General features: G+C 68.5%; 58 protein-coding genes, 2 tRNA genes and 1 other RNA gene (1 of these 61 only partly in view). 18 read left to right on the top strand and 43 right to left on the bottom strand.

The genetic code is table 11. The features are described from left to right. The 3 genes from serA to RWN05_RS10405 form a co-directional block, all read right to left on the bottom strand. Positions 1-35, bottom strand: partial view of a phosphoglycerate dehydrogenase gene (gene serA / locus RWN05_RS10415; protein ID WP_071260923.1) — the 5' end (the start) only. 1558 nt of this gene lie to the left of the window's left edge; 35 of the gene's 1593 nt are visible here — the first part of the coding sequence; the start codon lies at positions 33-35; its stop codon lies beyond the left edge, outside the window. A 115-nt stretch (positions 36-150) separates the two neighbouring features. Beyond that, entirely contained in the window at positions 151-522 is a 372-nt protein-coding gene (locus RWN05_RS10410; RefSeq protein ID WP_314139446.1) for a bacitracin resistance protein, read from the bottom strand. A gap of 5 nt (positions 523-527) precedes the next feature. After that, positions 528-1076 (bottom strand): hypothetical protein, encoded by a 549-nt coding sequence (locus RWN05_RS10405; RefSeq protein ID WP_167620400.1) that lies wholly within the window; start codon positions 1074-1076, stop codon positions 528-530. A 71-nt stretch (positions 1077-1147) separates the two neighbouring features. On the opposite strand from RWN05_RS10405, the gene RWN05_RS10400 reads away from it, so the two are divergent. Continuing rightward, complete coding sequence (locus tag RWN05_RS10400) at positions 1148-1534, top strand: DoxX family protein (RefSeq protein ID WP_240555725.1); 387 nt, start codon at positions 1148-1150, stop codon at positions 1532-1534. Between the two features lie 45 nt (positions 1535-1579). Here RWN05_RS10400 and RWN05_RS10395 read toward each other — a convergent pair whose 3' ends face one another. The 6 genes from RWN05_RS10395 to RWN05_RS10370 all read right to left on the bottom strand — a co-directional run bounded on the left by RWN05_RS10395 (position 1580) and on the right by RWN05_RS10370 (position 7537). Continuing rightward, on the bottom strand, positions 1580-2335 hold the full coding sequence (locus RWN05_RS10395) for a copper homeostasis protein CutC (protein ID WP_079002200.1): 756 nt from the start codon (positions 2333-2335) through the stop codon (positions 1580-1582). A 53-nt stretch (positions 2336-2388) separates the two neighbouring features. After that, positions 2389-3300, bottom strand: coding sequence for a carbohydrate ABC transporter permease (locus tag RWN05_RS10390; RefSeq protein ID WP_079002199.1), 912 nt, complete (start codon positions 3298-3300; stop codon positions 2389-2391). After that, complete coding sequence (locus RWN05_RS10385) at positions 3297-4301, bottom strand: carbohydrate ABC transporter permease (RefSeq protein ID WP_079002198.1); 1005 nt, start codon at positions 4299-4301, stop codon at positions 3297-3299. The genes RWN05_RS10390 and RWN05_RS10385 overlap by 4 nt, the downstream gene beginning before the upstream one ends. Then, entirely contained in the window at positions 4298-5704 is a 1407-nt protein-coding gene (gene ngcE / locus RWN05_RS10380) for an N-acetylglucosamine/diacetylchitobiose ABC transporter substrate-binding protein (RefSeq protein WP_064296252.1), read from the bottom strand. Before ngcE ends, RWN05_RS10385 begins: the two co-directional genes overlap by 4 nt. A gap of 95 nt (positions 5705-5799) precedes the next feature. Then, positions 5800-6579, bottom strand: a complete 780-nt coding sequence (locus RWN05_RS10375) for an SIS domain-containing protein (protein WP_314139445.1) — start codon at positions 6577-6579, stop codon at positions 5800-5802. Positions 6580-6589: 10 nt separating this feature from the next. Next, positions 6590-7537 carry a MurR/RpiR family transcriptional regulator gene (locus tag RWN05_RS10370; RefSeq protein WP_079002196.1) on the bottom strand — a complete coding sequence of 316 codons (948 nt, stop codon included), beginning with the start codon at positions 7535-7537 and terminating at the stop codon, positions 6590-6592. 93 nt (positions 7538-7630) lie between these two features. Here RWN05_RS10370 and RWN05_RS10365 point away from each other — a divergent pair, with 93 nt between their 5' ends. The 3 genes from RWN05_RS10365 to RWN05_RS10355 all read left to right on the top strand — a co-directional run bounded on the left by RWN05_RS10365 (position 7631) and on the right by RWN05_RS10355 (position 11101). After that, positions 7631-8656, top strand: a complete 1026-nt coding sequence (locus tag RWN05_RS10365; protein ID WP_167620452.1) for an N-acetylglucosamine kinase — start codon at positions 7631-7633, stop codon at positions 8654-8656. Continuing rightward, complete coding sequence (locus RWN05_RS10360) at positions 8653-9669, top strand: Gfo/Idh/MocA family oxidoreductase (protein ID WP_314139444.1); 1017 nt, start codon at positions 8653-8655, stop codon at positions 9667-9669. Before RWN05_RS10365 ends, RWN05_RS10360 begins: the two co-directional genes overlap by 4 nt. A gap of 109 nt (positions 9670-9778) precedes the next feature. Continuing rightward, a complete protein-coding gene (locus RWN05_RS10355) occupies positions 9779-11101 on the top strand; it encodes an alpha-L-fucosidase (protein WP_314139443.1) in 1323 nt (440 codons plus the stop codon). Between the two features lie 88 nt (positions 11102-11189). On the opposite strand, the gene ilvC is transcribed toward RWN05_RS10355, so the two are convergent. Genes ilvC through otsA form a run of 6 tightly spaced genes read right to left on the bottom strand, consistent with a single transcriptional unit; the run spans position 11190 to position 18724 of the window. Then, positions 11190-12218 (bottom strand): ketol-acid reductoisomerase, encoded by a 1029-nt coding sequence (gene ilvC / locus RWN05_RS10350; RefSeq protein WP_064296249.1) that lies wholly within the window; start codon positions 12216-12218, stop codon positions 11190-11192. Between the two features lie 48 nt (positions 12219-12266). Next, positions 12267-12776, bottom strand: coding sequence for an acetolactate synthase small subunit (gene ilvN, locus RWN05_RS10345; RefSeq protein WP_064296248.1), 510 nt, complete (start codon positions 12774-12776; stop codon positions 12267-12269). Between the two features lie 2 nt (positions 12777-12778). Continuing rightward, the gene (locus tag RWN05_RS10340; RefSeq protein ID WP_064296247.1) at positions 12779-14584 is read right to left on the bottom strand and encodes an acetolactate synthase large subunit; all 1806 of its coding nucleotides are present in this window, start codon (positions 14582-14584) and stop codon (positions 12779-12781) included. Positions 14585-14626: 42 nt separating this feature from the next. Next, complete coding sequence (gene ilvD, locus RWN05_RS10335; RefSeq protein WP_064296246.1) at positions 14627-16321, bottom strand: dihydroxy-acid dehydratase; 1695 nt, start codon at positions 16319-16321, stop codon at positions 14627-14629. Position 16322: 1 nt separating this feature from the next. Beyond that, entirely contained in the window at positions 16323-17144 is an 822-nt protein-coding gene (otsB, locus tag RWN05_RS10330) for a trehalose-phosphatase (protein ID WP_064296245.1), read from the bottom strand. After that, the gene (gene otsA / locus RWN05_RS10325; RefSeq protein ID WP_079002193.1) at positions 17141-18724 is read right to left on the bottom strand and encodes an alpha,alpha-trehalose-phosphate synthase (UDP-forming); all 1584 of its coding nucleotides are present in this window, start codon (positions 18722-18724) and stop codon (positions 17141-17143) included. Before otsA ends, otsB begins: the two co-directional genes overlap by 4 nt. Positions 18725-18781: 57 nt before the next feature. Between otsA and RWN05_RS10320 the strand changes: the two genes are divergently transcribed. The 3 genes from RWN05_RS10320 (at position 18782) to RWN05_RS10310 (ending at position 20526) form a co-directional block, all read left to right on the top strand. Continuing rightward, positions 18782-19615 (top strand): sugar phosphate isomerase/epimerase family protein, encoded by an 834-nt coding sequence (locus RWN05_RS10320; protein WP_314139442.1) that lies wholly within the window; start codon positions 18782-18784, stop codon positions 19613-19615. Positions 19616-19619: 4 nt separating this feature from the next. After that, entirely contained in the window at positions 19620-19808 is a 189-nt protein-coding gene (locus RWN05_RS10315; RefSeq protein ID WP_071260933.1) for a hypothetical protein, read from the top strand. 148 nt (positions 19809-19956) lie between these two features. Then, the gene (locus tag RWN05_RS10310) at positions 19957-20526 is read left to right on the top strand and encodes a hypothetical protein (RefSeq protein ID WP_079002191.1); all 570 of its coding nucleotides are present in this window, start codon (positions 19957-19959) and stop codon (positions 20524-20526) included. Positions 20527-20909: 383 nt separating this feature from the next. On the opposite strand, the gene RWN05_RS10305 is transcribed toward RWN05_RS10310, so the two are convergent. Further along, a tRNA-Lys gene (locus tag RWN05_RS10305) sits at positions 20910-20985 on the bottom strand. A 147-nt stretch (positions 20986-21132) separates the two neighbouring features. On the opposite strand from RWN05_RS10305, the gene RWN05_RS10300 reads away from it, so the two are divergent. Together RWN05_RS10300 and RWN05_RS10295 are read left to right on the top strand one after the other, a co-directional pair. Further along, entirely contained in the window at positions 21133-21936 is an 804-nt protein-coding gene (locus RWN05_RS10300; RefSeq protein WP_314139441.1) for an inositol monophosphatase family protein, read from the top strand. A gap of 63 nt (positions 21937-21999) precedes the next feature. Then, complete coding sequence (locus tag RWN05_RS10295) at positions 22000-22983, top strand: DNA topoisomerase IB (RefSeq protein WP_121290131.1); 984 nt, start codon at positions 22000-22002, stop codon at positions 22981-22983. On the opposite strand, the gene RWN05_RS10290 is transcribed toward RWN05_RS10295, so the two are convergent. The 12 genes from RWN05_RS10290 to prfB all read right to left on the bottom strand — a co-directional run bounded on the left by RWN05_RS10290 (position 22980) and on the right by prfB (position 34203). Then, positions 22980-23348, bottom strand: a complete 369-nt coding sequence (locus RWN05_RS10290; protein ID WP_079002189.1) for a hypothetical protein — start codon at positions 23346-23348, stop codon at positions 22980-22982. The genes RWN05_RS10295 and RWN05_RS10290 overlap by 4 nt on opposite strands. Positions 23349-23363: 15 nt before the next feature. Beyond that, entirely contained in the window at positions 23364-23741 is a 378-nt protein-coding gene (gene mnhG, locus RWN05_RS10285) for a monovalent cation/H(+) antiporter subunit G (protein ID WP_064296238.1), read from the bottom strand. After that, on the bottom strand, positions 23738-24001 hold the full coding sequence (locus tag RWN05_RS10280) for a monovalent cation/H+ antiporter complex subunit F (RefSeq protein WP_064296237.1): 264 nt from the start codon (positions 23999-24001) through the stop codon (positions 23738-23740). Before RWN05_RS10280 ends, mnhG begins: the two co-directional genes overlap by 4 nt. Beyond that, positions 24001-24570 (bottom strand): Na+/H+ antiporter subunit E, encoded by a 570-nt coding sequence (locus RWN05_RS10275; RefSeq protein WP_314139440.1) that lies wholly within the window; start codon positions 24568-24570, stop codon positions 24001-24003. Before RWN05_RS10275 ends, RWN05_RS10280 begins: the two co-directional genes overlap by 1 nt. Next, the gene (locus tag RWN05_RS10270; protein ID WP_079002188.1) at positions 24570-26138 is read right to left on the bottom strand and encodes a Na+/H+ antiporter subunit D; all 1569 of its coding nucleotides are present in this window, start codon (positions 26136-26138) and stop codon (positions 24570-24572) included. The genes RWN05_RS10275 and RWN05_RS10270 overlap by 1 nt, the downstream gene beginning before the upstream one ends. Next, positions 26135-26614: a sodium:proton antiporter gene (locus RWN05_RS10265; protein ID WP_064296234.1), complete on the bottom strand. Its 480-nt coding sequence runs from the start codon at positions 26612-26614 to the stop codon at positions 26135-26137. The genes RWN05_RS10270 and RWN05_RS10265 overlap by 4 nt, the downstream gene beginning before the upstream one ends. Then, positions 26611-29541 carry a Na+/H+ antiporter subunit A gene (locus RWN05_RS10260; protein WP_314139439.1) on the bottom strand — a complete coding sequence of 977 codons (2931 nt, stop codon included), beginning with the start codon at positions 29539-29541 and terminating at the stop codon, positions 26611-26613. Before RWN05_RS10260 ends, RWN05_RS10265 begins: the two co-directional genes overlap by 4 nt. A 137-nt stretch (positions 29542-29678) precedes the next feature. Continuing rightward, positions 29679-30047: a transfer-messenger RNA gene (gene ssrA, locus RWN05_RS10255) on the bottom strand. Between the two features lie 137 nt (positions 30048-30184). Then, positions 30185-30661 (bottom strand): SsrA-binding protein SmpB, encoded by a 477-nt coding sequence (gene smpB, locus RWN05_RS10250; RefSeq protein ID WP_056007115.1) that lies wholly within the window; start codon positions 30659-30661, stop codon positions 30185-30187. 111 nt (positions 30662-30772) lie between these two features. Next, positions 30773-31687, bottom strand: a complete 915-nt coding sequence (gene ftsX / locus RWN05_RS10245) for a permease-like cell division protein FtsX (RefSeq protein ID WP_064296231.1) — start codon at positions 31685-31687, stop codon at positions 30773-30775. Next, the gene (ftsE, locus tag RWN05_RS10240) at positions 31684-32994 is read right to left on the bottom strand and encodes a cell division ATP-binding protein FtsE (RefSeq protein ID WP_314139437.1); all 1311 of its coding nucleotides are present in this window, start codon (positions 32992-32994) and stop codon (positions 31684-31686) included. Before ftsE ends, ftsX begins: the two co-directional genes overlap by 4 nt. Positions 32995-33093: 99 nt before the next feature. Next, on the bottom strand, positions 33094-34203 hold the full coding sequence (gene prfB / locus RWN05_RS10235) for a peptide chain release factor 2 (RefSeq protein ID WP_079002185.1): 1110 nt from the start codon (positions 34201-34203) through the stop codon (positions 33094-33096). A 46-nt stretch (positions 34204-34249) separates the two neighbouring features. Between prfB and RWN05_RS10230 the strand changes: the two genes are divergently transcribed. Next, the gene (locus RWN05_RS10230; protein WP_314139436.1) at positions 34250-35518 is read left to right on the top strand and encodes an MFS transporter; all 1269 of its coding nucleotides are present in this window, start codon (positions 34250-34252) and stop codon (positions 35516-35518) included. Between the two features lie 22 nt (positions 35519-35540). Here the strand turns inward: RWN05_RS10230 and RWN05_RS10225 are convergent, their stop codons facing one another. From RWN05_RS10225 to RWN05_RS10195, 7 genes are read right to left on the bottom strand one after another with little or no spacing between them, the layout of a single operon-like run. Further along, positions 35541-35945, bottom strand: a complete 405-nt coding sequence (locus tag RWN05_RS10225) for a hypothetical protein (RefSeq protein WP_071260948.1) — start codon at positions 35943-35945, stop codon at positions 35541-35543. 53 nt (positions 35946-35998) lie between these two features. After that, on the bottom strand, positions 35999-36487 hold the full coding sequence (locus tag RWN05_RS10220; RefSeq protein ID WP_314139434.1) for a TadE family protein: 489 nt from the start codon (positions 36485-36487) through the stop codon (positions 35999-36001). Then, positions 36462-36887, bottom strand: coding sequence for a TadE family protein (locus tag RWN05_RS10215; protein WP_254773605.1), 426 nt, complete (start codon positions 36885-36887; stop codon positions 36462-36464). Before RWN05_RS10215 ends, RWN05_RS10220 begins: the two co-directional genes overlap by 26 nt. Then, entirely contained in the window at positions 36871-37065 is a 195-nt protein-coding gene (locus RWN05_RS10210; protein ID WP_071260955.1) for a hypothetical protein, read from the bottom strand. The genes RWN05_RS10215 and RWN05_RS10210 overlap by 17 nt, the downstream gene beginning before the upstream one ends. Positions 37066-37078: 13 nt before the next feature. Beyond that, a complete protein-coding gene (locus RWN05_RS10205) occupies positions 37079-38017 on the bottom strand; it encodes a type II secretion system F family protein (protein ID WP_314139433.1) in 939 nt (312 codons plus the stop codon). Then, positions 38014-38883, bottom strand: coding sequence for a type II secretion system F family protein (locus RWN05_RS10200; RefSeq protein ID WP_314139431.1), 870 nt, complete (start codon positions 38881-38883; stop codon positions 38014-38016). Before RWN05_RS10200 ends, RWN05_RS10205 begins: the two co-directional genes overlap by 4 nt. Continuing rightward, the gene (locus tag RWN05_RS10195; protein WP_192018175.1) at positions 38880-40109 is read right to left on the bottom strand and encodes a CpaF family protein; all 1230 of its coding nucleotides are present in this window, start codon (positions 40107-40109) and stop codon (positions 38880-38882) included. Before RWN05_RS10195 ends, RWN05_RS10200 begins: the two co-directional genes overlap by 4 nt. 96 nt (positions 40110-40205) lie before the next feature. On the opposite strand from RWN05_RS10195, the gene RWN05_RS10190 reads away from it, so the two are divergent. Then, positions 40206-40598 carry a ribonuclease inhibitor gene (locus RWN05_RS10190; RefSeq protein ID WP_314139430.1) on the top strand — a complete coding sequence of 131 codons (393 nt, stop codon included), beginning with the start codon at positions 40206-40208 and terminating at the stop codon, positions 40596-40598. An 85-nt stretch (positions 40599-40683) separates the two neighbouring features. Next, positions 40684-41427 (top strand): NAD(P)H-hydrate epimerase, encoded by a 744-nt coding sequence (locus RWN05_RS10185; protein WP_314139429.1) that lies wholly within the window; start codon positions 40684-40686, stop codon positions 41425-41427. Between the two features lie 68 nt (positions 41428-41495). Here RWN05_RS10185 and RWN05_RS10180 read toward each other — a convergent pair whose 3' ends face one another. Further along, the gene (locus RWN05_RS10180; protein ID WP_314139428.1) at positions 41496-43409 is read right to left on the bottom strand and encodes an anthranilate synthase family protein; all 1914 of its coding nucleotides are present in this window, start codon (positions 43407-43409) and stop codon (positions 41496-41498) included. 242 nt (positions 43410-43651) lie between these two features. Between RWN05_RS10180 and RWN05_RS10175 the strand changes: the two genes are divergently transcribed. Both RWN05_RS10175 and RWN05_RS10170 read left to right on the top strand, forming a co-directional pair. After that, positions 43652-43733 (top strand) — tRNA-Leu (locus RWN05_RS10175). Positions 43734-43785: 52 nt separating this feature from the next. Then, a complete protein-coding gene (locus RWN05_RS10170) occupies positions 43786-44532 on the top strand; it encodes a VTT domain-containing protein (protein ID WP_314139426.1) in 747 nt (248 codons plus the stop codon). Positions 44533-44586: 54 nt separating this feature from the next. Here RWN05_RS10170 and RWN05_RS10165 read toward each other — a convergent pair whose 3' ends face one another. The 4 genes from RWN05_RS10165 to murI all read right to left on the bottom strand — a co-directional run bounded on the left by RWN05_RS10165 (position 44587) and on the right by murI (position 47783). Next, positions 44587-45498 carry a cation diffusion facilitator family transporter gene (locus RWN05_RS10165; RefSeq protein WP_064296206.1) on the bottom strand — a complete coding sequence of 304 codons (912 nt, stop codon included), beginning with the start codon at positions 45496-45498 and terminating at the stop codon, positions 44587-44589. A 77-nt stretch (positions 45499-45575) separates the two neighbouring features. Next, a complete protein-coding gene (gene rdgB / locus RWN05_RS10160; RefSeq protein ID WP_079002171.1) occupies positions 45576-46211 on the bottom strand; it encodes an RdgB/HAM1 family non-canonical purine NTP pyrophosphatase in 636 nt (211 codons plus the stop codon). Continuing rightward, positions 46211-46945 (bottom strand): ribonuclease PH, encoded by a 735-nt coding sequence (gene rph, locus RWN05_RS10155; RefSeq protein ID WP_064296204.1) that lies wholly within the window; start codon positions 46943-46945, stop codon positions 46211-46213. Before rph ends, rdgB begins: the two co-directional genes overlap by 1 nt. Further along, the gene (murI, locus tag RWN05_RS10150; protein ID WP_071260977.1) at positions 46938-47783 is read right to left on the bottom strand and encodes a glutamate racemase; all 846 of its coding nucleotides are present in this window, start codon (positions 47781-47783) and stop codon (positions 46938-46940) included. Before murI ends, rph begins: the two co-directional genes overlap by 8 nt. A gap of 87 nt (positions 47784-47870) precedes the next feature. Between murI and RWN05_RS10145 the strand changes: the two genes are divergently transcribed. Further along, complete coding sequence (locus RWN05_RS10145) at positions 47871-49199, top strand: nicotinate phosphoribosyltransferase (protein ID WP_314139423.1); 1329 nt, start codon at positions 47871-47873, stop codon at positions 49197-49199. Between the two features lie 43 nt (positions 49200-49242). Here RWN05_RS10145 and RWN05_RS10140 read toward each other — a convergent pair whose 3' ends face one another. The 3 genes from RWN05_RS10140 to RWN05_RS10130 all read right to left on the bottom strand — a co-directional run bounded on the left by RWN05_RS10140 (position 49243) and on the right by RWN05_RS10130 (position 52933). Further along, positions 49243-49518 carry a DUF3039 domain-containing protein gene (locus RWN05_RS10140; protein ID WP_064296346.1) on the bottom strand — a complete coding sequence of 92 codons (276 nt, stop codon included), beginning with the start codon at positions 49516-49518 and terminating at the stop codon, positions 49243-49245. A 95-nt stretch (positions 49519-49613) separates the two neighbouring features. Then, complete coding sequence (locus RWN05_RS10135; protein ID WP_064296202.1) at positions 49614-51185, bottom strand: hypothetical protein; 1572 nt, start codon at positions 51183-51185, stop codon at positions 49614-49616. Further along, positions 51161-52933 (bottom strand): ATP-binding cassette domain-containing protein, encoded by a 1773-nt coding sequence (locus RWN05_RS10130; protein WP_314139422.1) that lies wholly within the window; start codon positions 52931-52933, stop codon positions 51161-51163. Before RWN05_RS10130 ends, RWN05_RS10135 begins: the two co-directional genes overlap by 25 nt. A 271-nt stretch (positions 52934-53204) precedes the next feature. Here RWN05_RS10130 and RWN05_RS10125 point away from each other — a divergent pair, with 271 nt between their 5' ends. The 3 genes from RWN05_RS10125 to RWN05_RS10115 all read left to right on the top strand — a co-directional run bounded on the left by RWN05_RS10125 (position 53205) and on the right by RWN05_RS10115 (position 55540). Further along, positions 53205-53897, top strand: a complete 693-nt coding sequence (locus tag RWN05_RS10125; protein WP_314139421.1) for a phosphocholine cytidylyltransferase family protein — start codon at positions 53205-53207, stop codon at positions 53895-53897. 117 nt (positions 53898-54014) lie between these two features. Beyond that, positions 54015-54782: an ABC transporter permease gene (locus RWN05_RS10120; RefSeq protein ID WP_064296199.1), complete on the top strand. Its 768-nt coding sequence runs from the start codon at positions 54015-54017 to the stop codon at positions 54780-54782. After that, positions 54782-55540, top strand: a complete 759-nt coding sequence (locus RWN05_RS10115; protein WP_064296198.1) for an ABC transporter ATP-binding protein — start codon at positions 54782-54784, stop codon at positions 55538-55540. Before RWN05_RS10120 ends, RWN05_RS10115 begins: the two co-directional genes overlap by 1 nt. The last annotated feature ends 43 nt before the right edge of the window (positions 55541-55583 follow it).

Here is a 55583-nt window from a genome sequence, read left to right as displayed (position 1 = left end):
AGTTCTTCGGCGATCAGTACGACCGGTTTCGACACGGAACGGTTCCTTCGCAGTAGCAGTGGGGTGGGCAGCGCGTCGGTGTCCGGCGGCCATCGCAAGCCTATCGGAGGCGCACCGGGCGCTTCGTCGTGTGACGAGGCGGCGGCCGGGTCAGACGGAGAGGTCGATCAACTGCTGGGCGCCGAACATCGCGAGGACCGACAGCGAGATCGGCGCGACGACGCACAGTGCGACGAGGTAGCGCACGGCCTGCTCGCCGAGCGACCGGTCGCGACCGGTCCAGCAGGCGATCGCGAAGGCCACGATCGGCAGGAGCAGGCCGCCGATGAGGACGACCCAGCCGAGCGGCAGGACCGGCACGGCGAGGCCGTTCGCCGTTCCGACGATGCCGACGAGGTTGCCGACGGCCTCGAAGACGTCATAGGCGAAGAACAGGCCGAACAGGACGGCGATGGACCAGCTGAGCCAGCCGGGCCGCTCGGCGGCGGGTTTCGACACGGGGTCCGCGGTGGTGGAGGGCATCAGGGTCACACTCCTCGGAGGAACGGCCAGGGCAGGATGAGCACGACACCGAGCAGGAGCATCGCGATCCTGACGACCGGCCTGCCGCCGCGGGTCAACCAGAGGGTCGCCGCCATCCAGACGGGTCCCGCGGCGACCGCGAGTCCCTGTCCGAGATCGAACATGAATCGGCCGACCGCGTCGCTCGGGACGGCCGCGTCAGGACGGAACGCCGAGATCAGCCAACCGACGCTGTACAGCAGGAAGACCCCACCGAAGATGCCCAGCGTGACGAGCATGACCGAACTCATCTGCTCGCGGTCTCCGGCGGCAGCCTCATCCGCGACCCCATCGGTCGGCTTCGCGACGTCGACCTCGACATCGGCGGCCACCGGTTCCGCGGTCGGACGTGCGGGCTCCGAGGCCGACGGGACCGCCGCGGTCGCCCGACCACGCGTGATCGGCTCCTGTGATGCGGGCTCGAGCGTGGTCCGGTCGCCGGAAGCCGAGGTGTCGAGCGTCGGATCGTCGTCGCCCGCCCAGCTCAGCGCGTCTTCGTCCCGCGGCTCAGTCATACCGCCAGCCTATCGCCGCCGGGCCGACCGTCGAGCGCGGCGATCTGCACTCGACGGAGCAGAATTGCCTGGTGAACCCGTTCCCGCTCCTGCAGTCCGTCCTGACCATCGTCCTCGCGATCATGTTCATCGGCATGGGAGTCCTCCACTTCCTCCCGGGACCGGCGAAGACCATGGCCGCGATGATCCCGGGACCCTTCCGGAACAGCACCATCACACCGCGGATGCTCGTCGTCTTCACCGGTGTGTGCGAGATCGCGGGCGGCGTCGGCCTGCTCGTCCCACCCACCAGGCTCGCCGCAGTGGTCTGCCTGATCGTGTTCCTCGTCGCGGTGTTCCCGGCGAACGCCGCGGCCGCACGCCAGCCCGAGCGGTTCGGTCGCCTCGCCGTACCGTTCGTCCCACGACTGATCGGTCAGCTCGTGCTGATCCTCGCCCTCGTCATCGTGGCGCTCTGATCGCTCGATAGGACCGATCGACGATCCTCTCGGTGGCGACGGATCTCAGACGGCGACGGCAGCGCGCCTGGCCGCGGCCACCGCGCGAGCGACGGTCGTCGCGTCCGTGATGTCGTAGCTCGGCGACCCTCCGCCGGGGCCGGTCTCGGTGACCCGGCCGGCACGACGACGGGCGGACAGGTGCACCGCGTCGACACCCGCCCGGGCGAGGGCGGGGATCGCATCTATCGTGACGCCGCCACCGGCCATGATCTGCATCGAGCTGTCACCCTTCGAGGCCATCTGCGCGAGCTTCTCCGCGCCGTCGATACTCGCGCGCGCGCCGCCGGAGGTCAACAGACGGTCCACACCGGCGTCGCGCAGCTGGTCGGCGGACCGCACGGGGTCGGTCGTGGCGTCGACGGCCCGGTGGAACGTCACGGCGAGCGAGCCCGCAGCCTGACGCAGCTGAGCCAGCGCCTCCAGGTCGATCGTCCGGTCGGACCGGAGGGCGCCGACGACGATGCCCGCAGCACCCGCGGCCTCGAGCGCGAGGATGTCGCCGGACATGACGTCGATCTCCGCGGGCGAGTAGACGAAACCACCCTCTCGCGGACGCACGAGCACGTGCACGAAGTCGCTGAGCCCGGCTTCGTCCGCAGCACGGACCGCCGCCATGACCAGTCCGATGGAGGGGGTGAGCCCACCGGTGCCGAGGGCCTGGCACAACTCGACCCGCTGGGCTCCCTCGCGGATGGCGATGCGGACCCCCTCCACGTCCTGGACGGCGATCTCGACGGCGACTGGCGACTGGAGGCTCATTGGACCCATTGTTCCAGTGATCCGCTCGAGCCGAGGACGCGCACGCCGCTGCGCTACTTGTCCGTGCCCTGCGACACCGAACCCTGCAGCTGTCGCTGGAAGATCAGGTACACGATGAGCACGGGGACCACGGTGATCACGGACGCCGCGAAGAGCGCACCGAAGTCCACCGAGTACCCGGCCTGGGCGGCGAACGACGCCATCCCCTGCGTCAGGACGTAGTTCTGCGGGTTCGAGTTGAGCGCCACGGGCAGGAGGAACTGGTTCCACAGCCCCACGAAGTTGAGGATCGCAACGGTCGCGAGCCCCGGCCTCGCCATGGGCAGCATCACCTGGAAGAAGGTCCGCCACTCCCCTGCTCCGTCGATCGCGGCCGCCTCCGCGATGGAGACCGGCAGCGACTTGAAGAACGAGAACAGGAAGAACACCGTGAACGGGAAGGCGAACGCCGCGTACGTGAGGATGAGTCCCGGGAGCGAGTTGAGCAACCCGAGGCTCTGCAGCACGAAGAACAACGGCACGATCGCGAGGAACACGGGGAACGTGAGGCCGGCGAGCATCAGGTAGTAGATGGCCCGGCTCCCGAAGAAGCGGAACCGCGCCAGCACGTACGCACACATCGAGCCGAACAACATGGTCACGATGAGGGCGCCGAACACCACCACGATCGAGTTCAGGAAGAAGCTCCCGATACCGGCCGTCGTCCACGCGTTCACGTAGTTGTCGAAGTTCCATGTCGACGGCAGCGAGAACGGCGAGGCGAAGATCTCGGAGCTCGTCTTGAACGACGACATGACCGTCCAGAGCAGCGGGACGACGACCACGATCGACCAGATGATGAGCACCGTGTGCGATGCCGTCCCGACGACGCGGTCGCCCGTGGTCGGCTTGCGGCTAGCCGGTATGCGCGTGCCGGTTCCGACGACCGCCGGGTTCGCGGTCGTCGCCGTGGTCTGGACGGTCATTCCGCCACCCCTTCATCGTTGCCGCCGGTGAGTCGGCTGACCAGGAAGACGACGCCCGCGAACATCAGGGTGACGAGCGCGAGCACGACTCCCATCGCACAGGCGTAGCCGAACTGGCCCTTGGTGAACGCCGTCGTGAAGAGCTGCTGCGACATCACGAGCGTCGTGTTGGACGGGCCGCCGCCGGGATTCAACGCGGCCATGTACACAAATGCGTCGAGGGCGAGGATGCCCATGTAGATGTACGCCGTCTGGATGTTGTCCCGGATCAACGGGATCGTGATCGTGAGCGCGGTCCGCAGGCGACCCGCCCCGTCGATCCGTGCCGCCTCGTAGACCTCGGCCGGCACGCCCTTGATCGCGGCGATGAAGAGCACCGTGTAGAACCCGATGAGTCCCCAGACGATGACGAACATGGTCGCGATCATCGCCGTGTCCGGCGAACCGAGCCAGGCGAAGGACGTGAACTGGTCGAGCCCGATGCCGGTCAGGAAGCCGTTCAGCAGGCCGGACGACGGGTCGTAGATCTGCTTCCAGATGAGGCCGATGACGATGGCCGGCACGACGTACGGGAAGAAGGTGATCACGCGGTACACGCTCGAGTTGCGGAGGCCGCGGATCGGACCGTTGCTCGGTCCACCGATCGTGATGAGGGAGGCGAAGAGGAACGCAATCCCGAGGGTCACGAGCGGCAGGACGATCGCGAGCGCGACGCTGTTGCCCATGGACTGGAGGAAGGTCTGGTCCTGGAAGAGCTTCGTGTAGTTCGAGAACCCGACGAAGTCCATCCCCGGGGAGAACCCGGACCAGTTCGTCAACGAGTAGTACGCCGCTTGCGCGAACGGCGACACCACGAAGACGACGTACCCCACCACCGGCACGATCAGGAAGACCAGGAAGAACGTGACCCGGTCGAACGTGAAGTCCCGGCGGCGCAGCCGCCGGGCGGCGGGAGGGGTAGCCCCTCCCACCTTCCCGAGCGGTGTGCCGACAGCCGTCATTTGACGGTGACCTTGTCCACGGAGTCGTCGTTGCGGACCTTGTCGGAGATGTCCTGCATGCCCTTGGTGAGCGTGGCGACGTCGGAACCGCCCTGCAGGAACGTGTTCCACAGAACGAGGAGGTCCGTGTTGAGCCCGTAGAGGTCGATGAAGTTCCACGAGAACACATCGGAGCCGGCGTCGTTCAGCATCTTCACCTGGGACACGAGCGCCGTCGAGCCGAAGCCGTCCTCGGGGATCGTGTCCTTGACGATCGTCGACGAGAAGGTCGTCTTGGCGAAGTTCACCGCGGCGTCGTTCGACAGCATGGCCCGCAGGAACTCCTTGCCGCCGCCGACGTTCTTGCCCTGCGACGGGACGATGAAGCCTTCACCCGCGGTGCTGTGGAGCGCCGTGTACGGCAGGGCCGAGTTCGCGGTGACGGTCGGCTCCGGGGCCCCCGTCATCTTGAACCCGTCCTTCGTCTGGGTCTTCATCTCGTTCTCGATCCAGCCACCCGAGGGGTAGAGGATGAAGTCCTCCGAGTTGCTCCACTGGGCCTGGGCCGCGGTGAACTGCGTCCCCGCACCGCCGGGCTTGATGTAACCGGCGTCGACGATCTGCTTCATCGCGGTGAGCACGTCCTGCACGGCCGGCTTCGACCAGCAATCGGCTTCGAGGTTCTCGAGCGCGAGACGGACCTCGTCGCCACCCTCCTTGATCGCCGAGGCAATCGCCATCGTGAGGTAGTAGGTGGCCGCCTCGGTGCCCCAACCGAACAGGTATTTGCCCTGCGCTTTGGCCTTCGCACCGAGGTCGAGCGCCTCGGCCCAGGTCTTCGGGGGCGTCCAGCCGTTGGCCTCGAAGAGTGCCGCCGAGTACCAGATCGCGTAGACCGTCAGCACGTAGTTCAACTGCACGAACTTGCCGTCGAAGGTGCCCGGCTCGACGACACCCGGGTACAGGGTGTCCTTGATGACCTTGCCCTCGTAGTTCTTCGCCTCGATGACGTCCGTCAGGTCGGCGAGCTGCTCGCGGATGGTGTTGATGCCGATGAGGCCGGCACCGCTGTTGTCGATGACGTCCGGCGGGTTGCCGGCGACGAACCGCGGCTGGAGGGTCTGCGCGATGTTCGTGGCGGCCGTGACCTTGACGGTCGAGCCCGCCTGCTGCTTCTCGACGAGCTTCCCGGCGAACTCGGTGTACTCGATGCCGTACCCGCCCTTGAAGATGACGGCGTCGACGGTCGAGTTGGCGGCCATCCCGAACGGGTTGTCGGCCGAGACCGGTCCGCCGGTGGTCGTCGCCCCGCCTCCGCCGCCGACACAGGACGCGAGCGTCCCGCCCAGCGGGAGGAGGATCGCGGTCGCGAGTGCTCCTCGCAGGAAATCGCGGCGTTGGAGCGTTGCTGGCTGCTTGTCCATCGGTCTACCTTCCAGTGATTCGAGTGTTGCCCGGGTGTGGTGCTGTCGGGGTGGTGTTGTCGGGTGTGTGGTGCGGGTACAGCGACGCCTCGGGTTCAGGCGTCACGTCTGATCCGGCCTCGGTAGCGGTCCTCGAGCACACTGTTGTGCTCGTCGCCGCCCGGGATGTTGGCCGAGATGTAGAGCGGTGGGGTCTCGCCGGTGTCCGCGATCCTCGCCGCGACGCCGATGGTGAGGAGCTGCGCGAGGTAGGCCGCCGTGATCGAGGACACCGCGCCGACCGGGACGCCGTCCTGGACCTCGATGGTCGCGTCACCGAACGGAGCACGGTTGTCGAGCACCACGTCGGCCACCTCGGAGAGCCGCAGCCCGCTCGGGTGCTTCGGCTCGACGCGCGAGGTGTGCTCGAGCGAGGTCACGGCGATGACGGGGTGGCCGTGTTCCTTGGCGATCAGGGCGAGTCCCACGATCGACCCGTTGACGCCGGAGTTCGACGCGATGATGAACACGTCACCCTCCCCCACCGGAGAGATCGCGAAGAGCTCCGCTGCGACATCGCCGCTGCGCTCCAGCGCGGCACCACCGAGGTCGTCGACGGACCGTGCGCCGCGGAGGACGACGTCCCGCAGCGCGATCTTGTTCGTCGGGATCAGTCCCCCGGCGCGTCCGGCGATCTCCATCGCGAACGCCTCCGAGTGGCCGGTGCCGAACGCCTGGATGACCGCTCCGCGCTCGAGGGCCGCGACCAGCAGGTCGATCGCGGGGTCGAGTTCGCCGGACCGCGCCGCCCGGGTGATGTCCGCGAGGCGCGAGGTCACCTCGTCGGTGTAGCGATCGACGTGATCGGTCCAGTTCGTGGTGGATGTGGTGCTCATTCGGTTCCTCTCAGACGCCCACGGGCGAAGCAGTCTCGGACAGGGCGCCGGCCTTGGTCGGTCGGCGGTGCGGGGCGACCGCGAGGGCGGAGGCCGCGAGGCGCTTGGTCGTGCGCTCGAAGTTCTGCTGCGCGACGAACAGGTACAACAGATCCAGGACGAACAGCTGACCGTGCTTGGCGGAGAGGTCGTCGGGCTGCAGGAACCGTTCGTGGGCCGAGGTGATGATGGCCAGGGTCGACGCGGCGACGAGCGGGGAGTCCGGGTTGTTGCTGATCGCCACGGTGAGCGCGCCCGCGCGACCCGCCTGGCGGAGCATCTGGATGGTCTCCTCGGTGCGCCCGGTGTTGCTGATCCCCAGGGCGACCGAGTCGGGGCCCTGGATCGCAGCGCTCGTGAGGCCCGCGTGGACCTCCGACCAGGCGTGCGTGCTGATGCCGATCCGGTACAGCCTGGCCTGCATCTCGTCGGCGAGCATCGCGCTGCCGCCCACACCGTAGATGTCGACGTTCCGGCTGCGCGCGATGGCTGCGGCGATCTCGAGCATGACCTCGAGGTCGATCACGTCGGCGGTCTCCCGCAGCGTCCGCGTGTGCGCGTTGAGCAGCGTGCTCAGGACGTCCGGCGCCGAGTCGTCGGGACCGAACGCCCGGCCGATGTCGGTCTGCCAGGAGTCGCGAGCGGTGCTGCGACCGAAGTCCTTGGCGAGGTCGACCCGGAACGGCGCGTAGCCGGTGTATCCGATGATCCGGCAGAAGCGGGTGATGGTCGCCGCTGAGACGCCCGAATCGGCGGCGAGTTCACCGATCGTGAGGGTCAGGGGGGCGTCGGGGTTCTCCAACAGATAGTCCGCGATACGCAGCATGACCCCGGACATCTCCGGCATCCGCGACCGAATCCGGTTGGTCACGCCGGTGGCGTGCTCGACCGGTGGGTCGGTGCGGATGGAAACAGTCATGGAAATTCCTTTTCTCCTTCGTTGGAGTGACGCGAAACTGATTCTTACAGTACGTTGTGGCCCACGGCAACATGTTTCGAGATGATGACGACCATGAAAACAACTCTGGCGGTCGACGCCGGCGGCACCTCGTCCCGGGCGGTGCTCGTCGACGCCTCCGGACGTCGCCTCGGTTCCGGTCGGGCGGGCGGCGGGAATCCGACCTCGTCCGGCGTGGACAGCGCCGCCACGCAGATCGCGCTCGCAGCTCGTGCCGCGCTCGACCTGGCCAGGACGACGACGTCCATGTCGCCTCTCCCGTCCGGGTCGCTCGTGGTGATCACGCAGGCGGGGCAGGTGTCCGACGCCTACCGCCGCGCCCTGGACGCGCACCTCGTACCGCTCGGACTCGGACCGGTCGTCATCGAGCCGGATCTGCTCGGCATGTACGGCTCCGGCTCGGCGTCGCCGGACGGCGTCGTACTCGTCGCGGGGACCGGGAGCGTCGCGGGACGGATCAGGGACCGTCTGGTCGTCCGAGAGGTGGGCGGCGCCGGCTGGCTCCTCGGTGATGGCGGCTCCGGATTCTGGATCGCCCGACGCGTGATCCGCGCGGTCGCCGCCGATCTCGACGGCATCGGACCCCGCACGGGCCTCACCCGGCTGCTCTCCCAGGCGATCGGGTCCACTCCGGACCCGTCCTCATCCGGTGGCGCCGACCACCGCCGGTCCCCGGTACTCGACACACTCATCCGCTCGGTGAACGACGGTCCCCCCATCGCCATCGCCCGCCTGGCGCCGCTCGCCTTCCAAGCCGCGGACGACGAGGTCGCGCGGTCCATCCTCGACGCTGCCGTGGACCGTTTGGCCGTCCTCGTCGAACGGGTGCTGGCTCCGGGTCCCGACCACCGAGAGCGCACGCTCGTCGTCGGCGGCAGCGTGCTCGTCGACGGACTCCTCCCGTCCGTCCCCTCCGCCGCGGAGCGCCTGTCATCGGCTGCCGCCGGGGCCCGACTCGTCCCGGTCGCCGACGGCCTCGTCGGAGCCGCCGCCCTGGGCATCAGAATGCTGGGCGGGGACGTCGACGACGCGACCCTCAGCCGCCTGCGCGAGGACCTAGCCGCAGGGGCGACGCGGTGACGGCGGACCGGATCGCCGTCATCGGCACCGGTGCCATGGGACTGGCGCACGTCCGCGCGCTCGCCGGACTCGGTGCAGCGGACCGGATCGCCTACCTGTGCTCGGCCCGGTCGCCGAGAGCCATGCCGGAGGCACCGGCAGCACGACTCACCACCTCGGTCGACGAGGTGTTCCTCGATGCCTCCGTGGGCATCGTCCTCATCTGCACGCCGACCGACACCCATCGTGACCTCGCCGTCAGCGCGCTCCGTGCCGGCAAACACGTCCTGCTGGAGAAACCGATCGCCCTGACGCTCGCCGACGCCCACGCGATCCTGCGCACCGCCGACGCGTCCGACCGGATATTCATGGTCGCGCACGTCGTCCGGTTCTTCGGCGGGTACGAGGCGATCGACGACGCGGTGCGCGCCGGCGCCGTCGGCACACCCCTCGCCGTCACGGCCGAACGGCTGAGCTCCCCTACCGCCCCGTCACCGTGGTGGCAGGACGAGCGACGCTCCGGCGGCCCCCTCGTCGACTTCGCGATCCACGACTTCGACCAATTGAACCAGGTCCTCGGCCAGCCGCGATCCGTGTCAGCACGCCGCACCGGCACCGGTCGCCCCATCGAGACGACCGTCGACTACGCCGACGGCGGCATCGGGCGTGTCCTCACCTCCATGGAGCTCCCGCCGGCCTTCGGCTTCAGCTCGGCCATCGAGGTGCTCGGCAGCACCGGGCTCATCGCCCACCGATTCGTCGGCGCGTCCCCGACCCACACACCGCCGCTCGCGATCGACGCGCTCGGGTCGGCCGCCGCGCACGGCTTCGTCGGCCTCGACGAGACCGATCCCTACCGACGGCAGATGGCCTCCTTCCTCGACTGCGTCGATCGAGACGTCCAACCGTTCCGGGTGACCGGCCGGAGCGCCCTCGCGGCCCTGACCGTCGCGTTGGCGGCGAAGGCGTCATTGGACACCGGCATACCCGTGCAGTTCTCCGAATCCAACGACGTTCCAACCACCGACACATAGCAAGTCCGCTGGCCCGACCACACCGGTCCACGAGACAGCAGACATCCGACCTTTCGTGTTAGCCTGCCCCCGCACCGCCGTGAACCCACTCGACGATCGAAGGGCCGCCGTGACCGAGACCACCATCCCCAGACCCGACACCGCCTGGTTCGACGAGGCGAGATTCGGACTGTTCCTGCACTGGGGCCTCTACGCCCTCCCCGCACGCCACGAGTGGGTGCAGACGCGGGAGCGCCTCTCGGCCGAACACTACGAGCGCTACCGCGAACACTTCGACCCCGACCGGTTCGACCCCCGCTCCTGGGCCAAGCAGGCCAGGGCGGCCGGCTTCCGGTACGCGGTCCTCACGACGAAGCACCACGACGGCTTCTGCCTGTGGGACTCGGCGCTCACCGACTTCACGTCCACGCACACGCCCGCCGGCCGTGACCTCGTGGCGGAGTTCGTGGAGGCGTTCCGCGCCGAGGGACTCCGGATCGGCTTCTACCACTCGCTCATCGACTGGCATCACCCCGATTTCACGGTCGACGGCATCCACCCGCGACGCGAGGACGCCGAGGCGCTCGCCGCGAACGCCGACCGGGACTGGTCCCGCTATCGCGACTATCTGCACGGCCAGGTGCGCGAGCTGCTCACCGGTTACGGCCCGATCGACTACCTCTTCTTCGACTTCAGCTACTCGCAGGGCATCGAAGGCCTGCCGGGCAAGGGCGCCGCCGACTGGGGCTCCGAGGAACTCGTCGAGATGATCCGCGGGCTGCAGCCGGAGATCCTCATCAACGACCGCCTCGAACTCCCGGGCGACGTCACCACCCCGGAGCAGTATCAGCCCGTGGTGACGCCGGTCGGTCCCGACGGCGACCCCCTCCGGTGGGAGGCCTGCCAGACCCTGAACGGCAGCTGGGGGTACGACCGCGACAACCTCGACTACAAGTCGCCGGAGTTGCTCCTGCGGATGCTCATCGATTCGGTCTCGAAGAACGGCAACATGCTGCTGAACATCGGACCGACCGCGCGCGGGACGATCGATCCGCGCGCGATCGAACGACTCGACGTTCTCGCCGACTGGTTCGCGCTCCACGAGCGGGCGATCCGAGGATGCGGCCCGTCGGCGTTCAGCAGTCCGACCGACGTCCGGTACACGCAACGGGGCGACCGGCTGTACGTGCACGTCTTCGCCTGGCCGTTCGTGCACCTGCACCTGCCCGGTCTCGGCGGCCGGGTGCGCTACGCCCAGCTGTTGTCGGACGGCTCCGAGGTGCCCTTCCAGGTGCATCGCCCGGAGCACGACCTGCCGAACCAGCACACCCAACCGAAGGGACTCGGTCCCGACACGGTGACCCTGCACCTGCCGATCGGTGAACCCGACACCCCGATCCCGGTCATCGAGATCTTCCTCGAGCCCGGCACGATCGGAGCGACGACAGCCTGAGGTCTTCCGCAGACGACGGAACGCCCGCCCCGACGGATCGGGGCGGGCGTTCCGACTCGGCGCCGCTGAGCGGCTGGACGAGCGGAGACTAGCGGGCGACGCTGCCGTCGACGTAGTCGTCGTCGTTCGAGGCGTTCCACGCGAAGAGCTTGCGCAGCTCGCGACCGGTGGCCTCGATCGGGTGGTCCTCACCCTTCTTGCGCAGCTCGAGGAACTCGGGCGCGCCGGCGTCCTGGTCGTCGATGAAGCGCTTGGCGAAGGTGCCGTCCTGGATGTCCTTGAGGACCGCCTGCATGTTGGTCTTGACGCTCGGGTCGATGACACGCGGGCCGGAGACGTAGTCGCCGTACTCAGCCGTGTCGGAGACGCTCCAACGCTGCTTGGCGATGCCACCCTCCCAGATGAGGTCGACGATGAGCTTCAGCTCGTGGAGCACCTCGAAGTAGGCGATCTGCGGCTGGTACCCGGCCTCGGTGAGGGTTTCGAAGCCGTACTGGATCAGCTGCGAGACACCACCGCACAGGACGGCCTGCTCGCCGAAGAGGTCGGTCTCGGTCTCCTCGGTGAAGGTGGTCTTGATGCCGCCGGCACGGAGGCCGCCGATCGCCTTGGCGTAGGACCAGGCGAGCGCCCAGGCGCCACCGGTCTCGTCCTTCTCGACGGCGACGATGACGGGGACGCCACGGCCGGCCTCGTACTCGCGACGGACGGTGTGGCCCGGTCCCTTCGGGGCGACCATGAAGATGTCGACGCCCTCGGGAGCCTCGATGTAGCCGAAGCGGATGTTGAAGCCGTGGCCGAAGACGAGCGCCTTGCCCGGAGCGAGCTGGTCCTTGATGGACTCGGCGAAGATCGTGCGCTGGTGCTGGTCCGGAGCGAGGATGACGATGACGTCGGCCCATGCGGAGGCGTCGGCGACGTTCTTGACGGTGAAGCCCTGCTCCTCGGCCTTGGCGATCGACTTCGAGCCGTCCTTCAGGCCGACGACGACCTCGACACCGGAGTCGCGGAGGTTGAGCGCGTGTGCGTGGCCCTGCGAGCCGTAGCCGATAACGGCAACCTTCTTGCCCTGGATGAGCGACAGGTCTGCGTCCTGGTCGTAGAAAATCTCAGTCACTGGTGGTTCTCTCCTTGGTTGTGGTTTCGCAATACGTCGCAGATGCGACTAGTTCTTGAAGACGCGTTCGGTGATGGACTTCGAGCCGCGCCCGATGGCGAGGAGACCCGATTGGGCGATCTCCTTGATGCCGTAGGGCTCGAGCACCTTGAGGAGCGCGGTCGTCTTCCCGGAGTCGCCCGTGACCTCGATCACGAGGGCGTCGGTCGCCACGTCGACGACGCGGGCCCGGAACAGGTTGACGGCTTCCAGCACCTGGGAACGGGTGGAGTTGTCGACGCGGACCTTGATGAGCAGGTGCTCGCGCTGGACGGACTGCGCCGGATCCAGCTCGACGATCTTGATGACGTTGATGAGCTTGTTCAGCTGCTTCGTCACCTGCTCGAGCGGAAGCTCCTCGACGTCGACGACGACCGTGATCCGGGACAGGCCCTCGATCTCGCTGTGGCCGACCGCGAGGCTCTCGATGTTGAAGCCCCGGCGGGCGAACAACCCGGCGACGCGGGTCAACAGACCGGGCTTGTCCTCGACGAGGAGGCTCAGGACGTGGCTGCTCATGCTCAGGCCTCCTCATCGAACGACGGACTGTGGTCCTTGGCGTACTGGACGTAGCTGTTGCTGACACCCTGCGGCACCATCGGCCACACCATCGCGTCCGCACTCACCACGAAGTCGATGACGACCGGACGGTCGTTCGTCTCCAGGGCGAGCTTGATGGCGGCGTCGACCTCCTCCTCCTTCGTCACGCGGATCGCGAGGCAACCGTAGGCCTCGGCCAGCTTGACGAAGTCGGGGACGCGGATGGTGTCGTGCCCGGTGTTCAGGTCGGTGTTCGAGTACCGACCGTCGTAGAAGAGCGTCTGCCACTGTCGGACCATGCCCAGTGAGGAGTTGTTGATGATCGCGACCTTGATCGGGATGTTGTTGATCGTGCAGGTCGCGAGCTCCTGGTTGGTCATCTGGAAACAGCCGTCGCCGTCGATCGCCCACACGTGGCGATCGGGCTGGGCCACCTTGGCGCCCATGGCCGCTGGGACGGAGTAGCCCATGGTCCCGGCACCACCAGAGTTCAACCAGGAGTTCGGACGCTCGTACTTGATGAACTGCGCCGCCCACATCTGGTGCTGGCCGACGCCCGACGCGAAGACGCCCTCCGGCCCGGTGATCTCGCCGATGCGGGAGATCACGTGCTGTGGCGAGAGCAGACCGTCGGTCGGCTCGGCGTAGCCCAGCGGGAACTCCTCGCGGAGGCCGTCGAGGTAGGACCACCACTCGGCGATGTCGGGGGTGACCTCGCGGGCGGCCGACTCGAACGCCGACTGGAGATCGACGATGACGTCCTTCGCGTCGCCCACGATGGGGACGTCCGCGATGCGGATCTTCGAGATCTCCGCCGGGTCGACATCAACGTGGACGACCTTGGCGTTCGGCGCGAAGAGCGAGGCCTTGCCGGTCACGCGGTCGTCGAACCGGGCACCGAGCGACACGAGCAGGTCGGCCTCCTGCAGCGCGAGCACTGCCGGGACGGTGCCGTGCATGCCGGGCATGCCGAGGTGCTGCGTGTGCGAGTCGGGGAACGCCCCGCGAGCCATGAGCGTCGTCACCACCGGAGCCCCGGTCGCCTCCGCCAGCGCGAGCAGTTCCTCGGAGGCCTTGGAGCGGATCACGCCGCCACCGACGTACAGCACCGGCTTCTTAGCGTTGACGAGCAGCTGCGCAGCGGCCTGGATCTGCTTGCCGTGCGCCTTCGTCACCGGACGGTAGCCGGGCAGGTCGACCTTCGGCGGCCAGATGAACGGCGCCTCGGCCTGCTGGGCGTCCTTCGTGATGTCGACCAGCACCGGTCCGGGACGGCCGGTACCCGCGATCTCGTAGGCCGCGGCGATGGCCGCCGGGACCTCCTCCGGTGTCTTGACGAGGAAGGAGTGCTTCGTGATCGGCATGGTGATGCCGACGATGTCCGCTTCCTGGAACGCGTCAGTGCCCATGAGGGTCGAGAACACCTGACCGGTGATCGCGACCATCGGCACCGAGTCCATGTAGGCGTCGGCGATGGCGGTGACGAGGTTCGTCGCGCCGGGGCCCGACGTCGCGATGCACACGCCGATCCCGCCACCGGCGGCGGCGTATCCTTCCGCCGCGTGGCCGGCGCCCTGCTCGTGTCGGACCAGGATGTGACGGAGCTTCGTCGAGTCCATCAGCGGGTCGTAGGTCGGCAGGATCGCGCCGCCGGGCAGACCGAAGATGTCGGTGACCCCGAGGAGCTCGAGCGATCGGACGATCGCCTGGGCTCCCGTCAGGATCTCCGGTGCGGCCGGGGCCGCAGGTGTTCTGGGATGAGGCACGGGTTGGGATTCCGTGGGCATGATAATTCCTTCAGCGATGAGATGCACGAACGAGATGCTCGGTTATCCCGTGATCGCGCCCTCCGCTGCGGAGTGCACGAGACGAGAGTACTTTGCGAGAACGCCACGGGTATAGCGCGGGGGAAGAGGCGCCCAGCCGTCGCGGCGGGCTTCCAGCTCTGCTTCGTCGACGAGTAGGTCGAGCGAGCGGCCAGCGATATCGACCCGTATCAGATCACCATCGCGCACGAAGGCGATCGGACCTGCGTCGACCGCTTCGGGTGCTATGTGGCCGATGCACAGTCCGGTTGTGCCGCCTGAGAATCGACCGTCCGTCAACAGTAGTACATCCTTGCCGAGTCCGGCGCCCTTGATGGCGGCCGTGATCGCGAGCATCTCGCGCATCCCCGGTCCGCCCTTCGGGCCCTCGTAGCGGATGATGACGACGTCGCCCTTGTTGATCTTGCCCTCGGTGAGTGCGTCCATGGCACCGCGCTCACGTTCGAAGACCCGCGCGGGTCCTTCGAAGACCTCGGCGTCGAATCCGGCCGTCTTCACGACGGCGCCCTCGGGCGCGAACGACCCCTTGAGGATCGTGATGCCGCCGGTCGCGTGGATCGGGTTGTCGAGCGTGCGGATGACCGTGCCGTCGATCGGGTCGGGGTTGATGTCGGCGAGGTTCTCGGCGACGGTCTTGCCGGTGACGGTGAGGCAGTCGCCGTGCAGCAGACCGGCGTCGAGCAGCGCCTTCATGACGACGGGGACGCCGCCGTGACGGTCGACGTCGTTCATGACGTACTGGCCGAACGGCTTCAGGTCGCCGATGTGCGGCACCTTGTCGCCGATGCGGTTGAAGTCGTCGAGCGTGAGGTCGACCTCGGCCTCGCGGGCGATCGCGAGCAGATGCAGGACCACGTTCGTCGATCCGCCGAAGGCCATCGCGACGGCGATGGCGTTCTCGAACGCCTCCTTCGTCAGGATGTCTCGCGCGGTGATGCCGAGTCGGAGCATGTTGACCACGGCTTCGCCCGAACGGTGCGCGAAGTAGTCGCGACGGCGATCGGCCGAGGGCGGCGAAGCCGAACCCGGGAGGCTCATCCCGAGCGCCTCGGCGACCGACGCCATCGTGTTGGCCGTGTACATCCCGCCGCACGCACCCTCGCCAGGGGCGATGGCGCACTCGATGCGCTTGAGGTCCTCTTCGCTCATGTTGCCGGCCTTGCAGGCCCCGACCGCTTCGAAGGAGTCGATGATCGTGACCTCCTTCTCGGTGCCGTCGGAGAGCTTGACCCAACCCGGCGCGATCGATCCGGCGTAGAGGAAGACCGAGGAGAGGTCGAGTCGTGCGGCCGCCATGAGCATGCCCGGCAGCGACTTGTCGCAGCCGGCGAGCAGAACCGTGCCGTCGAGGCGCTCGGCCATGACCACGGTCTCGACGCTGTCGGCGATGACCTCGCGTGAGACGAGCGAGAAGTGCATGCCCTCGTGGCCCATCGAGATGCCGTCGGAGACGGAGATGGTGCCGAACTGCAGCGGGTATCCCCCGCCCGAGTGCACGCCCTCCTTGGCCCCCTGTGCAAGGCGGTCGAGCGAGAGGTTGCAGGGGGTGATCTCGTTCCACGAGCTCGCGATGCCGATCTGGGGCTTGTCCCAGTCCTCGTCGCCCATGCCGACGGCGCGGAGCATGCCGCGCGAAGTGGTCGCCTCGATCCCGTCGGTGACGGCACGACTGCGTGGTTTGATGTCGATCTCTGGCATTTTAAGAGTCTACGGCTTCCTTGTTGCTTCGATATTCCGCGAGCATGCCGAGGACGCGCGCGATCTCCGAGGGTCCTTCGACCCTGAAGTCGGCGGCGGTCACGCCGGCACCGCTCTTCACCCCGAGGTCGCCGGGGCCGAGTGCGCCGAACGCGTCCTCGTCCGTGACGTCGTCGCCCGCGTAGAACACGGCATCTGCTTTGGTGTACCGCCGGAGGTGTTCGACGGCTTCGCCCTTGGTCGCGCTCCTGAGCGAGAACTCGAGGACGTTCTTGCCCTCTCGAACCGTCAGGGCGCCGAACTCGTCCTTGGTGTGGGCGAGTGCTTCGAGGTGGGCGATCCTGGAGTCTTCTTCACTGGCGAGCCTCGTGTGCAGGGCGAACCCTGCCGGCTTCCGCTCGATCCAGACATTATCGTAACCCTCCGCGACGTCCTGGAGGATCCGTTGGAGGGTCTCCCGCTGTTCGCGTTCCTCGTCGTCGAGGGCGAGGGCGTCGTCGGGGTTGTCGAGCCGGATCTCGACGCCGTGCGAGCCGGCGAACAGGGCGTGGTCGGGCAGCTCGGCCACCGCCACGAGACTGTCGATCGCGCGCCCGGACACGAGTGCGACACGCGTCCCGGGCAGGTCCATCAGCGCCAACACGGCCTTGCGGGCCGCGGGCAGCGCGCGCGCCTGATCCGGGTCGTCGACCTCCGGGGCCAGCGTGCCGTCGAAGTCCAGGGCCACCAGGAGCTTCGGGACGTCGGCCAGGCGGCGGAGTTCCGCACGCAGTCCGAGGGGAAGCCCCCCGAGGGTGTCGGTGGGCTCGTCGGTGGTGCTCATGACTGGGTGGTGCTCCCCTGCTCGATGGTCGGTGACTGGTCGCGTACGCGCTGCAACTCGTCGAGGAAGGACGCCGACCACCGCGCGACGTCGTACTCCATGACGCGCTTGCGCAGCGCCCGCATGCGACGACCACGCTCGGCCTTCGTCATGTGCACGGCCTGGAGGATCGCCGACTTCATCCCCTCGATGTCGTGCGGGTTGATCTTGAGGGCCTGCTTCAGTTCGTCGGACGCGCCGGCGAACTCGCTCAGGACGAGCACGCCGTCGTTGTCGTAGCGAGCGGCGACGTACTCCTTCGCGACCAGGTTCATGCCGTCGCGCAGGGCCGTGACGAGCATGACGTCGGCGGCGAGGTAGAGCGCGGCCATCTCCTCACGGGGGTACCCGTGGTGCAGATACTGGATCGCGGTGTGGCCGATGGTGCCGAAGTCGCCGTTGATCCGGCCGACCGTCTGTTCGATGTCGTCGCGGAGCTGGCGGTACGTCTCGACGCGCTCGCGGCTGGGGCTCGCGACCTGGACGAGCGTGACGTCCTCGACCGCGAGCTTGCCCTGTGCGAGGAGTTCGCCGAAGGCCTTGAGTCGGTGCCCGATGCCCTTCGTGTAGTCGAGACGGTCGACGCCGAGCATGATCGTCTCCGGGTTGCCGAGCTCCTCGCGGATCTGCTTGGCACGGGCGATGATGTCGGGGCGCTGCGCGAGGGCCTGGTACCCCTTGCTGTCGATCGAGATCGGGAAGTGCCGGGCGATCACCGTGCGGTACGGGGCGCCGCGCTTCGAGGCGGCCGGTGCGGCGTCCGTCGTGACCGACACGAGGGCCGCGTCGAGTGGGACCTGGATCGCGGCCCCCTTCGTCTCGTACCCGAACAGGCGGCGGACCGCCCGGGAGAAGTTGCCCGCGTCCGCGACGCGCTGGAAGCCGATGACGTCGGCGCCGAGCAGTCCCTCGATGATCTGGCGTCGCCACGGGAGCTGCGAGTAGATGCCGTAGGCGGGGAACGGGATGTGGTTGAAGAACCCGATCGTGAGGTCGGGTCGCAGTTCACGCAGGATCTTGGGCACGAGCTGCAGCTGGTAGTCCTGCACCCACACCGTGGCACCGTCGGACGCGGCCGCCGCGGCCGCCTCAGCGAACCGTCGGTTCACGGCGACGTAGGAGTCCCACCACTCGCGGTGGTAACTCGGCGGAGCGATGACGTCGTGGTAGAGCGGCCAGATGGTGTCGTTCGAGAAGCCCTCGTAATAGCGGGCGATCTCGTCTTCAGACAGCGGGACCGGGATGATCCACATCTCGTCGTTGTCGAACGGCTCGATCTCGAGGTCGGCCGAGCCGGCCCATCCGATCCATGCGCCGTCGGCACCGCGCATGACGGGTTCGAGGGCGGTCACGAGTCCACCGGGTGAAGTCCGCCAGCTCTCGGCACCGTCTGCGTCGACGACGCGGTCGACCGGCAGCCGGTTGGATACCACGATGAAGTCGAAGGTCGACGCTGATCCGCCGTCAGGCGCGGAATATCTGGTGATGATGGCCCTCCCGGGGTACTCGGGTTCGCTGTTCAGGCTAGCAGCGTTCCGCATGGCGAAACCGCGTGTTCAGACGGCGAGCATATGCTTGCGCTGATGATCCGCCATGGCATGAGCACGTCCTGCGTCTACCCGCTGGGAACCCGGCGCGCGTTCGAGTTGGCCGCCGAAGCCGGCTACGACGGTGTCGAGGTCATGGTCACCCAGGACCGCGTGACGCAGGACGCCAACGCGCTCCGCGCCCTCGCCGCCGAGACCGGGCTGGACATCCTCTCCATCCACGCGCCGGTCCTGACCCGGACCGCGTTCGTCTGGGGCCGTGACCATCGGGAGAAGCTCCGGCGCTCGGCGGAGCTCGCCGCCGCCGTCGGGGCGTCGACCGTGGTCGTGCACCCGCCGTTCCGCTGGCAGCGGCGCTACGCGCACGCCTTCGTCGACCTCGTCGCGGAGTTGACCGAGACGCACGGCCTCGAGCTGGCCGTCGAGAACATGGCGTGCTTCCAGAGCCGCGGGCTCCGCGTGCAGCCGTTCGCCTTCGGGTACGACCCGGCCCCACTCGCCTGCGCCGCCCTGACGCTCGACTTCTCCCACGCGGCCCTCGCGGGTGAGGACTCGCTCGAGATCGCGACCCGCTACGGCGACCGCCTCCGACACGTGCACCTGTGCGACGGGACCGCGCCGTCGCCGCGGGGTGCCTTCCTCGACGAGCACCTCCTCCCGGGCGCCGGTGAGCAGCCGGTCGCCGAGGTCCTCGAGCTGCTGCGCGCGGCGGACTGGTCGGGAAGCATCGTGGCGGAGGTGCACCTGCCCGCGACCGGCGGCGACACGCTCCGCCTCGCCCAGCTGCGGGCCTCACTGGCCTTCGCGAAGCGTGCGTTCGCTAGCACAGGCGAGAACCCGAAGGAAAGCCCGGATGCGGGGGGCCTCCCCTACCGGCTAGCGTGAAGACATGCGAAAATTCCTCTTCAACGGCAGCATGATCTCCACGGTCTTCGGCGGCATCTCCGCCCTCCAGGCGACCCGCCAGGGACCGCGGGACTGGAAGCTCGCCCTCCTCTGGGTGAGCTGGGGCATCTCGCTCGCCCTCGCGATCAGCTCGGTGCTCGAGGACAGCAAGCAGGCTGAGATCGGCCGCTGAGGTCGCGCCGGACGCGTTACCACGACCGCGCGGGAAACCCGAGAATTGGGGCGGTCATCCGCGTGTCTCCGCGTCGTTCCGCGCCTCGTGATCGACAATGAAGCCAGTCCAGCCTCACGGATGATCCGCTTTCGATGAAGGGCCCGCCATGTTCGGTCGCCGACGCCACGCAGCACCAGTCTCCGCATCGAAGCTGTCCGAGAAGCAGCTGTTCGACCTCGTCCACGCACGACTGGCGAGCGAACTCGGTGCCAACGGCGCCTGGGTGCTGTCGCGCCGCACCCCGAGCTCCGGCGACGAGATCTTCCACGAGGTCTACGCCCAGCAGCTCGCCCACGAGATCGCGACGGACATCGACCTCGAGCAGGCAGCGGTGACGGTCCGTGCCGAGGCCGCTCCGGCGCGTGGATGGCGCCTTTGGTCACGCGGTCAGGAGGAGTCCGCGGTCGACGCCGCCGACGAGGTCGGGTCCCTCGAGGTCACCGAGCCGCCCGTCGCCGAGGAACCCGCCGCCATCACCGAGACGGTCGACGCCCCGTCCGAGGCGCAGGCTGGTGACGACCACCCCGAGGCTGCGGCTGACGACACCGAGCCGACGCTCGTCGAGCGGACCCTCCTCGAGCCGCAGCACTACCCCATCACCGTCTGGGCCGAGCCCGAGTTCATCGACGCGAGCCTCGTCAACCCGGTGCCGGCGCGCCGCAGCTCGGTCGCCTGAGCAACGAAGCACGTCGACAACGGCCGTCCACTCCGGTGGGCGGCCGTTTCGTCGTACCGGACCCCTGAGCGGGCATGACGCCTCATCGAACCCGAATCGATGAGGCGTCACGGCGCTGGTGGGCACGAATGCCCGACCGTCGCTCTGCTCCGCACGGTGGGGTGACCACGCGGAGGCTTCCGTCGGCAGCGGCAGGACCCGATCCCGCCATGCTGCCGACCCTTCCAGGGTCTCATGCCTGAGCCCCACACCGGCCCGATGACGCGAATCGGACGGGAGCTGTCGCGAAACGCTACCGGAGCGCTTCGTCGAGCCGAATGCTCGAACACGAGCCCAACCGCAATGCAGAACGGCCCCGTCCGAAGACGAGGCCGTTGCCGGTGTGGTGCACCCCCCCGGACTTGAACCGGGAACCCACTGATTAAGAGTCAGTTGCTCTGCCAATTGAGCTAGAGGTGCGTGGTTTCGGAGTGTTCCGAACCGAGATATGACACTAGCACCCAACTGGCCCGGGTGCGAAATCGAGCCCGTCGGCGTGTCGCGGAGGCACGTCTCCTGCCTTTCGGGCGTCGTCCGATCAGGCCCGCGCGACCCTATCCTGGAGGGGTGACCGAACCCGTGACCGTCTCCCCCGCCGACCTCGATCTCGCGCTCCGGCTCGCCGACGCGGCCGACCGCATCGCCATGGGCCGCTTCGAGGCACGCGACCTCGACGTCTCCACCAAGCCGGACCGCTCGCACGTCACCGACGCCGACCTCGCCGTCGAACGCGCCATCCGCGGCATCCTCGAGACCGAGCGCCCGGACGACGGCGTGTTCGGCGAGGAGTACGGCGCGCAGGGCCCGACGGATCGACAGTGGATCATCGACCCGATCGACGGGACGGCGAACTTCCTCCGCGGCGTCTCGAACTGGGCGACACTCATCTCCCTCGCCGTCGACGGCGTCCCGGTCGTCGGCGTCGTCAGCGCACCCGCCATGCACGCTCGCTGGTGGGGCGCCATCGGACACGGCGCGTGGGGCGTCCGGTTCGGCGAGACCACCCCTCGCCGACTGTCCGTCTCGGGGGTCTCCGACCTCGCCGACGCGTCCTTCAGTTTCCAGAGCATCGCGCAGTGGGCCTCGGTCGGGCGGATCCCGCAGCTGCTGGCCCTGTGCGGCTCCCTGTGGCGCGATCGGGCCATCGGTGACATGTGGCCCTACATGCTGCTCGCCGAAGGCTCGATCGACGCCGTGGCCGAATTCGGCGTGCAGGAGTACGACCTGGGCGCCCACGTGCCGATCGTCCTCGAGGCCGGCGGTCGCTTCACGGACATCGACGGCATCGAGACCATCTCCACACGGAGCTCCCTCGCGACGAACGGGCGCCTGCACGACGCCTTCCTCGCCGAGCTGCCGCCAGTCGGCTGACATGAGCGCACGGCGCGGCGCAAGCCCGCCGACCGGGATCCGAGGGCGTCGTACGCTGGGCGGATGGTACGACTGAGGCGCAGCGACGTGAACGGCCAGGGCATCCGACGGGTTCGGTCCGGGCGCGGCTTCAGCTACCGGTTGCCGGACGGTTCGCTCCTCGACGATCAGGAGATCCGAGCCCGGATCGACGGTCTGGTGGTCCCTCCAGCCTGGAACGACGTCTGGATCACTCCTTATGCCAACGGGCACATCCAGGCGACCGGTATCGACGCGGCCGGTCGCCGGCAGTACCTGTACCACCCGTCGTGGCGCGAGCGTCAGGACCGGAGCAAGTTCGACCGCGCCCTGGCCCTCGCCGAGGCCCTCCCGGCCGCGCGAGGTCGGGTCACCCGGGACCTTCGGCTCGAGGGGTACCCGCTCGCACGGGTGTCGGCCGGCGCCTTCCGCATGCTCGACACGGGCTCCCTCCGCGTGGGCGGAGAGCAGTACGCGGAGGCGAACGGGAGTCACGGCCTGTCGACCCTCGAGGGCGCGCACGCTCGCGTGAGCGGCGACACCGTCGCACTGAAGTTCCCGGCGAAGAGCGGACAGCCCTGGGAGTCCGACATCGTCGACGCCGACCTGGCCTCACTCATCCGCTCCTTGAAGCGCCGCGGACCGCACGCCCGCCTCCTGGCCTGGAAGGACGGGAACCGGTGGCGGCACCTCCAGGCGAGCCAGATCAACGACTACGTCCGGGCACAGACGAACGGTGAATTCACCGCGAAGGACTTCCGGACCTTGCACGGCACCGTCGCGGCTGCGGAGAGCCTGGCGAAGACCGGACCCGTGCAGACCAAGACGGCACGCTCGAAGGCGCTCGCACAGGCCATGCGTGACGCCGCAGCGGTCCTCGGCAACACCCCGGCGATCGCGAAGTCCAGCTACGTCGACCCGCGGGTCGTCGATCGCTACACGCACGGCGAGACGATCCCACCGGACGGTCGCGGCTCACCGGAGACGGCGCTGCGCGTCCTGCTCGTGGGGACGGACGACCCGTCCTAGCCGTGATCCTGGTCGTGGGACTCGGCGCCCGCGTCGCGCGGCGCTCCGTTCCCCGCGAGGTACCCCTCGACCTCGGACTCCGGGATGAGCTGCAGCCCTCGGGGGGTGTGCGATGAATCCGAGAGGACCTCGAGCCACGCACGGTTGAGTTCCGGCGGGCGGCTCCCGAAGAAGCGGAACTGCAGCGGGATGCTCGGGGACAACCACAGCGAGCGTCGTCCGGAACCGTGCTCGGGATCGTTCGCCCAGCTGAGGAAGAAGCTCTCCTGTCGGCGCAGCTTCGCACCGATGACGGCCTTCAGGTGCGCGAGCGCGCGGTCTTCGATCTCGTACTCGTCGCCGGACCCGTAGATGAGCATTCCCATGGGGATATTGTGCCGCTATTCGGGCGTGTGGCCGGGATGTCGTTCCTCGCCGAGTTCTTCGCGTCCCGCGAGCTCGTCGCGGACGAGGACGGCCTCGTCGAAGTTGCCGCTGCGGTAGGCCGCCCGGGCGACCATGTGTGCGGAGATCGGCGCGGTGAGGCTCTGGAACACGATGATCGCGATCGCGATCGTGATGGTCCCGACCGTCGGGCTCGAGACGGCGACGTCCGCCATGATCGCGATGAGCCCGAGGATCTGCGGTTTGGTCGCCGCGTGCAGACGGGACAACACGTCGGGGAAGCGCAGCAGGCCGACACCGGCGGCGAAGCACATGATCGCCCCGACGAGCACGAGTGCCCCGGTGACGATGTCGCGGATCAGCTCGCCGGTCATGCGTCGTCCTGCTTCGACATGAACCGTGCGACGCTGACCGAGCCGACGATCGCGAACATCGCGAGCGCCAGGAGGACCGGCAGGCCGTCCGTGTGACGGTTGATCGCCATCTCGGCCCCGATCGCGCACATGACGGTGGCGACGAGCACGTCGGAGGCGATCACGCGGTCGAGCAGGCTCGGCCCGCGGATGATCCGGTAGACCGCCGCGAGGGCCGCGGCACCGAACAGCACGGAGACGATGATGATCACGACGAGCATCACTGCCCCCTTCCGATCGAGACGTGGTCATGGTCGTGGCGGAGGGCGTCCGCCTCGGCGCGGGAACCGATCGCGAGGATGAGCCGTCGCTCCGTCCCGAGGACCTCGGCGACGACCGCGTCGATGTCGGCGTCGTCGTGCACGTTGAGCGCGTGCAGGTAGAGCGTCGAGGCCGTGCGGTCGAGGTCGACCACGATCGAGCCCGGGACGATCGAGACCGCCTCGGCCGTCCAGCTCATGATGAGGTCGGAGGTCGTCCGCAGGCGGACCGCGATCACCGCGTTGCTGGACCAGAACCTCGGCTTGAGGACGAGCCACGCGATCTCCGCACTCGCCCGCACGATGTCGACGAGGAGCTTGCCCAGGAAGATCGCGGTCCGCCAGAGGTTGATGCGGCCGCTCAGCTCGACGGCCGGCAGGTAGAACAGGAACGACACCAGCAACGCGACCCCGAGGCCGGTCACGAGGGTGAGCAGGTCGAACATCCCCCAGAGGAGACACCAGAGCAGGATGAGTCCGGCCAGGAGGAGGGCCTGGCTGAACAGTGCGCGACGACGTGACGGTTGCATTACTTCAGGTGCTCCGTTCCGTCGGGGAAGACCGCGGTGATGTAGTTGTCCGGGTCCTCGATGTTCTCCGCCGCGCGCGTGGCCAGTCCGAAGAGCGGCCCCGCGAAGACCGTGAGGGCGAGGGTCAACGCGACCATGCCGGTCGTGGCACCGATCATCGGGCGCGAGATGGTCTTGGTGTCGACCGAGCCCGAGTCCTCGGGGCTCTCCGCGAGCTGGTCGAGCAACGGCGACGAGTATCCGGCGACCTCGTCCTTCCCGCGCCAGAAGCCCATGTTCCACACGCGTGCCAGGGCGTAGAGGGTCAGGAGCGAGGTGGCGGCTCCGGCGGCGATGAGGATGTACGACAGCGGGTCGCCCAGGGCGACACCCGCCTGGAACAGCCCGATCTTGCCGAGGAAGCCCGAGAACGGCGGGATGCCGCCGAGGTTCATCGCTCCGATGAAGAACAGCACACCGACGATCGGCGAGGCCTTCAGGATGCCGCCGAGTCGGGAGATGGAGGTCGTCCCACCGATCCGCTCGACGAGACCGGTGGTGAGGAACAGCGTGGTCTGGACGACGATGTGGTGGACGATGTAGTAGATCGTCGCGGCGGTTCCGGCGACCCCGCCGACGGCGATGCCGAAGATCATGTAGCCGATGTGGCTCACGAGCGTGAACGACAACAATCGTTTGATGTCGGCCTGGGCGACCGCGCCGAAGATGCCGATGAGCAGGGTCAGGAAGGCGATGACCATCAGCGGTGTCGCGAGCGGCACGTCCTTGAAGATGAGCGTGTCGGTCCGGATGATCGCGTACACACCCACCTTCGTCAGCAAGCCCGCGAACACCGCCGTGACCGGCGCCGGCGCGGTCGGGTAGGAGTCGGGAAGCCAGAACGAGAGCGGGAACACCGCAGCCTTCACCGCGAACCCGAGCAGGAGTGCGGCGCAGAGGATCGCCTGCACCTCCATCGGCAGGTCGCGCACGCGGTCCGCCACGAGGGCGATCGTCACCGTGCCCGTCGCGCCGTAGATGAGGGCGATCGCGGCGACGAAGAGCAGCGACGACATGAGGCTGATGACGATGTACGTGACGCCGGCGCGGATCCGCGCTCCGGTTCCGCCCAGGGTGAGGAGGACGTAGCTGGATGCGAGGAGCATCTCGAAGCCGACGTACATGTTGAAGAGGTCGCCCGCGACGAAGGCGTCGAACAGCCCGGCCGCTAGGACCAGGTAGGTCGGGTGGAAGATCGACACCGGCGTCTCGCGGTCGCCGTCGACGATGCCCTGACCGATGGCGAAGATGAGGACGCCCAGCAGCATCAGGGCCGCGACGAGCAGCATGATCGCCGACAGCCGGTCGACGACGAGCACGATGCCCCACGGCGGGGACCAGCCGCCGAGCTCGACGACGATCGTACCGCTCTGGTCGACGGCCGCGAGCAGGATCGCGCTGATCACGGTCACCGCGGTGAGCGCGATGACGCTGATCGCCACCTGCGTCTTGCGGCGGTTGCGGAACATGAGCGCGATCGCCGAGCCGATCAACGGGATCATGACCACGAGCGGGACGAGTGCGTTCATTCGCCTGCCCCCTTCCTGGTCGTCTTGCGATCGTCGCCGTGCTCGTTGCTCTCGTCGAGGACCCGTTGGATGGCCTCGTCGTCCAGGTCGACCTGGTTGAAGACCGCCTCCGTCGCCGCCTCGGTGTCGTCGGCGTGCTCGTCGCTGAGGGTGTCACCCTCGTCGCCGAGCTGCGCCAACCACCAGGTCCGGTAGATGAGCGCCAGGATGAAGGCGGTCACGCCGAAGTTGATGACGATGGCCGTGAGCATGAGCACCTGCGGCACCGGGTCGACCATGCGTTCGTCGGAGGCGGTGCCCGTGACGAGCGGTGCGGTGCCGCTCGGGCCGCTCATGATCAGGATGAGCAGGTTCGTCGCGTTACCGACGAGCACGAACCCGATGAGGAACCTGGTGAGGCTCCGCTCGAGCATGACGTACACCCCGGTGCCGTACATGACGGCCATCAGGACGACGAGGGTCAGTGAGGCGCTCATTGCTCGACCTCACTCGCCGAGAACTCGTCCGTACTCTGCTCGTCGATGTCGGCTTCCTCCTGTTGACGGTCGACTTCGGCCCCGAGACTGCGCAGGATGTCGAGTGCCAGTCCGACGACGACGAGGTAGACGCCGATGTCGAAGATGCTGGACGTGCCGAACGAGAGATGCCCGAGGATCGGGACGTCGGCGGAGAAGTACGCGGACTGGAGCGCCTCGCCGCCGAAGAACAGGGAACCGACGGCCGTCCCCACCGCGAGCAGCAGCCCGACGCCGAGCACCTTGCCCGCGTCGATCGGCACGGCTTCGCCGAGCTCGTAGCGTCCGCCGGCGAGATACCGCATCACGAGCGCGAGGCCGGCGAGCAGACCACCGGCGAAGCCGCCGCCCGGCTCGTTGTGGCCGACGAAGAGGAGGAAGACGGAGACGACGATCGCCGGGTGGAAGAGGAGCCGCACGAGGACCTCGAGGAGGATCGAACGGTTCGCCTCGGCGATCGCCCGGCCACCGATGAGCCATGAGTGCCGCCCCACCGCGTCGCGAGGCGCCTCCATCTCGCTGTCCGCGAGGTGGGGGTCCGACACGACCTGGGATCGGAGGCCAGGGATCCGTCGACGACGCGCACCGCTGAGGCGCGGGACCTCGGCACCCCGCTGTGAGACGAAGAGCAGGCTCGCGATACCGGTGGCCACCACGACGAGCACGGAGATCTCGCCCATGGTGTCCCAGGCCCGGATGTCCACGAGCATGACGTTCACGATGTTCTTGCCGTGGCCCTCCTCGACAGCGAGCCGTGGCAGCTCGGTCGCGATGCTCTCGGCCTGCCGCGCGCCCAGGGCGATGACCCCGATGAGCCCCATGACCAGGCCGGTCAGCGTCCCGATGACGACCCGACGGACGCGGTGGACCGGGGCGTTGCGCTGCGCGATCTTGGCCGGCAGTCGGCGGAGCACGAGGACGAACACCACGATCGTGATCGTCTCGACGAGGGCCTGGGTGAGCGCGAGATCGGGAGCACCGTGCAGGGCGAACAGTGCGACGAGCCCGAAGCCGGTGACGCCGACGAGCAGCACGGCGGCCATGCGCTGCTTCGCCCGGGCGGCCGCGATCGCCGCGGTCGCCATGATGAATGCGATGGCCACCTGGGCGGGATAGTCCCACAGTCGGATCTCGCTCGGCCAGGCGCGCCCGAGGAGGGCGATCGTGCCGAGGGTGAGGACGAAGACCACGAGGATGGTGGACAGGTACTGGACGAGCCCGCCGCGCTGGGCGAACAGGGTGACCTTCGCGGAGAGCCGGTCGATGCCCTGGGTCGCCGCCCAGTACCCCTTCGAGGAGTCGACGAGGGGTGGCAGGCGGTCCTGCAGACGAGCGACCGGGAGCCTCCAGCGGAAGATCAGCAGACCGAGCAGCACCACGACGGCCGAGATGCCGAGCGCCGGCTCGAGGCCGTGCCAGAGCGCGAGGTGGTAGTCGCCCTCCCCCACGGAGTCCGCGTAGGGCGCGAGCACCGTGTCGATGGGCTTCGTCGCGAAGCCGAGAGCGATGGTCGCGACGGCGAGGATGCCCGGCGCGATCATGATCGTTCCGGATTCGGCATGCAGTTCGGTCGGCGCGGCGCCGCGCCGGTCTCCGAAGGCGCCCCAGAGGAACCGGGCGCTGTACGCGACGGTCAGCACGGAACCGACGGCCGTCCCGATGATCGCGACCCAACCCCACACGTCGCCCTCGAGCGCGCCCTCCAGCAGTGAGGTGAAGACGGCCTCCTTCGCGACGAACCCGAAGAGCGGTGGGATGCCGGCCATCGACGCGACCGCGATCGCCGCGATGACGGCGAGCACCGGCGTCTGACGCCCGAGACCGGACAGGTGCCTCCAGTCACGCGTCCCAGCGCGGTGGTCGATGATGCCGACGACGAGGAAGAGCGCCGCCTTGTAGATGGCGTGGGCGAGCAGGAGCGCGACGGCGGCCAGGGCCGAATCACGGGTGCCGTACCCCGAGATGACCATGAGGAATCCGAGTTGGCTCACCGTTCCGTAAGCCAGGACCAGCTTGAGATCGTACTGACGCAGCGACCGCCAGGCACCGGCGACCATGGTGAGGACGCCCAGGCCGACGAGCATCGCGTCCCAACCCGGGGTGTCGGCGTAGCCGGGAGCGAGTCTCGCGACGAGGTAGATCCCGGCCTTCACCATGGCCGCAGCGTGCAGGTATGCGCTCACGGGCGTCGGTGCGGCCATCGCGGCGGGCAGCCAGAAGTGGAACGGCACGAGCGCGGATTTCGAGATCGCCCCGACGAGGATGAGGAGGATGGCGACGGTGGTCGCGGGGCCGGTCAGACCCTGCTCGACGATCGAGGCGAGCGAGGTGCTCTGCGCCTGCACGGAGATCATGATGACGCCCACGAGCATGACGAGCCCGCCGAAGGTCGTCACCAGGAGCGCCTGGAGCGCGGCACCGCGACTCTCCTTGCGATCGGTGTAGTGCCCGATGAGCAGGTAGGAGAGCACACTCGTGATCTCCCAGAACATGAACATGACGATGATGTCGTCGGCGGTCACGAGGCCGAACATCGTGCCGGCGAAGGCGAACAGGAGCGCGGCGAAGCGGCCGAGGCCGGGCTCGGTCGACGAGAAGTAGCGGCCGCAGTAGAGCAATACGAGGGCACCGACGCCGGTGACGACGAGGGACAGCAGCCAGGCGAGCGTGTCCATCCGGAACGAGAGCGCGATGCTCAGTTGCGGGATCCACTCGATCGTCTCGACGACCGTGCCGCCGGCCGTGACCGTTCCGGTCTGGAAGAGCGTCCAGACGAATGCCGCCGCGGGCATACACGCGATGACGTAGAAGACCTTCGTCGACAGCACTCGAGTGAGTGCGGGCGTGGCGACGGCGATCGCAGCAAAAACAAGCAGGATTGTCGCCATGCAGGTCTCCCGGGTGGTGGCGGCCTCTGGACTCCCAGGTTAGCAGCCCGTCGGTGCCCCTCCGACCCCAGGAACGACGACAGGCCCCCGCCGAAGCGGGGGCCTGTCGTCGACTCGGCAGCGTGTGACAACGTCCGGAGTGGAGATGGGGGGAATTGAACCCCCGTCCACTGCTGTGATTCTGCGCCTTCTACGGGCGTATCCCTTAATGCGTTCTACTCGGCCCCGACCATTGACAAGGGCATCTTGGTCGACGGGCCCAGCCGAAGAAAAGTCCCGGATGACGTCGCGGCTCCGTCATCCAGCAAGTCCCCTAGATGACGCCAGGATCCGAGACGGGGACACGCTCGGTCTGACGGACTATCGGGCTCGCTTAAGCAGCGAGGGCGAAGTCAGTGCGCTTAGAGTTGGCACTTGTTGTTTTGCAGAGATCGTTAACGAGATAACCCTGCATCCTCGACCCGCTTCTCGCAGTTTCGCAGGCAATGTCGAAACCGATCATCCCCATGGACTCAGCGCCTCGGAGAACGAGGCGAAGAGGGTCGTTGTCACACGCTGTCGAGTTGTCAATCCACCGCGAGCGGTGGACGAGCACCTTGCGGTGCAGCTTTCAAGTGTACCGCGCCGGGGTGGCGCCTGTCACCTATTCGCCGAGCCGGTTCCTGGTGGCCATCGCACGCGCGGCCTCACGGGTGTCCTGCTTCTCGCGCAGGGCATGCCGCTTGTCGTATTCCTTCTTACCCTTCGCCACGGCGATCTCCACCTTGGCCTTGCCGTCCTTGAAGTAGATCTTCAACGGCACGAGGGTGAACCCACCGGGGGCGATCTTGTGGGCGATCTTGTCGATCTGCTCGCGGTGCAGCAGCAGTTTGCGCTTGCGCCGCGGCGGGTGGTTCGTCCACGTGCCCTGGCCGTACTCGGGGATGTGCACCGCGTCGAGCCACGCCTCCCGGCGGTCGATGAAGGCGTACCCGTCGACGAGCGACGCCCGCCCGGCTCGCAGCGACTTCACCTCGGTACCCGTCAAGACCATGCCGGCCTCGTAGGTGTCCTCGATCGTGTAGTCGTGGCGGGCCTTGCGGTTCGTGGCCACGACGTTCTCGCCCCGTTCCCTCGGCACGGTGTACTCCTGACGTTCTGGTTCGGATCCATCGGAACGGACCGGCCGCGATCGCGGCAGCCTGTCAGTCTAACGCAGAGCGAGCGGTGCGGTGGCCGCACTGCCTCTCCGCTAGACCTTGAGGTACCGCGAGATCGCGAAGTTGGCCGAGATCGCCGCCAACAGCACGCCGACGAGCAGCAGGATCGGGAGGACCACGAAGGCGTCACCGAGATCGACGAAGTTGACGTACCGCATGCGGTCCGCCAGGTATCCCTGGACGAACACCTGGACGATGGTGATCACCGCCCCGGCCGCGAGGATGGAGCCGATGAGCGCGGCGAACACACCCTCGAGGATGAACGGTGTCTGGATGAACCGGTTCGATGCACCGACCAGTCGCATGATGCCGAGTTCCCGGCGTCTCGAGTACGCCGACAAGCGGATGGTCGTCGCGATCAGCAGGGCCGCAGCGACCAGCATGAGTGCCGCGATCCCGATCGCCGTGTAACTGGCGATGTTCAGGACCGAGAAGATCTGGTCGAGGTACTGGCGTTGATCCGTCACCTGCTCCACGCCCGCGACCCCGGAGAACGCCTCGACGAGCACGTCGGACTGCGAGGCGTCCTTCATGTTCACCCAGAAGGTCTCGGGCAGCTGGTCCGCCGTGACGAACTGTGCGATGTCGTTGCCCTTGAACTGCTCTTGGAAGTTCGTGAACGCCTGCGCCTGGTCCTCGAAGTAGAACTTGTCCACGAAGGGGGCGAGGGTCGACGACTCGAGGGCGCTCTGGACGGCGGCGCGCTGCTCTTCGGTCGCGGCACCGGCGGCGCAGGTGTCGCCCGCGCTGTCGGCGGTGCAGAGGTAGATCGCGACCTGCGCGCGGTCGTACCAGTAGTTCTTCATCTGGCCGATCTGCATCTGCAGCAGGACGGCCGTACCGACGAAGGTGAGCGAGATGAACGTCACGAGCACGACGGAGACGACCATCGAGACGTTGCGACGCAGGCCGTTCCAGACCTCGGACCAGATCAGTGCGAGTCTCACTTGGTCGGCCCCACGTTCTGCTCTCCGTCTTCAGTGCCGCGCGCCGCGGCACGCAGGCCGAGTCGCTCGGCGAGCGACAGGTGTTCGACCTCGATCGGGTCGATCTCGTTGCGCGCCGGGAGCCCGATGGGGCCCGTGGCGTTGCTCAGGCGTTGCGGAGGCGCGACCTCCGGGACCGCAGCCGCCGGTGGTACGGCGGGCTCCGCTTCCGGCGTCGTCGGCTCGGCCTCGGGCGCTTCCAGTGTCGATTCCTCGGCTCGCGCCGCCGAAGTCTCAGGCTCGGCCACGGGAGCCGCGGCCGATTCCTGGATCGGCGTCGAGCCGGACACCCGGGTGACGACCTCGTCGGTGTCAGCCTGCGGTGTGGTCTCGCGCGAGACCGCGGCGGGCGCGGTCGGTGCGGCTGGAGCGGTCGGCGTGGCCGCGGTGGCGGCGACCGCGGCTGCGGCCACCGCACTCGTCGTGGGCTCGGAGTTGGCAGCGACGGATGAGGTCGTGGTCGTCACCGGAACCGAGGAGGTCTCGACGACGGGTGAGACCGGAGTCGAGGCCGTTGCGGGAGCTGACTGTGCCGCCGGAGCGGCGGCCTTGGAGGATCCTCTGACGAGACCCGGGATGGCCGCGGTCGTGCCGTATCCACCGTGGCGTTCGTCACGGACGATCTGACCGTCCTGCAGCTCGATCACCCGGCGCTGCATCTGGTCGACGAAGCCGGCCTCGTGCGTGGCCATGACGACCGTCGTCCCACCCGCGTTGATGCGCTCCAGCAACTGCATGATGCCGGCGCTGGTGGCGGGGTCGAGGTTACCGGTCGGTTCGTCGGCCAGCAGGATCTGCGGCTTGTTGACGATGGCGCGGGCGATGGCGACGCGCTGCTGCTCACCACCGGACAGCTCGTGCGGCAGGCGCTGCGCCTTGCCGTCGAGTCCGACCATTTTGAGGACGTCGGGGACGGCCTCCTGGACGAAGCCGCGCGACTTGCCGATCACCTGGAGGGTGAAGGCGACGTTCTGGTAGACCGTCTTGCTCGGCAGTAGACGGAAGTCCTGGAACACGACCCCGAGGCTGCGCCGGAAGTACGGCACCTTGCGGTTCGAGATGGAACCGAGGTCGTGGCCGAGCACATGGATCTTGCCCTTGCTCGGCTTGTCCTCCTTGAGCATCAGGCGGAGGCAGCTCGACTTCCCCGACCCCGAGGCGCCGACGAGGAAGATGAACTCTCCCCGGAGGATCTCGAAATCGACGTCGTTGAGCGCGGGACGCGAGGTTCCCGGATACTTCTTGGAGATGTGATCAAACCGAATCATGGCTCCTTGAGCTTAAGGAGCGACCTGCCGATTACGGGCAGGACACGCCCGCGATCCGTACCCTGTACGAGGGCTGGGCGAACACTATGCCGCCCCGCGCTACTCCGCCTTCGACATCGACCGCCAGCGGATGCCCGCGGCGATGAACCCGTCGAGATCGCCGTCGAACACCGCTGCGGGGTTCCCCTGCTCGTGCTCCGTCCGCAGGTCCTTGACCATCTGGTACGGCGCGAGCACGTAGGAGCGCATCTGGTCGCCCCAGCTCGCCGTGATGGTGCCGGCCAGCTCCTTCTTCGTCGCGGCCTCCTGCTCCTTCTGGATGAGGAGGAGTCGCGACTGGAGCACGCGCATGGCTGCGGCGCGGTTCTGGATCTGGCTCTTCTCGTTCTGCATCGAGACGACCGTGCCGGTCGGCAGGTGGGTGATGCGCACGGCGGAGTCGGTGGTGTTGACCGACTGGCCGCCAGGGCCGCTGGACCGGAAGACGTCGACACGGATGTCCGACTCGGGGATCTCGACGATCTCCGTCTCCTCCATGAGCGGGATGACCTCGACGGCGGCGAAGCTCGTCTGCCGCTTGCCGGCGGCACCGAAGGGGCTCATGCGCACCAGGCGGTGCGTGCCCGCCTCGACGCTCAAGGTGCCGAAGGCGTACGGTGCGTCGACCTCGAAGGTCGCCGACTTGATGCCGGCCTCCTCCGCGTAGCTCGTGTCCATGACGGTGACCGGGTACTTGTGCTGCTCGGCCCACCGCAGGTACATGCGGAACAGCATGTCGGCGAAGTCGGCGGCGTCCACACCGCCGGCACCGGCGCGGATGGTGACGACGGCGGGGCGCGGGTCGTACTCGCCGCTCAGCAGCGTCTGCACCTCGAGTTCGCCGAGCACCTTCTGCAGGCTGATGAGCTCCTGGCGGGCCTCTTCGGCCGACTCCTCGTCCTGGGCGTCGGTCGCGAGTTCGATGAGCACCTCGAGGTCGTCGAGCCGGTTCGCGATGCTGGTGATGCGGGCCAGCTCGGACTGACGGTGGCTCAGGGCGCTCGTCACCTTCTGCGCGTTCGTCGTGTCGTCCCAGAGATCCTGGGCACCCGCCTGCTCGCTCAGCGTCGCGATCTCGGCTTCGAGACGGTCGACGTCGACGACGGTGCGGATGTCGTCGAAGGTCGAACGGAGGGTACTGATCTGTGTGGAGAGGTCCAAGTCAAACATTTGGCTTCAGCCTACCGCGCAGGGCCGCGGGCGTACGATCGAGGGGATGACTTCCGACGAACGCCCGTTCCAGCTGCGCTCCGTGGCCGTCTCGGTCTTCCTCCCCACACTGTTGTTCTCGATCGGTGAAGGCGCCATCATCCCGATCATCCCGGCCGTCGCCGGGAACCTGGGGGCGACGCTCGCCGTCGCCGGCGTCATCTCGTCGCTCATCATGCTCGGCGAACTCGTCGGCGACGTCCCGTCAGGGTGGATCGTCAGTCGGATCGGCGAACGCTTCGCGATGATGTGGGCGGCGCTGCTCGCGGTCGTCGGGGTCGCGACGGCGGCCATCTCCCCCAATCCGTTCGTCCTCGCCGTGGGCATCTTCTGCATCGGGCTCGCGACCGCCGTGTTCGGTCTGGCACGGCACGCGTTCATGACGACGTACGTGCCGATGCGGTTCCGGGCGAGGGCGCTCTCCTCCCTCGGCGGCGTCTTCCGCGCCGGCACGTTCATCGGCCCGTTCCTGGCTGCGGGCGTCATCCACCTCACCGGGACGTCTCAGGCGGCGTTCTGGGTGATGGTCGTCTGCTGCGCCGGCTCCGCGATCACCCTGCTCGTCCTCCCCGACCCTGCGGAGATGTTCGGGCGACCGCCGTCGACACGCACCGCCGACGGCGAGGAGCGCACCGAGGGTGAGGAGCTCGCGTCCGAGGAGTCGAGCGGTCTCATCGCGTCGATCCGAGCCCATGGCGCGGTGCTCACGAGGATGGGGACGACCGCTGCACTTGTCGGCGCCCTGCGGTCGTGCCGCGCGGTCCTGCTCCCCCTGTGGGCCGTGAGCATCGGCGTTTCGGAGACGGACACGGCGCTCATCATCGGCGTCGTCGGCGCGGTGGAGTTCGCCCTCTTCTATGCCAGCGGTCAGGTCATGGACCGCTGGGGGCGGATCTGGACCGCCGTCCCGTCGATGATCGGGCTGGGCTCCGGGTTCATCGTCCTGGCCTTCACGCACGACCTCGATGAGGCGCGGGTCTGGTTCATCGCCGTCGCCCTCGTGCTGGCACTGTCCAACGGGCTCGGCAGCGGTATCCTCATGACCCTCGGCTCCGACCTCGCGCCACCGGACCGTCCCGCGCCGTTCCTCGGCGCCTATCGCTTCCTGGGCGACGCGGGCACCGCCGCCGCTCCACTGGCGATGTCCGGGATCACCGCGGCTGCGTCGATCTCCCTCGCCGCCGGCACCATCGGCGGTGTCGGGCTCATCGGCGCGTTCCTCCTCTTCCGGTTCATCCCCCGCTACATCGATCGCGGAACGCGCCCCTTCCCCTGATCGTCGGCAGGCTCGTGCTCCCTCACCAGAACACACTGCGAGCACTCGCGGTCGCCTCGATCCGGAGGCCCTGCGGGACGAACAGCGTCAGCATCGGTGGCCGCCAATCCGACGCCAGCGAGACCTCCGCGCTCCGGCCGTCCGGCGTCCGCGCCGCGACGATCTCGACGCCGGTGAGCGCACCCGCACCACCGGTGACGAGATCGTCGCGTGCACTCGAACGGACCGAGTCGTCATCGAGGACGGGTCGGAAGGTCCCCTCGGACTGGATCGTGACGTCGTCGATGGAGAAGGACTCCGCAGCGGTCGCGGCCAGGCGGTCGGCGAGGTCGAGGAGCCGCTTGTGCTCCACGTACAGGGACGTGGCGGCGCTCCCGACAAGGACCACGGCGAGCGCCACCACGGCGAATCCGATGGTCAGGAGCATGGTGGACCCGTCCTCTTCGCCGACGTCCAGATGTCGTCGTCTGCCCGGCACTCTTATTCCGCCTCGCTGAACCGGTCGTCGAACCGGGAGATCGGTGCCGTGGCGGCGCCGGTCACGGGGACCGCGGCCTGGACGCCGACGATCTCGGGCATCAGCGGCAGGACCACGAGGATGTCGACAGTGACCGTGACGGCACCGCCGCGCTGCCCGCACGGGAGACCGGCTGGTGCACAGTCGAGGGTGACGGACGACTGGGACCGATCGAGCCCGAAGTCGTCCAGTGCGAGTGCGAGCGCGTCCTCGACGCGGTCGCGACCTGTGGCGTCGTCGTCGGCCCGCGCGTAGAGTTTCGCCGCCTGCGCCGCGGCCCCGCCGGCCGCGAGCACCGCCGCCTGCACTTCGGCGAGCGCGACGATGAGATAGACGATCGGCACGAGGAGGACCAGACCGACGGTGATGAACTCGAGGGAGGCCGATCCGTCGTCGTCCAGTGGGGTCGGTCGGTGACGCAGCTCATCATTCGAGTGTCTCGAGGACCGCATGACCCTCCACCTCCAGGACGCCGGGCAGTCCGATCAAGCCCACGACCGGAAGCGGTGCGCGGACGGTCACGGTGACGATGCCGACTCCGCGCTGTTCGGCCAGTGTGGTGCTGACGTCACCGGTGTAGCCCTCCCCCACGGCGACGGCGATGAGCTGTCGTGCTCGTTCGGCGCCATCGAGCAGCTCGGTGTCGGCCAGTGCGCCGAACCGAGCACCCTCCGCCGCCGCGTCGATGAGCGTGTTCCGGACGTGGAGGGCGAGCGCGAGCTGGACCACGGACATCATCAGGACGGTGAGGATCGCTCCGACGAACACGAACTCGGCGACGGCTGATCCGTCCTCGCCGTGCACGAGCCGCGTCCGCCATCCGCCGATCTCGGGCTCAGATGCCGGAGACACGGTCGATGGCCTGTTCGAACACCTGCGTGAGCGCCGGGCCCGCGACACCCCAGATGAGGAGGACGAGCCCGGCCGTCATGAGCGTGATGAGGACCCAGCCGGGGACGTCGCCGCGCTCCTCGGCGAGGACGGAGCGACTCCGGTGGAGCGTGCGGTCGAGGATTGAGGAGGAGGACATGTGGAACCTTTCGTCAGAAGCCGGTCCGGAGCACGAACACTCCGGGGAAGACGGCGATGATGATGGACAGGGGCAGGATGAGGAAGACAAGGGGCACGAGCATCGCGACCTCCTTCTTCCCGGCGGATTCGAGGAGACGGCGTTTGGCGATGTCGCGTCCGTCGTGTGCGTGATCGAGGAGCACGGCTGCGACCGGTGTCCCTCGTTCGAGCGCACCGAGGATCTGGTCGACGCATCGCGACAGCATCGGCATCGCGAGTCGTGCCTCGAACTGCCGGAGTGCGGTGGCGAACGGGATACCGGTGGAGACGTCCGCCATCACCCGGCGGAACTCCCTGCCGAGCTCCCCGCTGGACCCGATGCGCGCCACGCGGTCCATGGCGTCCGTGATCGCTTCGCCGGCCGCGAGACTCAGACTGAGGAACTCGAGCACCGTCGGCAGCTCCTCCTCGATCCGCGCGAGGCGGCGACTGGCGGCGAGTGCCAGCAGCTGGTCGCGGACGACGATTCCGGCCACCGCCCCGACCGCGGGGAGCGGTGCGGCGAACGGGAGCGCCAGTCGTCCGTTGCTGAAGGAGAACACGGCGAGCGCCGCGGCGACCGCGAAGCCGCCGAGCCCCCACAGGAGTTGCAGCAGTCGGTACCGCTCGAGCGTCGGTCCCCCGGCTTGACCCAATCGACGGATGACGAGTTCCTGATCGGCGCCGACCAGGCCGAGCGACCATCGAAGGGCGCGGAGGACCGGCACCAGCAGGGTCCCGAGGACCGGTAGCGGGTCGGTTGAGCGGCGCGCGGCTTGTGACCGGGCGTCGCTGGAGAGGTCGGCGACGTAGGGGGCGATGCGGTCCGCGAGCCGCGGTCGTCCGAGTGCCGGCAGGAGCATCGCGAGCGCCCAGAGGCCGACCCCGAGCACGGCTCCGAGGCTGAGCGCCCACGCTCCGTCGGCACTCACCGGAACCACCGGCGTTCGGGCTGGAGGCGTCCGACGCGGAGCATCGCCTGGTAGGCGAGGGCGGAGACCACGACGCCGGCGATGATCAGGACCGCTCCTTCCCGGGAGTTGTAGGCGGCGGACGCCTCCGGCCGGGACGACAGGAGCAGGAGGATCGCCCAGGGTGCTGCGACGCCCAGCCTCGCGGCGTTCACCACCCAGGACTGTCGCGCCTCGGCCTCGGCTCGGATGGCCGACTCCTCGCGCAGCCCCGCGGACAGCGCTCGGAGCACCGCCGGCAGTTCCGTGCCTCCGACGTCGCGGGCCATGCGCACCGTCTCGAGGATGCGGTCCGCGACAGGGTCGGCGAGCGCGGTCTTCAGGTCGTCGATGCCGTCGGCGAAGCGGCCGGCAGCCCGGTAGTCGGCGCTGAACGCGGCGAACGCCGGGCGGAGCGGTGCGAGTCCGACGGTGTCGAGCGCGGCCACCGCATCCGGGAGCGAGAGCCCTGACCGGATCGCGGACAACAGGTGGTCCACGACATCCGGCCACAGTCCCCGCTGCAGGCGACGTCGCGAGATGGCGCGGGCTCGGAGCACGATGACCGGTGCGACGAGTCCGGCGACGGCGACGACGGCGGTCAGCGGCAGGACACGGCAGAGCGCCTGGACCACCGCGCCGGAGACGAGTCCGGCGAGGACGGAGACCACGATGGCGGCCGCCCAGTACCGACCGGGCAGACCGGCCAGGATCAGGAGTTCGCGGAGCGCAGCGACCGGCTTCCACCGCTCCAGGGTGTCGCGCAGTGGCTCCGGGTCCGGCCACCACCAGGGTGCGACGGTGAGGAGGAGGCCTGCGGCGAGCACCGCTCCGACGACGAGACTCATCGCTCGCCGACGGCGAGGATCGAGGCGAGCGAGATCCCGGCCGCACGGTACTTGGCGTCGTTCAGGGGGAAGCGACCGGTGGCGCGGAGCTCTCCGTCGCGCTGCTCGAAGAGCGTGGAGGCCTCGATCGTGTGGGACTCCCCGCTCCCGCCGACCGCGATGATCTCCGCCACCCGTCGGCGTCCGGACCGGTCGAGCTCGCAGTGCACGACGAGGTCGACGCAGGATGCGACGGCCGGGCGCACGAACCCCGAGTCGATGTTCCGGCCCGCCAGCAGTGGCAGCGTGCAGAGCTTGCCGATCGCGTCGCGCGCGGAGTTCGCGTGGATACTGCAGAGCCCGGGCAATCCGCTGTTGAGGGCGATCAGGAGGTCGAGGCTCTCCGCCTCCCGGACCTCGCCGACGACGATGCGGTCCGGCCGCATCCGGAGCGCTTCCTTGATGAGCCTGCGGAGGGTGATCTCTCCCGTGCCCTCGAGGCTGGCCTGCCGGCACTGCATCGCGACGACGTCGCGGTTACCCGGCGCGAGCTCGAAGGTCTCCTCGACGGTGACGATGCGGAGGGCTGGGTCCAGCGCCGCGATGAGGGCGCCGAGCATCGTGGTCTTGCCGGCCTGGGTCGCGCCCGACACGAGCAGGTTCGCCCCCGCGGTCATGCTCGCGCGCAGGAACTCGGCGGCCTGATAGCTGATCGATCCCGCGGCCACCAGCTGACCGAGATCACGGATCCGTGCGGAGAACTTGCGGATGTTGATGGACATGTGCCGACGCGTGACGTCGGGGATGACGACGTGCAGCCTCGAGCCGTCCGGAAGCGAGGCGTCGACGAACGGGTTCGCGAGGTCGACCCGTCGACCGGTGGCGCGAAGCATCCGCTCCACGAGGTCGCGGACGTCACCTTCCCCGAGGACCACGTCCGTGAGCTCTGACACCCCGCCGCGGGCGACGAACACCTTGGTCGGCTCGTTGATCCAGATCTCCTCGACACCCGGATCGTCGAGCAACGGCTGGATCGCGCCGAACCCCGTCACCGCGGCGAGCACCTCGCTCGTCATCCCGTGCTCATCGTCGATGAGCGGCGTCGTGTCGTTCAACGCCCGCTCGTTGTAGCGACGCACCTCCTCGCGAGCGATCCGCCCCGCTCCCCCACGCCGACCCGGCTCCCCGAACTCCTCACGCACCCGGTCGCGCACGCGCGCCGTGATGATCTCCGCCGCTGTCCCCATGCCGCCATCCTGACGAACACCGACCACACCCCGCAGAAGTTATCCACAGCACCCGCTGCTCGACGCCCCGTGAACCGGTCACTAGGCTCGGGAACCGTGCCGACCACCTTCCGCATCGACAGCTCCCGCATCCATGACATCTCCTCGTTCTACGCGGTGATGAACGAACTGCTCATGCAGGACGAGGACTGGGATCTCGGCCCGAGCCTCGACGCCCTCGACGACGTCCTCTATGGCGGAATCGGTGCGCTCCGCGATCTCGAGGACGTGCACTTCGTCTGGACTGACCACGACGCGAGCCGCACCGCCCTCGGCGTCACGGCCACCCGCGCGTGGCTGCAGGAGAAGCTCGAGCGCGGCGCACCGTTCGACACGGCGCGGATCACCACGCAGCTCGACGACCTGGACGCCGGCCGCGGCAAAACCTACTTCGACCTGCTCCTCGAAGTCTTCGCCGGCCACCCGGACATCCGACTCGAACTCGCCTGAACCGGTCGATCCGCCGGCTGTTCCGGTGCCGGTCCCCGATCGCAACCGCTTGCGGCGGTCGACACGAGCCGGAAGAGTGGGCTCCATGATCAACGGCTACACCGCAGACCAGGTCCGAGCCGCAGAGGCACCGCTGTTGGACGCCGGGGAACCGCTCATGGCACGAGCCGCACACGGCCTCGCCGAGGAGCTGCGGGCGGTGCTCGCCGACCGCGCGGATGGCCTCGAGGACGAGGCACCCGACATCTGGAAGATCCTGCTGCTCGTCGGATCAGGCGACAACGGCGGTGACGCCCTCTTCGCAGCGGCGGAACTCGCCGGCACGACCGGTCCGGACGACGTCCCACTCGACCTCGTCGTGGCCAGGACCGGTGACCACGCCCATGAGGCGGGTTACGCCGCCGCCGTCGAGGCCGGCGTCCGCTTCCTCATGAACTCCCCCGCCGAGCCGGACGACACCGCTGACGAGGCCAAGGGCGCCGCGCTCGTCGTCGACGCCGTCTTTGGGATCGGGGCCAGCCGGAACCCCACGCTCCGCGGTGCGCCGAAGGCGATCGTCGAGGCGGTCCTCCCGGTCGTGCAGAGCGCGGGCGGGCCGACCGTCGTCGCCGTGGACGTCCCGAGCGGTATCGACCCCGACGAGGGAAGCGTCCCCGAGGGCGCCGTCCTGCCGGCGGAGGTCACGGTCACGTTCGGCGCGGTGAAGGCCGGGCTGCTCATCCCACCCGGCTCGGCCTACGCCGGCGACGTCCGCCTCATCGACATCGGCCTCGGACCGCAGCTGGCCGACGTCACGCCGTTCACGACGCTGGACCAGGCGGACGCCTGACCGGCTGCCCAGCCCGGCACCTCGCCTGGGCGGTCGGCATCACCGACCGTCCAGGCGGCGCATGACGCTCAGGAGCCGACGGCGGCAGCAGATCGCCCGGACGCGACACCCGCGAGCGCATGGCCCGCGAGCGAGCCGAGCGTGCGGAGCCCGTCGCGCGACAGCACCGACTCGAGGTGCCCCTGGACCGACGCGAACCCACGACCGCGCATCGCGAACACGTCGCCCGACGCCGCATCGGCGGCGATCTCGACCCCACCGACCGGAGCCTCACCCGCCAGCCGTGCGGTGAAGGTGTTGTAGAACCCGATCAGCGACTGCTCACCGAAGAGGTCGAGGTCGAGCTGCAGTCCCTGTCGGGGCGCGTCGAGGCGTTCGATCGGCAGCCCGAGCTGGATCGCCAGCACCTGATGGCTCAGGCAGACGGCGAGCAGTGGCGCTCCGGCGGCGAGGCGCGCCGACACGATCTCGTGCATCCGGCGGACACGCGGATCGGCGAGGTCGAGCGGATCGCCCGGACCCGGGCCGGCGACGAGGAGGTCGACGTCCACGAGGGCGTCGGTCACCGCCGACCAGTGCTCCACGCTGACGGTCATCCCGAAGTGGCGCAGCTGGTGGGCCAGCATCGCGGTGAACTCGTCCTCGGCGTCGACGATGACCGCGGTACGGCCTGACAGTGAACCGACCGGTGCCGGGTGCTGCGGCTGCAACCAGAAGGACGCCAACCGCTCGTTCCGCGCTCGGAGCGCGTCCTGTACGCCCGGCTCCGCCGCGAGGTCGACGGTCGGGCCGAGCCCGGCGGGTGCCATGACGCCCAGAGCGGTCAACACGCCAGCGGCCTTCGCCGCCGTCTCGGCCACCTCCGACTCGGGATCCGAATGACGGACGAGCGTCGCACCGGCGGGCACGCGGACGAGGCCGGCGTCGTCGACGTAGGCGGTGCGGATGAGGATCGGTGCGTCGAGTTCGTAGTCGCCGTCGCCCACCGGGGTGAACAGCGCGAGCACGCCGGAGTAGTAGCCGCGCGCGTTCCGCTCATGGCGGGCGATGACCGAGCACGCGTTCTGCATGGGCGAGCCCGTGACCGTCGGTGCGAACATCGTCAACCGCAGGACCTCGCGGACGTCGAGCTCGCTCGTCCCGGCGAGCAGGTACTCGGTGTGGGTGAGGCGCGACATCTGCTTGACGTAGGGGCCGAGGATGCGTCCACCGGAGGCGCACACCCGGCTCATCATCTTCATCTCCTCGTCGACGACCATGAAGAGCTCTTCCGTCTCCTTGACGTCGCCGAGGAACGCGCGGAAGTCGTCGCCGGTCGCGCCGGAGCGCGGGTGGCGGAAGGTGCCGCTGATGGGGTTCATGGTGACGGTGCGTTCACCGGTCGAAGCGTCGCGGGCGACCGCGACGTGGCGCTCGGGCGTCGCACCGGCCATCGAGACGCCCGGGGTGTGCACGGCGAACGTCCAGTAGGCGCCGGTCTCCCCCGACAGGAGCGCCCGCAACCAGGCGAGGACCGCGCGCTCGGCCGGCACCTCGGTCGTCGCGGTGAACTCGCGTCGGATGACGAAGTTGGCGCCCTCGCCGCGTCCGATCTCGTCCTCGATGACGCGGCGCACGATCGACGCGTAGTCCTCGTCGGAGACGTCGAACCCGCCGTCGACCAGCGGGACAGCGTCGGCGGGGAGTCGCTCGAGCATGTCGTCGAGCGTCACCGTCTCACGCTCGCTCACCACGAGGCAGCGCAGCGGAGCGCCGTCCTCCATCGCCGCGAAACCGCGCTCGCGCACCTGGCGATAAGGCACGAGCGTGAGGACCTCGGGCTGGTGGTCGTCGCCGGTGGCTCCGAGCGGGATGTCGGCGAGCGACTCGACGTCGACGACCTCACCCGTGTAGAGGTCGACGGTGTCGCTGCCGTGTCGGCGGAGCACCGCGAACGGGAAATCGGGGCCGGCGTGCAGCACGCGGTGGAGCAGGGTGGTCATGGTGGTGTCCTCAGGCTGGGACCGATCCGACAGGGCCTCCGAACGAGAACGACCGCCCTGTCAGGCGGTCGAGTCGTCGTGTGTGCACGTGCGCGGTCCGCCTAGGAGGCGGGCCACCAGCTCGTTGCACACGTCGTTCGCATGGAGCCGAGCATACACGGGCCGACCCGGGCTCCGCTGTCCGTGGCTCCTCCCCGAAGCTCAGGACGTTCCCGACCTCGCTCCCGTAGACTGAGCGGGCCGCGGGAGTGGTGGAATTGGCAGACACGCAGGATTTAGGTTCCTGTGCTTTCGAGCGTGAGGGTTCAAGTCCCTTCTCCCGCACGCGACATCGTCGTACGCCGTTCCATCCCTCCCCCGACAGCAGGAGCTCCGCATGGTCCACACCGCCCTCATCCCCTGGCTCGACCCGGAGGGCATCATCACCGCCGTCGGTCCCTGGGCCCTCGTCGTGGTCTGCGCGATCGTCTTCGCCGAAACCGGCCTCCTCGTCGGATTCCTTCTGCCCGGCGACACCCTGCTCGTCATCACCGGTCTCCTCGCGTTCGGGTCCGCCCGCGTCATCGAGATCGACATCTGGTGGGTCTGCCTCGCGATCGGGTTCTCGGCGTTCCTCGGCGGCGAGGTCGGGTACCTCATCGGGCACAAACTCGGGCCGAAGGTGTTCGAACGCAAGGAGTCCGGTCTCTTCAGCATCAAGAACGTCGAGCGGACGAACGCCTTCTTCGAGCGCTTCGGTGCCCTCGCGGTCATCCTGGCGCGCTTCGTCCCGATCGTCCGGACCTTCGCGCCGGTCGCTGCCGGCATCGGCCACATGAACTACAAGAAGTACTCGCTCTACAACCTCATCGGAGCGCTCATCTGGGGCGCAGGGCTCACCTTCTTCGGCTACCTGCTCGGATACATCCCCCCGGTCGCCACCTTCGTGCAGAACTACATCGACGTCATCCTCATCGGAGCCGTCGTCCTCACCCTCATCCCGACCACCTGGCACTACATCCAGTCGAGCCGGAAAGCGAAGGCGCTGCAGGGCACCATCACCGAGGAGGAGCGTCGGGCCGCGGCTTCGAAGCTCGCCGACCAGGACGTCTTCAAGCGCGACCGCGGGAACGGCCCGGTCTGATCGCCGGTGGCGCCGCTCGCGCGAGTGGCGCAACAACCGGACCCGCCCCGCGCGTCAGCGGTGGTGCGACTCCTCGTGGGAGGCGTGTTCCTCGGGCTCCAGCTGGAACGTCGAGTGCTCGACGTCGAAGTGGTCGTGGAGGCACGAACCGAGACGGTCGAGCAGCTCCCCCGTGCCACCGTCGGCGAACACCTCCTGCCGGGCGACGACGTGGGCCGAGAAGACCGGCTGGCCGGACGTGATCTGCCAGACGTGGACGTCGTGGACGGCGACGACCCCGTCGGTGCCGAGCAGGTGGTCCCTGATCTCCTGCACGTCCGTGTCCGAGGGCGCGGACTCGCTGAGGACGTGGACGACGTCGCGGAGCAACGACCACGCCCGCGGCACGATCATCGCGGCGATCGCGAGCGAAGCGATGGCGTCGGCCTGAGCGAAGCCCGTCAGCATGATGACGACCGCGGCGATGATCACGGCGATCGAACCGAGGAGGTCGCCGAGGACCTCGAGGTACGCGCCGCGCATGTTGATCGACGTGTCACGGCCGCCGCGCAGCACCTGGAGGGCGACGAGGTTCGCCACGAGACCGATGACGGCGACGATCAACATCGGAAGGCTCTTGACCTCCGCGTCCGCCGGCTCGACGAGGCGGGACACCCCCTCGATGAGGACCGACACCGCGACGGCGATCAGGATGAGCGCGTTGATGAGCGCGCCGAACACCTCCGCGCGCTGATACCCGAAGGTCTGGCGATCGGTGGCCGGGCGCGCGGCCACGATCGTGGCGACGAGCGCGATGACCAGCCCGGTGAGGTCCGACAGCATGTGCCCGGCGTCGGCGAGGAGGGACAGCGAACCGCTCACCCAGGCACCGACGAGTTCGACCACGAGGACGGTCGCGATGATGGCGATCGCCACCGCGAGTCTCCTGCGGTTGGCGGTGCCGGCGTGTGCGTGATCGTGACCCATGATGCATCAACCGTAGGAGCTTCCCAGCGCCCGCGGAAGGGTTCATGCCGAGATAGGAATGGTCCTGAGTATCATGCTCAGCTGGCGGTCGACGCGGGCCCCTCGGGCACGAGCCGCTGCAGCACCGGGACGAGCGCTCGGAAGGCGAGTGCGCGGTGGCTCAGCTCGTTCTTCTCAGCCGGTGACAGCTCCGCCGCCGTCCGATGCTCGCCGTCCGGGATGAACGCCGGGTCGTACCCGAAGCCGTTGGTCCCGCTCGGCTCCGTCGCGAGGGCTCCGCGCCAGGTGCCGACGGCGACGTGCTCGAGCGGCTCCATCCCGTCGATCCCAGGCGGCACCACGAGGGCGAGGTGGCAGGCGAACCAGGCGGCACGATGCTCCTCGTGCACGTCCCGCAGCTGATCGAGGAGGAGGGCGAGGTTCGCGGTCGAGTCGTGCTGCGAGCCGGCCCAGCGCGCCGAGAAGATGCCCGGCGATCCACCCAGGATCTCGACGCCGATGCCGGAGTCGTCGGCGAGCGCGATGGAGCCGGTGTGGGCGGCGGCGACCCGAGCCTTGATCAACGCGTTCTCGCTGAAGGTCGTGCCGTCCTCGACGGGCTCCGGGCCGTCGTAGGCGAGGACCGTGATCCCGGGGACGTCGCGGCTGACGAGCCGCTGGAACTCCTCGACCTTGTGCTGGTTGTGCGTCGCGAGGACGATCTCGACGCTCATCAGCGTCCGAGGGCCTCGAACTGGATGGCCTTGAGCGACGCAGCGCCACCGACGGCGAGGTCGAGCAGGGAGTCGAGTTCGCGGCGGTCGAACGGGGCACCCTCGGCCGTCCCCTGCACTTCGACGAACGATCCGCCGCCGGTGACGACGACGTTCATGTCGGTCTCGGCGCGCACGTCCTCGACGTAGGCGAGGTCGAGCATGGGCACGCCGTCGATGATGCCGACCGAGACGGCCGAGACGCTGTCGGTGAGGGGCGACGCCTTCTGCGAGATGAACTTCTTGCCGCGCGCCCACTCGATCGCATCGGCGAGGGCGACGTAGGCGCCGGTGATCGCCGCTGTGCGGGTGCCACCGTCCGCTTGCAGGACGTCGCAGTCGATGACGATCGTGTTCTCGCCGAGGGCCTTGGTGTCGATCACGGCGCGGAGGCTCCGACCGATGAGTCGCGAGATCTCGTGGGTACGACCGCCGATCTTGCCCTTGACCGCTTCACGGTCCATCCGCTCGTTGGTGGAACGGGGCAGCATCGCGTACTCCGCGGTGACCCAGCCGCGACCCTTGCCGTTCAGCCAGCGCGGCACGCCGTTGGTGAAGGACGCCGTGCAGAGGACCTTCGTCCGGCCGAAGCTGATGAGTGCCGAACCCTCGGCCTGCTCGCTCCAGCCGCGCTCGATCGTGATGGGACGCAGCTGGTCGTTGGTGCGGCCGTCGGCGCGCGCGATGTCACTCATGGATGTGCTCCTCGAACTGGTGGGATGGAAGGTCGATCACGCCGGTCTGAACGAGCGAGACGGTGGAGATCTCCCGACCCATCAGACGGTTGGCGAGGGCGATGAAGTCGTCGGCGCTGCTCCCGGTCGCCTCGTACCGGTGGGTGGCGGGTTCGCTGCTGTCGCGCAACAGGTCACGGGTGACGAGTACGCGGTAGACGTCGTTCGCGGTCTCGGTGTCGCTCGAGACGAGCGACACCTGCGGACCCATCACGTAGCTGATCGCGCCCTTGAGGAAGGGGTAGTGGGTGCATCCGAGGACGACGGTGTCGACGCCGGCGTGCCGGAGCGGCGCCAGGTACTCCTCAGCGGCCTCGAGGAGGTCGGGGCCGGTCGTGACGCCGGCCTCCACGAACTCGACGAACCGGGGGCAGGCCTGGCCGAACACCGTCAGCTCGGGATTGACCTCGAACAGGTCCTGATACGCCCGCGAGTTGATCGTGCCCTCGGTCCCGATGACGCCGATGCGCCCGTTCCTCGTGCTCCGGACCGCGGTCCGCACAGCGGGCTGGATCACCTCGACCACGGGGACCGAATAGCGTTCTCGGGCATCGCGGAGCATGGCCGCCGATGCGGTGTTGCAGGCGATCACCAGCATCTTCACGCCCTGGTCGACGAGCGAGTCGAGGACCTCGAGCGAGTAGCGCCGCACGTCGGCGATGGGCTTCGGACCGTAGGGCGAGTGAGCCGTGTCGCCGATGTAGATCACGGACTCGGCGGGGAGCTGATCGCTGACCGCTCGCGCCACCGTGAGTCCGCCGACGCCGGAGTCGAAGATGCCGATGGGTGCGTCGTTCACGATGACCCAGCCTACCGCCCCTGCCGATCGACGTCGCTGACCGACCGATCACCACGTTCCGAGCACGCTCGCGGCTAGGCTGAACAGGTGCACGAGTCCTCAGCTCTCCTCACCGACCGATACGAACTCACGATGCTGGACGCCGCCCTTCACCGCGGCACCGCGGATCGGGAGTGCCTGTTCGAGCTCTTCGCCAGACGCCTCTCCGGCGGCCGCCGCTACGGCGTCGTGGCCGGCACGGGCCGCTTCCTCGAACTGCTCAAGCACTTCCGCTTCGGTGAATCGGAACTCGAGTGGCTGCGCGAGGAGGGCGTCGTCAGCACGACGGCGCTCGACTGGCTCGCCGACTACCGCTTCTCGGGTTCGATCTGGGGCTACCGCGAGGGCGAGGTCTTCTTCCCCGGTTCGCCGATCCTGGTCGTGGAGGGCACGTTCGCCGAGGCCGTCATCCTCGAGACGCTGGCGCTCAGCGTGTTCAACTACGACAGCGCCGTCGCCACGGCTGCCGCCCGCATGACCTCTGCGGCTGGCAGCCGTCCCCTGGCCGAGATGGGCTCCCGTCGGACGGGCGAACGGTCGGCCATCGCCGCAGCCCGGGCGGCGTACATCGCCGGCTTCAGCGCCACCTCGAACCTCGAGGCCGGACGCAGCTGGGGCATCCCGACGATGGGGACGGCCGCGCACTCCTTCACGCTCCTGCACGACTCCGAGGAGGACGCCTTCCGAGCCCAGATCGACACGATGGGCGCCGGGACCACGCTGCTCGTCGACACCTACGACATCGAGGAGGCCGTGCGACTCGGCGTGCGCCTCGCGGGCCCGGAGCTCGGAGCCGTGCGCATCGACTCCGGCGACCTGCCGATCGTCGTCGACCAGGTCCGCCGCCTCCTCGACGGACTCGGCGCCACATCGACCCGCATCACGGTCACCAACGACCTCGACGAGCACGCCGTCGCCGCCCTGGCCGCATCCCCGGTCGACTCCTACGGCGTCGGCACCTCCGTGGTCACCGGCTCCGGCTCCCCCGCCATGGGCATGGTCTACAAGCTCGTGGCGCACCGTGACGACCAGGGCGACTGGATCAGTGTCGCGAAGAAGTCGGCCGAGAAGGCGACCGTCGGCGGCCGCAAGACGGCTGCGCGGGCCTACGACCGGCACGGGGTCGCCCGCGAGGAGCGTATCTACCTCGGCGACGGTCCGGCCGGCGAACACGAGGGTGCGGCCGACGCCGCCTCGGAACGTCCCTTGATGGTCCAGCTCGTCGAAGGCGGACTCGTGGACGAGCAGTACCTCGGCGCCGCGGGGACGCGCCATGCGAGGGAACACCGGGCACAGGCGGTGGGGGAACTGCCACCCCGGGCCGTCAGCCTCACCCGCGGCGACCCCGTACTCCCGACCGTGTACCTCGAAGACTGACCGCGGCGACGCGTCTCAGCGTCGGCCGCGGTGCGCTCCAGCGTCAGTCGCGGAGGAGCTTCTCGTAGATCTCCTTGCAGGCCGGGCAGATCGGGAACTTCTCGGGGTCGCGACCCGGCGTCCACTTCTTGCCGCAGAGCGCCTTCACCGGCTTGCCGCTCAACGCCGATTCGAGGATCTTCTCCTTCTTGACGTAGTGCGAGAAGCGCTCGTGATCGCCGGGCTCGATGTTCTCGCTCTCGATCAGCTCCTCGAGCTCACGATCCATGATCGCCGTGCTCCCACCGTCGGGCGTGCCACCGGGATCGATCGTGCTCATCTGCTGCTTCGTGCTGTCATGCTGCGCCATGGCTCCATGGTACCGCCGGACGGCACCCGGGTCTCCTGCGGGCCGATCCGGTCGCCGACGTCGGGTCAGTGCGAGCTGGCGAAGCCGACGATCTCGGGGCTGCGGCGATCGAAGACGCGACCGCCGGCGAAGATCCCGATCACGAGGACCAGGATGCCCGTGCCCGCACCGACCGCGAGAGCCCCGAAGTTCCAGTTCGGCTCACCGGTGAGCCCGAGCACGGCCAACCAGCCGGCGGGAATCGTGAGCAGGACCGTACCGAGCAGGCTCAGGAACTGCGCGGACATGCCGCTGCTGCCCGGCACCTGCGGCTGCTGGAACGGGCTGTCGCCGGGAAGCGACGTCGGGTACGGGAACCGCGCGGACACAAAGCTCGCGATACCGGCACCGCTGAACAACAGGCACGTGCTCACACCGATCATCGACGGCAGGGCGTCCCAGTCGCCGTAGAACAGGATACTCAGCGTCGACCCGACCGCGATGAGCGGGATGCCGATGAGGAGCACCGGGAAGAGCCGGCCGATCCGGTCCGATCGTCCGCGGACCCCCGAGGCGACGTGCAGCCAGACCGCGGTCGAATCGAAGGCGAGGTCGTTGTGCAGGAGCCAGCCGAGGAACCAGCACACGACCGGGAGTGGGACGAGTGCGAGGACGTTCATCGGGATGCCGGCGACGAGCATGGGCACGAAGAAGATGAAGGGCGCGATCGGGATGATGACGAGGGAGACGAGGTACCGCGGGTCGCGCAGCCAGTAGGTCATGCTCCGAGCGGCGATGGCTCCGGACGGGGAACCGGGGAGCAGGTCGAACCAGCCCAGACCGGTGCTGTCGCGGCCCGTCCCGAGGCGTTCCGGCGTCACGAGCAGTCGGGCGACGAACGCCTGCCAGGCGAACCAGAGCAGCGCGATGGTCGCCGCGGTGAGCAGCAGCTTGACGATCGCCGGCGCGATGCCGCCGAGTGCGGCATCACCGGGGAAGGACCAGACGGCGCCGAGCGGGGTCCAACTGAGGATGTCAGCGACCCGGCCGAGGACGGCGAACCCGTCGCGCTGCCAGTCCACGGTGGTGAGGGCGATGATCGCCGGCGCCACGGCGATGATGAGCACCAGCCCGAGGACACCCATGACCTCCTTGGCGCGACGCGTCGCGAGGAGGCTCGCGGAGATCGAGGTGGCGATCCGGGCCAGGAGCGCGCAGAGCAGCACGCCGAGGACCGCGGAGACCACGGCGAGGACGGCGGGCAGCGGCGACCGCGACCAGGTGACCACCGACGAGGCCGCGAGGACGGCGAGGACGAGTGACGGCACCGACACGAGCGCTGTCACGAGTAGGCCGGCCGACAGGGTGCGGTTGGGCAGCCCGAAGAGCGAGAACGCCCGAGGATCCAGCTGGTCGTCGACACCGAAGACGAGCGGCAGGATGATGAAGCCCAGGACGACGGCCGATCCGGCCAGCACGAGCAGGTTGCGCGTGACCTCCGGGTCGCCACCACGCAGCGCGACGAGACCGGTGCTCGCGAGCACGACGATCCACACGCCGACCGCGATCGCGAGGACGAGCCCGACCAGTCGCCAGGGGCTGCGGCGGAACGCGTTGAGCGTCAGCTGCAGTTTCAGTCGGAGAAGCTGTGCAACCATTCCATTCCCTCTGCCGACTTGCGGCCCCCGGCGAGCTCGACGAACCGCTCCTCGAGCGTGCCCGTTCCGCGCACCTCGTCGACGGACCCGGCGGCCAGCACCTTGCCCTGCACGATGATGGCCACGTGATCGCACACGCGCTGGATGAAGTCCATGCCGTGGCTCGAGAGCACGACGGTCCCGCCGTTGGCGACGTACCGCTGGAGGATCTCGATGACGTTCGCCGCGGAGACCGGATCGACCGATTCGAACGGCTCGTCGAGGATGAGGACACGCGGCGAATGGATGAGTGCGGCTGCCAACGCGATCTTCTTCGTCATGCCCGCCGAGTAGTCGGAGACGAGACGGCCGAGCGCGTCGTCGAGACCGAAGGCACGAGCCAGATCGGTGGTCCGTGACTTGACGGTCGCGGGGTCGAGCCCCCGCAGGACGCCGGAGTAGTACAGGAGCTGGCTGCCGGTCAGGCGGTCGAAGAGCCGCAGCCGGTCGGGCAGCACGCCGATCGCACGCTTGGCCTCGGCGGGATCCTGCCAGACGTCGACGCCCTGGACCGTGATGGACCCTGCGTCGGGACGGAGGAGACCCGTGACCATGGACAGGGTGGTCGTCTTGCCGGCGCCGTTCGGCCCGACGATGCCGTAGAACGAGCCACGTCGGACCTCGAGGTCGACGCCGTCCACCGCGACCGTGTCGCCGAACTGCTTGACGAGTCCCGAGATCGACAGGACGACGGGATGGGCGCCATCGCCGTCGGCCTCGCTGCGCTGCGACGTCGCGGCGGGTGACGAGGTGGCGGCGGACGACGGTGTCGGCGCGGGACGGCCGGCAGGACGCTTCGGTGCTGCAACCGGAGTGACGGCCTCCTCCCGCGGAGGCGCCACCGATACGGACCCCGACGGTGCCGGCGTCGCCTGCCGGGCCGTGTCGTCCACAGCCTCCCCGGCGATGGATGACGCGGTCGGCGGGGTCTCGGTCTGCGTGGCGTCGGCCCGAGTCTCCTCGACGGCGATCCGGTCGACGACCTCAGGGGAAGGCTGCTCGGAGGGCGTCGACGTCGTCGGCCGTTCGACCGATCCCGGTGCGCTGACCTCGTCGAGCACGCCGGCGGCTGCGGCGGCCGTCTGTTCGGGCTGCTTCGTGACGCTGGTGCGCGCCGGCGTGCGCTTGGCCGGCGTCCGGGCCGTCGTGGACTTCGTCGTCGAGGTGCGGGCAGTGGTCGTCTTGGCGCCGGCGGCCTTGGTCGCCGGCTTCGCGGCGGTGGTGCGCGCGGTCGTCGACCGGGGCGTCTTCGGGGTGGTGCTCGTCTCGGCCGACGCAGTGGCCTCCGGAGCATCGGCAGCTGCAGCAGCCGACTTCGCGGGCGTGCGCTTCGCAGCGGTGGTGCGCGCCGTCGTCGACTTGGTGGCCGTGGTCTTCGCCGTCGAGGTCCGAGCGGTCGTCGAGCGTGCCGTGGTCGTCTTGGGTGCCGGCTTCGTGGCGTCCCCGGGCTCCCCCGAGGTCTCGCTCGCCGACGTGGCGCGGGTGCGGGGCGTGCTCGGCCGCTTCGCCGGGGCCTTCGCCGTTCCGGCAGCCCGAGGCGTCGTCGAGCGGGGTGCGCGCTTCGGTGCCGCAGCGGCCTGATCGTCGGAAGGGGTCGACGGCGCAGGTGCGCCGGCGGCATCGGCGGTGTTCGGCGTGCCCGGACTCGTCGGCGTGCCGTCGGCAGGCGCCGGCTGCTGAGCGGGATCTGGCGGAGTCGTGGAAGTCACCAAGCAAACCTACCAACAGCGGCGGCCGGAGCGGACAGCGGAGTCTCAGGATGAACGGTTGACACATCTCCCCCAAGCTGTGTAAACGCCGGGTGGTCGATCACAAAACGACAACGGACCCTGGGAACCCCTGACAGACGGAGTTCACCGCGGCTAGCCTGTATTTTGGCATAACGGAGTGTCTTTCAATGCACGTCTTGGTTAATCCTCGGTGAATCGTCCACAGCATCGTGGCACCGCGTGATTCCATACCCACACTGAGGAGAACAACGTGACCACCCAGGTAGTGATCCTTGCCGCAGGGATGGGCAGCCGTCTCGGCCGCTCGCTTCCCAAGCCCCTGACCGAGCTCAGCGACGGCCGCACCATCATGCAGCAGCAGTTCGACAACATCCACCACGCGTTCGGAGCGAGCGCCAAAGTGACGATCGTCGTCGGCTACAAGCTCGAGCACATCATCGAAGCGTTCCCCGACGCCTCCTTCGTCTACAACGAGCAGTACGACCAGACCAACACCTCGAAGAGCCTCATGCGCGCCCTCGCGGCGTCTCAGGCCGGCGGCGTGCTCTGGATGAACGGCGACGTCGTCTTCGACCCGGCCGTCCTCGACCGCGCTGCCGCGATGATCGCCAGAGACCGCTCGTTCGTGACCGTCAACACCTCCAAGGTGTCCGACGAGGAGGTCAAGTACACGACGAGCGCCGAGGGCTACATCAAGGAGCTCTCGAAGACCGTCGTCGGCGGGCTGGGCGAGGCCGTGGGCATCAACTACATCTCGTCGCAGGACAAGACGACGCTCCACCGCTACCTGACCAAGGTCGGCGACCAGGACTACTTCGAGCGCGGCATCGAGCTCGCCATCGAGCGCGAGGGCATGCTCGTCGAGCCGGTCGACATCTCCGACCTCTACGCGGTCGAGGTCGACTTCGCCGAGGATCTCGAGCGCGCGAACCTCTTCGTCTGAGGTCCCCGTCCACATCGCACACGAACGCCGTCCCGACGCTGAGCGTCGCGGGCGGCGTTCCTGCGTCACCTCGATAAGGTTGGTCACGTGAGTTCTTCAGCTGAGACGCGGCCAAGGATGTCGCGATCGGCGAGGTACCGCCACGCGCTCTGGATCCTGACGGTCCGAGACCTGCGCGTGCGCTACTCGACGAGCGCGCTCGGCTACGTGTGGTCCATCCTCGACCCCCTCGTCATGAGTGGGATCTACTGGTTCGTCTTCACGCAGGTGTTCCGGCGCGACGTCGGCGAGGAACCCTACATCGTGTTCCTCCTCGCGGCACTGCTGCCGTGGATGTGGTTCACCGGATCGGTGTCCGACAGCACCCGCGCCTTCCTGCGCGAGGCGAAACTCGTGCGTTCGACGACGATCCCCCGGACCATCTGGGTGAACCGGATCGTGCTGTCGAAGGGCATCGAGTTCCTCGCTGCGCTCCCGGTCCTCGCGGCGTTCGCGATCTTCAGCGGCGCGCAGGTCAACCTCGACATCGTGCTGTTCCCGCTCGCCATCGTCATCCAAGCCGTCCTGACAATCGGGCTCTGCCTGATCGTCGCTCCGCTCGTCGTGTTCTTCCGCGATCTCGAGCGCGCCGTCAAGCTCGTCCTGCGGTTCATGTTCTACGCGACGCCGATCATCTACAGCACGACGGCGCTGCCCGACAGGATCGAGCCCTTCGCGGCGTTCAACCCGCTCAGCGGGATCTTCGCGCTCTACCGTTCCGCGTTCTTCCCACAGGAGCTCAACTGGCACCTCGTGGGTGTGTCCGCCGCCATGTCCACGGTCATCCTCGCGGTCGGTCTCCTCGTCTTCAAGCGCTGCGAGCGCTCCGTGCTGAAGGAGATCTGATGCCCACAGGCAACGCAACCGCCGCTCGGCCGGCGATCTCGGTGGCCGACGCAGGGATCCGGTTCCGGCGCAACCGTGGCGGTCGGCGGAGTTTCAAGGACCTCTTCGCCGGTCGCGACCGACGCTCGAAGCCGGGTGAGTTCTGGCCCCTGCGCCACGTCTCCTTCGATGTCGCCCCCGGAGAGGCCATCGGCGTCGTCGGACGGAACGGTCAGGGCAAGTCGACGCTGCTCAAGCTCGTCGCGGGCGTCGTCCTGCCCGATGAGGGCACCATCGGCGTGCACGAGGGTGTCGCGCCGCTCATCGAGATCACCGGCGGCTTCGTCAACGACCTGACGGTCCGCGACAACGTGTACCTGACGGCCGGCCTCCACGGCATGTCCCGGCGCGAGATCGACGGACGGTTCGACGACATCATCGCCTTCGCCGAGATCGCCGACTTCGTGGACACCCCGTACAAGCATCTCTCGAGCGGCATGAAGGTCCGCATCGCCTTCGCGGTGATCGCACAGCTCGAGGAGCCGATCATCCTCGTCGACGAGGTCCTCGCCGTCGGCGACCGCGCGTTCCGCGAGAAGTGCTACCGGCGCATCGAGGAACTCCTCGATGGCGGGCGCACCCTGTTCTTCGTCTCGCACAACGAGAAGGACCTCCGACGCTTCTGCACGAGGGGGCTCTACCTCGACAAGGGGGCGCTCGTGCTCGACGCGCCGATCGACGACGTGCTCGACCGCTACAACGCCGACTACAACAGCTGAGGCCTGCCAGCAAGCGTCACTCGACCTGCAGTGGGTCGACGTA

The organism is uncultured Plantibacter sp., assembly GCF_963518075.1.
Lineage (GTDB): Bacteria > Actinomycetota > Actinomycetes > Actinomycetales > Microbacteriaceae > Plantibacter > Plantibacter flavus_A.
The sequence above is the reverse complement of the archived record's forward strand: the minus strand, read 5'-3'. Positions and strand labels throughout refer to the sequence as shown.

Coding starts and splice junctions, on each gene's coding strand:
- RWN05_RS10410 (WP_314139446.1), bottom strand. CDS start 522: ATGCCCTCCACCACCGCGGACCCCGTGTCGAAACCCGCCGCCGAGCGG.
- RWN05_RS10405 (WP_167620400.1), bottom strand. CDS start 1,076: ATGACTGAGCCGCGGGACGAAGACGCGCTGAGCTGGGCGGGCGACGAC.
- RWN05_RS10395 (WP_079002200.1), bottom strand. CDS start 2,335: ATGAGCCTCCAGTCGCCAGTCGCCGTCGAGATCGCCGTCCAGGACGTG.
- RWN05_RS10390 (WP_079002199.1), bottom strand. CDS start 3,300: ATGACCGTCCAGACCACGGCGACGACCGCGAACCCGGCGGTCGTCGGA.
- RWN05_RS10385 (WP_079002198.1), bottom strand. CDS start 4,301: ATGACGGCTGTCGGCACACCGCTCGGGAAGGTGGGAGGGGCTACCCCT.
- ngcE (WP_064296252.1), bottom strand. CDS start 5,704: ATGGACAAGCAGCCAGCAACGCTCCAACGCCGCGATTTCCTGCGAGGA.
- RWN05_RS10375 (WP_314139445.1), bottom strand. CDS start 6,579: ATGAGCACCACATCCACCACGAACTGGACCGATCACGTCGATCGCTAC.
- RWN05_RS10370 (WP_079002196.1), bottom strand. CDS start 7,537: ATGACTGTTTCCATCCGCACCGACCCACCGGTCGAGCACGCCACCGGC.
- RWN05_RS10365 (WP_167620452.1), top strand. CDS start 7,631: ATGAAAACAACTCTGGCGGTCGACGCCGGCGGCACCTCGTCCCGGGCG.
- ilvN (WP_064296248.1), bottom strand. CDS start 12,776: ATGAGCAGCCACGTCCTGAGCCTCCTCGTCGAGGACAAGCCCGGTCTG.
- RWN05_RS10340 (WP_064296247.1), bottom strand. CDS start 14,584: ATGCCCACGGAATCCCAACCCGTGCCTCATCCCAGAACACCTGCGGCC.
- ilvD (WP_064296246.1), bottom strand. CDS start 16,321: ATGCCAGAGATCGACATCAAACCACGCAGTCGTGCCGTCACCGACGGG.
- otsB (WP_064296245.1), bottom strand. CDS start 17,144: ATGAGCACCACCGACGAGCCCACCGACACCCTCGGGGGGCTTCCCCTC.
- otsA (WP_079002193.1), bottom strand. CDS start 18,724: ATGCGGAACGCTGCTAGCCTGAACAGCGAACCCGAGTACCCCGGGAGG.
- RWN05_RS10320 (WP_314139442.1), top strand. CDS start 18,782: ATGAGCACGTCCTGCGTCTACCCGCTGGGAACCCGGCGCGCGTTCGAG.
- RWN05_RS10315 (WP_071260933.1), top strand. CDS start 19,620: ATGCGAAAATTCCTCTTCAACGGCAGCATGATCTCCACGGTCTTCGGC.
- RWN05_RS10310 (WP_079002191.1), top strand. CDS start 19,957: ATGTTCGGTCGCCGACGCCACGCAGCACCAGTCTCCGCATCGAAGCTG.
- RWN05_RS10295 (WP_121290131.1), top strand. CDS start 22,000: ATGGTACGACTGAGGCGCAGCGACGTGAACGGCCAGGGCATCCGACGG.
- RWN05_RS10290 (WP_079002189.1), bottom strand. CDS start 23,348: ATGGGAATGCTCATCTACGGGTCCGGCGACGAGTACGAGATCGAAGAC.
- mnhG (WP_064296238.1), bottom strand. CDS start 23,741: ATGACCGGCGAGCTGATCCGCGACATCGTCACCGGGGCACTCGTGCTC.
- RWN05_RS10280 (WP_064296237.1), bottom strand. CDS start 24,001: ATGCTCGTCGTGATCATCATCGTCTCCGTGCTGTTCGGTGCCGCGGCC.
- RWN05_RS10275 (WP_314139440.1), bottom strand. CDS start 24,570: ATGCAACCGTCACGTCGTCGCGCACTGTTCAGCCAGGCCCTCCTCCTG.
- RWN05_RS10270 (WP_079002188.1), bottom strand. CDS start 26,138: ATGAACGCACTCGTCCCGCTCGTGGTCATGATCCCGTTGATCGGCTCG.
- RWN05_RS10265 (WP_064296234.1), bottom strand. CDS start 26,614: ATGAGCGCCTCACTGACCCTCGTCGTCCTGATGGCCGTCATGTACGGC.
- RWN05_RS10260 (WP_314139439.1), bottom strand. CDS start 29,541: ATGGCGACAATCCTGCTTGTTTTTGCTGCGATCGCCGTCGCCACGCCC.
- ftsE (WP_314139437.1), bottom strand. CDS start 32,994: ATGATTCGGTTTGATCACATCTCCAAGAAGTATCCGGGAACCTCGCGT.
- prfB (WP_079002185.1), bottom strand. CDS start 34,203: ATGTTTGACTTGGACCTCTCCACACAGATCAGTACCCTCCGTTCGACC.
- RWN05_RS10230 (WP_314139436.1), top strand. CDS start 34,250: ATGACTTCCGACGAACGCCCGTTCCAGCTGCGCTCCGTGGCCGTCTCG.
- RWN05_RS10225 (WP_071260948.1), bottom strand. CDS start 35,945: ATGCTCCTGACCATCGGATTCGCCGTGGTGGCGCTCGCCGTGGTCCTT.
- RWN05_RS10220 (WP_314139434.1), bottom strand. CDS start 36,487: ATGCGGTCCTCGAGACACTCGAATGATGAGCTGCGTCACCGACCGACC.
- RWN05_RS10210 (WP_071260955.1), bottom strand. CDS start 37,065: ATGTCCTCCTCCTCAATCCTCGACCGCACGCTCCACCGGAGTCGCTCC.
- RWN05_RS10200 (WP_314139431.1), bottom strand. CDS start 38,883: ATGAGTCTCGTCGTCGGAGCGGTGCTCGCCGCAGGCCTCCTCCTCACC.
- RWN05_RS10195 (WP_192018175.1), bottom strand. CDS start 40,109: ATGGGGACAGCGGCGGAGATCATCACGGCGCGCGTGCGCGACCGGGTG.
- RWN05_RS10185 (WP_314139429.1), top strand. CDS start 40,684: ATGATCAACGGCTACACCGCAGACCAGGTCCGAGCCGCAGAGGCACCG.
- RWN05_RS10180 (WP_314139428.1), bottom strand. CDS start 43,409: ATGACCACCCTGCTCCACCGCGTGCTGCACGCCGGCCCCGATTTCCCG.
- RWN05_RS10170 (WP_314139426.1), top strand. CDS start 43,786: ATGGTCCACACCGCCCTCATCCCCTGGCTCGACCCGGAGGGCATCATC.
- RWN05_RS10165 (WP_064296206.1), bottom strand. CDS start 45,498: ATGGGTCACGATCACGCACACGCCGGCACCGCCAACCGCAGGAGACTC.
- rdgB (WP_079002171.1), bottom strand. CDS start 46,211: ATGAGCGTCGAGATCGTCCTCGCGACGCACAACCAGCACAAGGTCGAG.
- rph (WP_064296204.1), bottom strand. CDS start 46,945: ATGAGTGACATCGCGCGCGCCGACGGCCGCACCAACGACCAGCTGCGT.
- RWN05_RS10140 (WP_064296346.1), bottom strand. CDS start 49,518: ATGAGCACGATCGATCCCGGTGGCACGCCCGACGGTGGGAGCACGGCG.
- RWN05_RS10135 (WP_064296202.1), bottom strand. CDS start 51,185: ATGGTTGCACAGCTTCTCCGACTGAAACTGCAGCTGACGCTCAACGCG.
- RWN05_RS10120 (WP_064296199.1), top strand. CDS start 54,015: ATGTCGCGATCGGCGAGGTACCGCCACGCGCTCTGGATCCTGACGGTC.
- RWN05_RS10115 (WP_064296198.1), top strand. CDS start 54,782: ATGCCCACAGGCAACGCAACCGCCGCTCGGCCGGCGATCTCGGTGGCC.